The 57,039-nt window shown below is 74.0% G+C and carries 46 protein-coding genes, 1 pseudogene and 1 riboswitch (1 of these 48 cut by a window edge); of the genes and pseudogenes, 18 read left to right on the plus strand and 29 right to left on the minus strand.

Features of this window, described 5'->3' with window-relative positions:
• Positions 1-133: 133 nt before the first annotated feature.
• Entirely contained in the window at positions 134-631 is a 498-nt protein-coding gene (locus ACIQUQ_RS14455; RefSeq protein ID WP_403975258.1) for a DUF1203 domain-containing protein, read from the minus strand.
• A gap of 187 nt (positions 632-818) precedes the next feature.
• Here ACIQUQ_RS14455 and pepN point away from each other — a divergent pair, with 187 nt between their 5' ends.
• Positions 819-3,401: an aminopeptidase N gene (gene pepN / locus ACIQUQ_RS14460; RefSeq protein ID WP_403975261.1), complete on the plus strand. Its 2,583-nt coding sequence runs from the start codon at positions 819-821 to the stop codon at positions 3,399-3,401.
• Positions 3,402-3,901: 500 nt separating this feature from the next.
• On the opposite strand, the gene ACIQUQ_RS14465 is transcribed toward pepN, so the two are convergent.
• Both ACIQUQ_RS14465 and ACIQUQ_RS14470 read right to left on the minus strand, forming a co-directional pair.
• A complete protein-coding gene (locus tag ACIQUQ_RS14465) occupies positions 3,902-5,305 on the minus strand; it encodes a trehalose-6-phosphate synthase (protein WP_403975263.1) in 1,404 nt (467 codons plus the stop codon).
• Positions 5,306-5,314: 9 nt separating this feature from the next.
• Positions 5,315-6,310, minus strand: a complete 996-nt coding sequence (locus tag ACIQUQ_RS14470) for a glucosyl-3-phosphoglycerate synthase (RefSeq protein WP_403975265.1) — start codon at positions 6,308-6,310, stop codon at positions 5,315-5,317.
• A 151-nt stretch (positions 6,311-6,461) separates the two neighbouring features.
• Positions 6,462-6,611, plus strand: a riboswitch (SAM riboswitch).
• Between ACIQUQ_RS14470 and thrC the strand changes: the two genes are divergently transcribed.
• The 4 genes from thrC to groL all read left to right on the plus strand — a co-directional run bounded on the left by thrC (position 6,605) and on the right by groL (position 10,797).
• A complete protein-coding gene (thrC, locus tag ACIQUQ_RS14475; protein ID WP_403975660.1) occupies positions 6,605-7,903 on the plus strand; it encodes a threonine synthase in 1,299 nt (432 codons plus the stop codon). It overlaps the preceding riboswitch by 7 nt.
• Before the next feature lie 33 nt (positions 7,904-7,936).
• The gene (locus tag ACIQUQ_RS14480; RefSeq protein WP_399939188.1) at positions 7,937-8,215 is read left to right on the plus strand and encodes a ubiquitin-like small modifier protein 1; all 279 of its coding nucleotides are present in this window, start codon (positions 7,937-7,939) and stop codon (positions 8,213-8,215) included.
• Positions 8,216-8,625: 410 nt separating this feature from the next.
• Positions 8,626-8,832: a cold-shock protein gene (locus ACIQUQ_RS14485; RefSeq protein WP_399939190.1), complete on the plus strand. Its 207-nt coding sequence runs from the start codon at positions 8,626-8,628 to the stop codon at positions 8,830-8,832.
• 345 nt (positions 8,833-9,177) lie between these two features.
• Entirely contained in the window at positions 9,178-10,797 is a 1,620-nt protein-coding gene (groL, locus tag ACIQUQ_RS14490) for a chaperonin GroEL (protein ID WP_399939193.1), read from the plus strand.
• A 123-nt stretch (positions 10,798-10,920) separates the two neighbouring features.
• Here groL and ACIQUQ_RS14495 read toward each other — a convergent pair whose 3' ends face one another.
• On the minus strand, positions 10,921-12,612 hold the full coding sequence (locus ACIQUQ_RS14495; protein ID WP_403975267.1) for an FG-GAP repeat domain-containing protein: 1,692 nt from the start codon (positions 12,610-12,612) through the stop codon (positions 10,921-10,923).
• Positions 12,613-12,746: 134 nt separating this feature from the next.
• Here ACIQUQ_RS14495 and ACIQUQ_RS14500 point away from each other — a divergent pair, with 134 nt between their 5' ends.
• The gene (locus tag ACIQUQ_RS14500; RefSeq protein WP_403975270.1) at positions 12,747-13,346 is read left to right on the plus strand and encodes a phosphoribosylanthranilate isomerase; all 600 of its coding nucleotides are present in this window, start codon (positions 12,747-12,749) and stop codon (positions 13,344-13,346) included.
• Between the two features lie 6 nt (positions 13,347-13,352).
• Here ACIQUQ_RS14500 and ACIQUQ_RS14505 read toward each other — a convergent pair whose 3' ends face one another.
• The 4 genes from ACIQUQ_RS14505 to ACIQUQ_RS14520 all read right to left on the minus strand — a co-directional run bounded on the left by ACIQUQ_RS14505 (position 13,353) and on the right by ACIQUQ_RS14520 (position 16,119).
• A complete protein-coding gene (locus tag ACIQUQ_RS14505; protein WP_403975272.1) occupies positions 13,353-13,925 on the minus strand; it encodes a Uma2 family endonuclease in 573 nt (190 codons plus the stop codon).
• Positions 13,922-14,770: a hypothetical protein gene (locus ACIQUQ_RS14510; protein ID WP_403975274.1), complete on the minus strand. Its 849-nt coding sequence runs from the start codon at positions 14,768-14,770 to the stop codon at positions 13,922-13,924. The genes ACIQUQ_RS14505 and ACIQUQ_RS14510 overlap by 4 nt, the downstream gene beginning before the upstream one ends.
• 253 nt (positions 14,771-15,023) lie before the next feature.
• The gene (locus ACIQUQ_RS14515; protein WP_403975277.1) at positions 15,024-15,296 is read right to left on the minus strand and encodes a DUF397 domain-containing protein; all 273 of its coding nucleotides are present in this window, start codon (positions 15,294-15,296) and stop codon (positions 15,024-15,026) included.
• A complete protein-coding gene (locus ACIQUQ_RS14520) occupies positions 15,283-16,119 on the minus strand; it encodes a helix-turn-helix domain-containing protein (protein WP_403975279.1) in 837 nt (278 codons plus the stop codon). Before ACIQUQ_RS14520 ends, ACIQUQ_RS14515 begins: the two co-directional genes overlap by 14 nt.
• A 129-nt stretch (positions 16,120-16,248) precedes the next feature.
• Here ACIQUQ_RS14520 and ACIQUQ_RS14525 point away from each other — a divergent pair, with 129 nt between their 5' ends.
• Entirely contained in the window at positions 16,249-16,497 is a 249-nt protein-coding gene (locus tag ACIQUQ_RS14525) for a hypothetical protein (protein ID WP_403975282.1), read from the plus strand.
• Here ACIQUQ_RS14525 and ACIQUQ_RS14530 read toward each other — a convergent pair.
• On the minus strand, positions 16,479-20,288 hold the full coding sequence (locus ACIQUQ_RS14530; RefSeq protein ID WP_403975285.1) for a protein kinase: 3,810 nt from the start codon (positions 20,286-20,288) through the stop codon (positions 16,479-16,481). The two genes, ACIQUQ_RS14525 and ACIQUQ_RS14530, sit on opposite strands and share 19 nt — an antisense overlap.
• 188 nt (positions 20,289-20,476) lie before the next feature.
• On the opposite strand from ACIQUQ_RS14530, the gene ACIQUQ_RS14535 reads away from it, so the two are divergent.
• Entirely contained in the window at positions 20,477-20,818 is a 342-nt protein-coding gene (locus ACIQUQ_RS14535) for a thioredoxin family protein (protein WP_403975288.1), read from the plus strand.
• A 114-nt stretch (positions 20,819-20,932) separates the two neighbouring features.
• Positions 20,933-21,523 carry a Uma2 family endonuclease gene (locus tag ACIQUQ_RS14540; RefSeq protein ID WP_403975291.1) on the plus strand — a complete coding sequence of 197 codons (591 nt, stop codon included), beginning with the start codon at positions 20,933-20,935 and terminating at the stop codon, positions 21,521-21,523.
• Between the two features lie 29 nt (positions 21,524-21,552).
• On the opposite strand, the gene ACIQUQ_RS14545 is transcribed toward ACIQUQ_RS14540, so the two are convergent.
• The 5 genes and pseudogenes from ACIQUQ_RS14545 to ACIQUQ_RS14565 all read right to left on the minus strand — a co-directional run.
• A complete protein-coding gene (locus ACIQUQ_RS14545) occupies positions 21,553-22,944 on the minus strand; it encodes a hypothetical protein (RefSeq protein WP_403975294.1) in 1,392 nt (463 codons plus the stop codon).
• The gene (locus tag ACIQUQ_RS14550) at positions 22,941-24,053 is read right to left on the minus strand and encodes a hypothetical protein (RefSeq protein WP_403975296.1); all 1,113 of its coding nucleotides are present in this window, start codon (positions 24,051-24,053) and stop codon (positions 22,941-22,943) included. Before ACIQUQ_RS14550 ends, ACIQUQ_RS14545 begins: the two co-directional genes overlap by 4 nt.
• A 121-nt stretch (positions 24,054-24,174) precedes the next feature.
• Positions 24,175-25,647: a PTS transporter subunit EIIC gene (locus tag ACIQUQ_RS14555; protein ID WP_403975300.1), complete on the minus strand. Its 1,473-nt coding sequence runs from the start codon at positions 25,645-25,647 to the stop codon at positions 24,175-24,177.
• Between the two features lie 112 nt (positions 25,648-25,759).
• Positions 25,760-26,683 carry an N-acetylmuramic acid 6-phosphate etherase gene (gene murQ, locus ACIQUQ_RS14560; RefSeq protein WP_403975303.1) on the minus strand — a complete coding sequence of 308 codons (924 nt, stop codon included), beginning with the start codon at positions 26,681-26,683 and terminating at the stop codon, positions 25,760-25,762.
• A 244-nt stretch (positions 26,684-26,927) separates the two neighbouring features.
• A pseudogene (locus tag ACIQUQ_RS14565) lies at positions 26,928-27,821 on the minus strand (MurR/RpiR family transcriptional regulator); the annotation flags it as partial.
• Between the two features lie 123 nt (positions 27,822-27,944).
• Here ACIQUQ_RS14565 and ACIQUQ_RS14570 point away from each other — a divergent pair.
• Both ACIQUQ_RS14570 and ACIQUQ_RS14575 read left to right on the plus strand, forming a co-directional pair.
• Positions 27,945-28,316 (plus strand): hypothetical protein, encoded by a 372-nt coding sequence (locus ACIQUQ_RS14570; protein WP_403975305.1) that lies wholly within the window; start codon positions 27,945-27,947, stop codon positions 28,314-28,316.
• Positions 28,313-28,582 (plus strand): DUF4031 domain-containing protein, encoded by a 270-nt coding sequence (locus ACIQUQ_RS14575; RefSeq protein ID WP_399939238.1) that lies wholly within the window; start codon positions 28,313-28,315, stop codon positions 28,580-28,582. Before ACIQUQ_RS14570 ends, ACIQUQ_RS14575 begins: the two co-directional genes overlap by 4 nt.
• 80 nt (positions 28,583-28,662) lie before the next feature.
• On the opposite strand, the gene ACIQUQ_RS14580 is transcribed toward ACIQUQ_RS14575, so the two are convergent.
• Entirely contained in the window at positions 28,663-29,871 is a 1,209-nt protein-coding gene (locus ACIQUQ_RS14580; RefSeq protein ID WP_403975663.1) for a Cmx/CmrA family chloramphenicol efflux MFS transporter, read from the minus strand.
• Positions 29,872-29,966: 95 nt separating this feature from the next.
• Complete coding sequence (locus ACIQUQ_RS14585; protein ID WP_403975307.1) at positions 29,967-30,632, minus strand: hypothetical protein; 666 nt, start codon at positions 30,630-30,632, stop codon at positions 29,967-29,969.
• A 143-nt stretch (positions 30,633-30,775) separates the two neighbouring features.
• On the opposite strand from ACIQUQ_RS14585, the gene ACIQUQ_RS14590 reads away from it, so the two are divergent.
• Positions 30,776-31,462 carry a copper homeostasis protein CutC gene (locus tag ACIQUQ_RS14590; protein WP_403975309.1) on the plus strand — a complete coding sequence of 229 codons (687 nt, stop codon included), beginning with the start codon at positions 30,776-30,778 and terminating at the stop codon, positions 31,460-31,462.
• Between the two features lie 210 nt (positions 31,463-31,672).
• Here ACIQUQ_RS14590 and ACIQUQ_RS14595 read toward each other — a convergent pair whose 3' ends face one another.
• Entirely contained in the window at positions 31,673-33,790 is a 2,118-nt protein-coding gene (locus tag ACIQUQ_RS14595) for a HelD family protein (RefSeq protein WP_403975312.1), read from the minus strand.
• A 400-nt stretch (positions 33,791-34,190) separates the two neighbouring features.
• Between ACIQUQ_RS14595 and ACIQUQ_RS14600 the strand changes: the two genes are divergently transcribed.
• Complete coding sequence (locus tag ACIQUQ_RS14600) at positions 34,191-34,379, plus strand: hypothetical protein (protein WP_399939249.1); 189 nt, start codon at positions 34,191-34,193, stop codon at positions 34,377-34,379.
• 82 nt (positions 34,380-34,461) lie between these two features.
• On the opposite strand, the gene ACIQUQ_RS14605 is transcribed toward ACIQUQ_RS14600, so the two are convergent.
• From ACIQUQ_RS14605 to ACIQUQ_RS14620, 4 genes are all read right to left on the minus strand, one after another.
• Entirely contained in the window at positions 34,462-36,111 is a 1,650-nt protein-coding gene (locus tag ACIQUQ_RS14605; RefSeq protein ID WP_403975314.1) for a DNA repair helicase XPB, read from the minus strand.
• A gap of 117 nt (positions 36,112-36,228) precedes the next feature.
• Complete coding sequence (locus tag ACIQUQ_RS14610) at positions 36,229-36,636, minus strand: DUF3592 domain-containing protein (RefSeq protein ID WP_403975316.1); 408 nt, start codon at positions 36,634-36,636, stop codon at positions 36,229-36,231.
• 9 nt (positions 36,637-36,645) lie between these two features.
• Positions 36,646-37,242: a DUF4291 domain-containing protein gene (locus ACIQUQ_RS14615; RefSeq protein ID WP_403975318.1), complete on the minus strand. Its 597-nt coding sequence runs from the start codon at positions 37,240-37,242 to the stop codon at positions 36,646-36,648.
• Between the two features lie 84 nt (positions 37,243-37,326).
• Entirely contained in the window at positions 37,327-40,104 is a 2,778-nt protein-coding gene (locus ACIQUQ_RS14620) for a helicase-associated domain-containing protein (RefSeq protein ID WP_403975320.1), read from the minus strand.
• A gap of 93 nt (positions 40,105-40,197) precedes the next feature.
• On the opposite strand from ACIQUQ_RS14620, the gene ACIQUQ_RS14625 reads away from it, so the two are divergent.
• Together ACIQUQ_RS14625 and ACIQUQ_RS14630 are read left to right on the plus strand one after the other, a co-directional pair.
• On the plus strand, positions 40,198-41,247 hold the full coding sequence (locus ACIQUQ_RS14625) for a hypothetical protein (RefSeq protein WP_403975322.1): 1,050 nt from the start codon (positions 40,198-40,200) through the stop codon (positions 41,245-41,247).
• Positions 41,248-41,464: 217 nt separating this feature from the next.
• On the plus strand, positions 41,465-42,121 hold the full coding sequence (locus ACIQUQ_RS14630; protein WP_403975324.1) for an HAD family hydrolase: 657 nt from the start codon (positions 41,465-41,467) through the stop codon (positions 42,119-42,121).
• A gap of 299 nt (positions 42,122-42,420) precedes the next feature.
• On the opposite strand, the gene ACIQUQ_RS14635 is transcribed toward ACIQUQ_RS14630, so the two are convergent.
• Positions 42,421-42,627 (minus strand): hypothetical protein, encoded by a 207-nt coding sequence (locus ACIQUQ_RS14635; protein WP_399940492.1) that lies wholly within the window; start codon positions 42,625-42,627, stop codon positions 42,421-42,423.
• A 258-nt stretch (positions 42,628-42,885) separates the two neighbouring features.
• Here ACIQUQ_RS14635 and ACIQUQ_RS14640 point away from each other — a divergent pair, with 258 nt between their 5' ends.
• Positions 42,886-43,269: a cold-shock protein gene (locus ACIQUQ_RS14640; protein WP_403975326.1), complete on the plus strand. Its 384-nt coding sequence runs from the start codon at positions 42,886-42,888 to the stop codon at positions 43,267-43,269.
• Between the two features lie 112 nt (positions 43,270-43,381).
• Here the strand turns inward: ACIQUQ_RS14640 and ACIQUQ_RS14645 are convergent, their stop codons facing one another.
• From ACIQUQ_RS14645 to ACIQUQ_RS14660, 4 genes are all read right to left on the minus strand, one after another.
• Complete coding sequence (locus ACIQUQ_RS14645; protein WP_403975329.1) at positions 43,382-44,308, minus strand: 1,4-dihydroxy-6-naphthoate synthase; 927 nt, start codon at positions 44,306-44,308, stop codon at positions 43,382-43,384.
• Positions 44,292-45,029, minus strand: a complete 738-nt coding sequence (locus tag ACIQUQ_RS14650) for a futalosine hydrolase (RefSeq protein ID WP_403975331.1) — start codon at positions 45,027-45,029, stop codon at positions 44,292-44,294. The genes ACIQUQ_RS14645 and ACIQUQ_RS14650 overlap by 17 nt, the downstream gene beginning before the upstream one ends.
• Before the next feature lie 16 nt (positions 45,030-45,045).
• Positions 45,046-45,543, minus strand: a complete 498-nt coding sequence (locus ACIQUQ_RS14655; protein ID WP_399939272.1) for a DUF2771 domain-containing protein — start codon at positions 45,541-45,543, stop codon at positions 45,046-45,048.
• 1,365 nt (positions 45,544-46,908) lie between these two features.
• Positions 46,909-48,270, minus strand: coding sequence for an MFS transporter (locus tag ACIQUQ_RS14660; protein ID WP_403975333.1), 1,362 nt, complete (start codon positions 48,268-48,270; stop codon positions 46,909-46,911).
• 377 nt (positions 48,271-48,647) lie between these two features.
• On the opposite strand from ACIQUQ_RS14660, the gene ACIQUQ_RS14665 reads away from it, so the two are divergent.
• Positions 48,648-49,556 carry a DUF3027 domain-containing protein gene (locus ACIQUQ_RS14665; RefSeq protein WP_403975336.1) on the plus strand — a complete coding sequence of 303 codons (909 nt, stop codon included), beginning with the start codon at positions 48,648-48,650 and terminating at the stop codon, positions 49,554-49,556.
• A 206-nt stretch (positions 49,557-49,762) separates the two neighbouring features.
• Positions 49,763-52,963 (plus strand): sacsin N-terminal ATP-binding-like domain-containing protein, encoded by a 3,201-nt coding sequence (locus tag ACIQUQ_RS14670; RefSeq protein WP_403975338.1) that lies wholly within the window; start codon positions 49,763-49,765, stop codon positions 52,961-52,963.
• 1 nt (position 52,964) lies between these two features.
• Here the strand turns inward: ACIQUQ_RS14670 and ACIQUQ_RS14675 are convergent, their stop codons facing one another.
• The 3 genes from ACIQUQ_RS14675 to ACIQUQ_RS14685 form a co-directional block, all read right to left on the minus strand.
• Positions 52,965-53,747: a hypothetical protein gene (locus ACIQUQ_RS14675; RefSeq protein ID WP_403975341.1), complete on the minus strand. Its 783-nt coding sequence runs from the start codon at positions 53,745-53,747 to the stop codon at positions 52,965-52,967.
• Between the two features lie 70 nt (positions 53,748-53,817).
• Positions 53,818-56,094, minus strand: a complete 2,277-nt coding sequence (locus ACIQUQ_RS14680) for a hypothetical protein (RefSeq protein WP_403975343.1) — start codon at positions 56,092-56,094, stop codon at positions 53,818-53,820.
• 92 nt (positions 56,095-56,186) lie between these two features.
• On the minus strand, positions 56,187-57,039 hold the 3' portion of the coding sequence (locus ACIQUQ_RS14685) for a hypothetical protein (RefSeq protein ID WP_403975346.1). It continues 1,691 nt past the right edge of the window; 853 of the gene's 2,544 nt are visible here — the last part of the coding sequence; the start codon falls outside the window, past its right edge; its stop codon occupies positions 56,187-56,189.

The raw sequence follows: 57,039 nt of genomic DNA on the forward strand, positions 1-57,039 counted from the left end.
CACCCCCCCCCCCGGCCCGCGGCCCACCGGGGGGGGGGCGCGGGGGGGGGGGGCCGGGGGGGGGGGGGGCCCCCCCCCGGCCCCCCCCGCGGGGGGGGGGGGGCCCCCCCCGGGGGCCCCCCCCTCCCCGCGTTCAGTGCCTGCGCACCTCGAACTGGAAGCAGCCGTACTCGACGGCGCGCACGTGGGCCAGGACCACCCCGGGGTCGGCGAAGGCCTCGGCGAGGGCCCGGTCCAGATCCGCCTCCGGGTCCTCCCCCAGTTCCACCAGCCCGCCGCCCGCGATGCGCCCGGCCGCGTCGTAGCGGCGTACGGTGCGCAGCGCGCCGGGGAGCGCGTAGTGCCGGCCCGCCTCCGGCCCGGGGCCCCCGCAGTCCTCGGCGTGGATGAAGACGGGCCCCTGCTCGTCGTACGCGCCGGGCGCCGCCCCGGTCTCCGCCGCCCACCGCCGCAGCGGTGCGTACGACACGAGCGCGATCTCCTCGCCGGCCACGCTGCGGCGCAGGCAGCAGCGCAGCGGCGAGCCGCCCTCGGGGTCGCCGTACGGAACGCAGGCCCGGCCCGCGTCGTCACGGTCCCGCAGTTCGCGCAGGGCCGCCGGGTGGATGGGAAGTGCCGTGTAGTGGTCCATGCGCCCCACCCTGCCCGCCGGGCCCGGCGCCGTCCGGCGGGAATCCGACGTGGCGTTCGCGGAAGGGGCGGGCGGCCGGACGGTCCCGCAGCTCAGGGCCGGGCCGCCCGGGCCGATTACCGCAGGCGGGCGGGCATGACGGCATGGAAGGATGGCCCGGAACGTAACCATCGAAGGAGATGAACGCGTGCCTGGCACGAACCTGACCCGTGAAGAGGCGCAGCAGCGCGCTGAGCTGCTCACCGTCGAGTCGTACGAGATCGGTCTCGACCTGAGCGGCGCGCAGGAGGGCGGGACCTACCGGTCCGAGACCACCGTGCGCTTCTCGTCCGCCGAGGCGGGGGCGACGACCTTCATCGACCTGGTCGCGCCGGCCGTGCACGAGGTCGTCCTGAACGGGAAGTCGCTCGACGTCGCCGCGGTCTTCCGGGACTCCCGCATCTCGCTGCCGCACCTGGCGGAGGGCCCGAACGAGCTGAAGGTCGTCGCCGACTGCGCGTACACGAACACCGGTGAGGGCCTGCACCGCTTCGTCGACCCGGTCGACGACCAGGCCTACCTCTACACGCAGTTCGAGGTGCCGGACGCCCGCCGCGTGTTCGCGTCCTTCGAGCAGCCCGACCTGAAGGCGACCTTCCAGTTCACCGTGAAGGCCCCCGAGGGCTGGACGGTCATCTCCAACTCGCCGACCCCCGAGCCGGCGGACAACGTGTGGGTCTTCGAGCCGACCCCGCGGATCTCGACGTACATCACCGCGCTGATCGTCGGCCCGTACCACTCGGTGCACAGCTCCTACGAGAAGGACGGGCAGAGCGTGCCGCTGGGCATCTACTGCCGTCCGTCGCTGGCCGAGTTCCTGGACTCCGACGCGATCTTCGAGGTCACGCGGCAGGGCTTCGACTGGTTCCAGGAGAAGTTCGCGTACGACTACCCGTTCGCCAAGTACGACCAGCTCTTCGTGCCGGAGTTCAACGCGGGCGCGATGGAGAACGCGGGCGCGGTGACCATCCGCGACCAGTACGTCTTCCGCTCGAAGGTGACGGACGCGGCCTACGAGGTGCGGGCCGAGACGATCCTGCACGAGCTGGCGCACATGTGGTTCGGCGACCTGGTCACCATGGAGTGGTGGAACGACCTGTGGCTGAACGAGTCGTTCGCGACGTACACCTCGATCGCCTGCCAGGCCTACGCGCCGGACTCGAAGTGGCCGCACGCGTGGACCACCTTCGCGAACTCCATGAAGACCTGGGCGTACCGGCAGGACCAGCTCCCGTCGACGCACCCGATCATGGCCGACATCCGTGACCTGGACGACGTGCTGGTCAACTTCGACGGCATCACGTACGCCAAGGGCGCCTCGGTGCTCAAGCAGCTCGTCGCGTACGTCGGCCAGGACGAGTTCTTCAAGGGCGTCCAGGCCTACTTCAAGGCCCACGCCTTCGGCAACACCCGCCTGTCCGACCTGCTGGGCGCGCTGGAGGAGACCTCCGGCCGCGACCTGAAGACCTGGTCGAAGGCGTGGCTGGAGACGGCGGGCATCAACGTCCTGCGCCCGGAGATCGAGACCGACGAGCACGGCGTGATCACGTCGTTCGCGGTGCGCCAGGAGGCCCCGGCGCTGCCGGCCGGCGCGCAGGGCGAGCCGGTGCTGCGGCCGCACCGCATCGCGATCGGCTGCTACGACCTGGACGACGCCAGCGGCAAGCTGCTGCGCGACCGCCGGATCGAGCTGGACATCGCGGCCGCCGAGCTGACGGAGGTCCCGGAACTGGTGGGGCACCGCCGCCCGGACGTCGTGCTGCTCAACGACGACGACCTGTCGTACGCGAAGGTCCGCCTGGACGAGGTCTCGCTGGCCAACGTCACCGCGCACCTGGGCGACTTCGAGGCCTCGCTGCCGCGGGCGCTGTGCTGGGCCTCGGCCTGGGACATGACCCGCGACGGCGAGCTGGCCACCCGTGACTACCTGGCGCTGGTCCTCTCGGGCATCGCCAAGGAGTCGGACATCGGCGTGGTGCAGTCGCTGCACCGCCAGGTGAAGCTGGCCGTCGACCTGTACGCGGACCCGGCCTGGCGCGAGACGGGCCTGGCGGCCTGGACCGCGGCCACGCTGGAGCACCTGCGCGCGGCCGAGCCGGCGAGCGACCACCAGCTGGCGTGGGCGCGGGCGTTCGCGGCCACGGCCCGTACGGACGAGCAGCTCGACCTGCTGGCGGCGCTGCTGGACGGCACCGAGTCCGTCGAGGGCCTGGCCGTCGACACCGAGCTGCGCTGGACCTTCCTGGAGCGGCTGGCGGCCACCGGCCGGGCCGACGAGAAGGCCATCGCCGCCGAGCTGGAGCGGGACCGGACCGCGGCGGGCGAGCGGCACGCGGCCACGGCCCGCGCGGCGCGTCCGACCGCCGAGGCCAAGGCGGAGGCGTGGGCCTCCGTGGTGGAGACCGGCGACCTGCCGAACGCGGTGCAGGAGGCGGTGATCGGCGGCTTCGTGCAGTCCGACCAGCGGGAGCTGCTCGCGCCGTACGCGGAGAAGTTCTTCGCGGCGGTCAAGGGCGTGTGGGACAGCCGCAGCCACGAGATCGCGCAGCAGATCGCGGTCGGTCTCTACCCGTCGCTGCAGGTGTCGCAGGCGACGCTGGACGCGACGGACGCGTGGCTGGCTTCGGCGGAGCCGAATGCTGCGCTGCGGCGGCTGGTGTCCGAGTCCCGCTCGGGCGTCGAGCGGGCGCTGAAGGCACAGGCGGCGGACGCCGCCGCCGCCGCTTCCTGACCCCGCTCCCTGGTCATACCCCCCGGTGCCCCGGCCCCGCTGCCCCGCAGCGAGCCCGGGGCACCGGCCGTTCCCCTCCGGTCCGTGCGGGTCCCGTGCCGGGCGCCGGTCCCGTGCCGGGCGCGGTCCCGTGCCGGGTGCGGTGCGGGTCCCGTGCCGTTGGGGTGCCGGTCCCGTGCCGGGTGCGGTGCGGGCCGTCTGCCGGGTGCGGGCCGTTGCCCTGCGGGGCTTTCTCCCCGCCCCGCCCTTTCTCCGTTTCCCGGGCTGCGCCCGGACCCTTTCGGGGGCTCCGCCCCCGGACCCCCGCTCCTCAAACGCCGGAGGGGCTGTATTCAGCCTCGCCGGCGTTTGAGGCGCGGGGTCCGGGGCGGAGCCCCGGTTTCGGGAAGGGGCGGGGTGGGGAAACGGCTCCGCGCAGCGGCAACGGCCCGCCCCCCCACGCCGCCGCACCCGGCACACACCGCGCCCCCGGCAACGAAGCGCCCCCGGCACGGGACCGGCTAGGCGGACAGCTCCGCGAGCTGGGCCTCGAACCAGCGGACCGGCGGGACCGCGCACCCGGCGGCAGCCAGCCGCTTCGTGCGTTCCGTGCGCTCCGCGTCGCCCATCGACAGGGCCTCGTGCAGCGCCCGCGCCGTGGCCGACACGTCGTACGGGTTCACCACCAGCGCGTCCTCGCCCAGCTCGTCGTACGCCCCCGCCTCCCGCGAGAGCACCAGCGCGCAGCCCCGGTCCGAGACCACCGGGATCTCCTTCGCGACCAGGTTCATGCCGTCCCGCACCGGGTTCACCAGCGCCACGTCCGCCAGCCGGTACGCCGCCAGCGAGCGGGGGAAGTCGTCCTTCACGTACGTCACCACCGGCCGCCAGTCGGGGGTGCCGAACTCCGCCTCGATCTCCTCCGCCAGCCGCCCCACGCTCTCCGTGTACGAGCGGTACGAGGCCAGGTCCTGCCGCGACGGGTACGCGAAGGCCAGGTGCACCACCCGGCCCCGCCACTCGGGCCGCTCGCGCAGCAGCTCCCGGTAGGCCAGCAGGCCCCGCACGATGTTCTTGCTCAGCTCCGTCCGGTCCACCCGCACGACCGTCTTCCGCTCCGGGTCGCCGACGACCTCCCGCAGCTCGGCCAGCCGCTCCTCGACCACCGGCCGGTGCGCCAGCGTCCGCAGGTCCTCGGCGTCCACGCCCAGCGGGTGCACCGACACCGCCGGCGTCTCGCCCAGCTCCGCCGCACAGCGTGCGAAGTCCGCCGCCCACCGCTCGGTGTGGAAGCCCACCCGGTCCGCGCCCAGCATCCCGCGCAGCAGCTGCTCCCGGACGTCGTCCGGCAGGATCCGCAGGTACTCGGGCGGCGCCCACGGGGTGTGCGTGAAGTGGCCGATCCGCAGGTCGGGCCGGAGCGCGCGCAGCTGCCCCGGCACCAGCGCCAGCTGGTAGTCCTGGACCAGCACCGCCGCCCCCGGGCCCGCCTCCGCGGCCAGGGCCTCGGCGAACGCGCGGTTGTAGGCCACGTACGCATCCCACTGACGGCGGAACTCCGCGTCGAAGACCGGCTCGACCGGGATCTCGTACAGCATGTGGTGGACGAACCACAGCACCGAGTTCGCGATGCCGTTGTACGCGTCCTGGTAGACCCCCTCGTCGACAGCGAGCATCCGCACGCCCGCCTCGGACACCCCGCGCCGCACCGCCTCCCGGTCCCCCTCGCCCAGCGCGGCGCAGACCCAGAGCGAGCCGGGGCGCCGGGACAGGGCGGACGAGAGGCCGGAGACCAGACCGCCCCCGCCGCGCCGGGCACTGAGCGTGCCATCGGCGGCGAGGGCGTAGGAGAGGGGGCCGCGGTTGGCCGCGACGAGCACCTGCGGACCCGGCCGCGGATCCTGAAGACCGTCCTGGGTAGCCATGCGGCGAACCTAGCCCGCCTCGCGGCCGCTCAAACGTGTGTACTCCTCGATCTCCCGCATCGGCGGTCGCTCCTCCGTGTCCACGGCGTACGTCCGCGGCTCGAACCCGCTCTCGCCGCGCACGAACTGCGTCAGCTCCGGCCGGACCAGATGGCCCCGCGAGAGCCGCAGCTGAGCGGTCCGGTAGATCGCGGCCGCCATCCGCCCCAGCGCCAGCCCGTCCTGGTGCCGGTGGATGCGCACCCCGACGTCCACCTGGGCCAGCGCGTCCAGGCCCACCGTGTGCAGGGCGTCCACCAGCAGCCCCAGCTCCACCCCGTACCCGACGGGGAACGGCAGCCGCTCCAGCAGCGACCGGCGTACGGCGTACTCGCCGCCCAGCGGCTGGACGAACCCCGCCAGCCGAGGCCAGTGCAGGTTCAGCAGCGGGCGGGCCACCAGCTCCGTCACCCGGCCGCCCTGCCCGGCACCGCCGCCCGGGCCCGCGTCCGGCACCCCGCCGGCGCCGACCAGCGGCCGGTCGTACATCGCCTTGACGAACTGCACCTCGGGATCGGTCAGCAGCGGGCCGACGATCCCCGAGACGAAGGCGGCGTCGAAGTCCCGCAGGTCCGCGTCCACGAAGCAGACGATGTCCCCCGAGGTCACCAGCAGCGAGCGCCACAGCACCTCGCCCTTGCCCGGCAGCGCCGGGATCCGCGGCAGGATGTCGTCCCGGTGCACCACCCGCGCGCCGGCCTTCGCGGCCACCTCGGCGGTCCGATCGGTGGAGCCCGAGTCGACCACGACCAGCTCGTCCACCAGCGGGGTGCCGGTCTCCGGGTCCATCAGCTCGCGCCGGATGACCTCGACGATCTCCCCGACCGTGGCCTCCTCGTCGAGTGCGGGCAGCACCACGCTGACCCGGCTGCCCCGCGCCCGTTTGGCGGCGGCCAGCTGGTCGAGCGGGCGGTCGGCAGCCGACCAGGACCGGCTGGCCAGCCAGCGCTCCACCTCTTCCAGCACCCCGGATCCCCTCGTCAGTGATCGTTCCCAGTGATCTCTATCTCGCCGTTCGGACGGAACCTTCCACCTCCCGGCCCTTCGGTTACAGTCTTGAACAACGCGGATGACCATCGCATGTCGGGGGTCGGATGCCGCGCTGACAATCGAATACCGCTCATCCAGAGGGGCAGAGGGACACGGCCCGTTGAAGCCCCGGCAACCCTCCAGCCGGTCTCGTGCGCATCGTCGCGCAGCGAGGCTCCCGGCTAGGGAAGGTGCCAATTCCGTCTCATGGCGACGTCCGCCATGGGGAAGATGAGGAGAAAGGGCCTCGCCATCATGGCTTCACAGCACGCTACCCCCACCCAGGTCGACCTCGGCCCCGCCGCCGGACTCTCCTGTCGCGAGTGCGGGACCCGCTTCGACCTCGGCCCCATCTTCGCCTGCGTGGAGTGTTTCGGGCCCCTGGAGGTGGCGTACGACCTGCCCCTCGGCGACCCGGAGACCCTCCGCAAGCAGATCGAGGCCGGCCCGAACAACATCTGGCGCTACGCCCCGCTGCTGCCCGTCCCCGCGGACGTGGCCGGGAAGCCGAACCTGAACCCCGGCTTCACCAAGCTCGTCGACGCCGAGAACCTGGCCAGGGAGCTGGGCGTCACCGGCAAGCTCTACGTCAAGGACGACTCCGGCAACCCGACGCACTCCTTCAAGGACCGCGTCGTCGCGATCGCCGTCGAGGCCGCCCGCGCCTTCGGCTTCACCACCCTCTCCTGCTCCTCCACCGGCAACCTGGCCGGCGCCGTCGGCGCCGCCGCCGCCCGCGCCGGCTTCCGCTCCTGCGTGTTCATCCCGCACGACCTGGAGCAGGGCAAGGTCGTCATGGCCGCGGTGTACGGCGGCGACCTGGTCGGCATCGAGGGCAACTACGACGACGTCAACCGCTTCTGCTCCGAGCTCATCGGCGACCCGCTGGGCGAGGGCTGGGGCTTCGTGAACGTCAACCTCCGCCCGTACTACGGCGAGGGCTCCAAGACCCTGGCGTACGAGATCTGCGAGCAGCTCGGCTGGCAGCTGCCCGACCAGATCGTCATCCCGATCGCCTCCGGTTCGCAGCTCACGAAGATCGACAAGGGTCTCCAGGAGCTGATCAAGCTCGGCCTGGTCGAGGACAAGCCGTACAAGATCTTCGGCGCCCAGGCCGAGGGCTGCTCCCCGGTCTCCGCCGCCTTCAAGGCCGGCCACGACGTGGTCCGCCCGCAGAAGCCGAACACCATCGCCAAGTCGCTGGCCATCGGCAACCCCGCCGACGGCCCGTACGTGCTCGACATCGCCCGCCGCACCGGCGGTTACGTCGAGGACGTCAACGACGAGCAGGTCGTGGACGCCATCAAGCTGCTGGCCCGCACCGAGGGCATCTTCGCCGAGACGGCGGGCGGCGTGACCGTCGGCGTCACGAAGAAGCTGATCGACGAGGGCCGGCTGGACCCGTCCCTCACCACGGTCGTCCTCAACACCGGTGACGGCCTCAAGACCCTGGAGGCGATCTCGGGCACCGGCCAGACCGCCACCATCCGCCCGAGCCTGGACGCGTTCCGCGCCGCCGGCCTCGCCTGACCCCCCGCAGCTGCTCCCCGGAAGGCACAGCCCATGAGCGTCAACGTCCGCATCCCCACCATCCTCCGCACCTACACGGGCGGCCAGGCCGAGGTCCCTGCCGAGGGCGCCACCCTCGCCGAGGTCATCGAGTCCCTGGAGCAGAACCACCCCGGCATCGCCGCCCGCGTGCTGGACGACCAGGGCAAGCTGCGCCGCTTCGTGAACGTGTACGTGAACGACGACGACGTGCGCTTCGAGGGCGGCCTGGAGACGGCGACCCCCGAGGGCGCCGGCATCTCCATCATTCCGGCGGTCGCGGGCGGCTGCTGAGCCCCGTTTCCGGAGCCTTTTCCGGAGCCCGAATAGTTCATCGAATCGCCTCCTCCGCAAAAGCGGAGGGGGCGATTCTGATTGGTTGCGCGCGGTAGGGTTTGGGTAGCCCCCCTCGCTGTTCATGCCGCGCGCATATGAGCGAACAGCGGCATGGTCGACATCGGGTCAATGTACGTGTGCGATATGCGCTGTTGGCGCGTTTCATCCGGCCCGACTTGCCCTGCTGTAATCCGAATTTTCGTGCCTTCTCTGGATTCCGACGTGTCCTGAATTCTCGTCGGAATGACCTGTTGCAGACAGCACTGGTGCAGATACATTCAGCCGCGGTCGGCGCGTTACGGCGCAAGGTCTGACCCGGGTCCGCGAAGTGCGGCCCCGCGCAAGGGCCAGTAATAGGGGAGTTAGGCATGGCTCAGGGCACCGTCAAGTGGTTCAACGCGGAGAAGGGCTACGGCTTCATCGCGGTCGACGGTGGTGCGGACGTCTTCGTCCACTACAGCGCGATCCAGATGGACGGCTACCGCACCCTCGAGGAAGGTCAGCGAGTCGAGTTCGAGATCTCGCAGGGCCAGAAGGGTCCGCAGGCGGACATGGTCAAGCTCGCCACCAGCTAAAGCCGCGGCGCGATCGGCCAACGACGCATACACGTACGAGGGGCCCGCAACCCGGGGAGGGTGCGGGCCCCTCGTGCGTGCCCGTCCGCCCCGCGGCGCGCCCCGCGCCCCCCTTGATCGTCCGTCTCATCCGGTGGGCGACCTCGCCTGACTCGCTTGCACTCGGGGGGGTCGAGTGCTAATCATTGGCGTTAGCACTCTCCGGGTGAGAGTGATAAAGACGAGGACTGGGTCGGTGAGGCCGACGAGCCCGCGGGGCAAGGATCCGCAGGGCACGCAGGCCGTCCGTCGCGGGCGCTGGCGCGGTCCGGAGCATTCCACCCCAGTCCGGGAGGACCACTTCACATGGCCAAGATCATCGCGTTCGACGAGGAGGCCCGGCGCGGTCTCGAGCGCGGCATGAACCAGCTCGCCGACGCCGTCAAGGTCACCCTTGGCCCCAAGGGCCGCAACGTCGTCCTCGAGAAGAAGTGGGGCGCGCCCACGATCACCAACGATGGTGTGTCCATCGCCAAGGAGATCGAGCTCGAGGACCCGTACGAGAAGATCGGCGCCGAGCTGGTCAAGGAAGTCGCCAAGAAGACGGACGACGTCGCCGGTGACGGCACCACCACCGCGACCGTCCTCGCCCAGGCGCTCGTCCGCGAGGGCCTGCGCAACGTGGCCGCCGGCGCCAACCCGATGGCCCTGAAGCGCGGCATCGAGAAGGCCGTCGAGGCCGTCTCCGGCGCCCTGCTCGACCAGGCCAAGGAGGTCGAGACCAAGGAGCAGATCGCTTCGACCGCCTCCATCTCCGCCGCCGACACCCAGATCGGCGAGCTCATCGCCGAGGCCATGGACAAGGTCGGCAAGGAAGGCGTCATCACGGTCGAGGAGTCCCAGACCTTCGGTCTGGAGCTGGAGCTCACCGAGGGCATGCGCTTCGACAAGGGCTACATCTCGGCGTACTTCGCCACCGACATGGAGCGTATGGAGGCGTCCCTGGACGACCCGTACATCCTGATCGTCAACTCCAAGGTCAGCAACGTGAAGGACCTCCTTCCGCTGCTGGAGAAGGTCATGCAGTCCGGCAAGCCGCTGCTGATCATCGCCGAGGACGTCGACGGCGAGGCCCTGTCGACCCTGGTCGTCAACAAGATCCGCGGCACCTTCAAGTCCGTCGCCGTCAAGGCCCCGGGCTTCGGCGACCGCCGTAAGGCCATGCTGGGCGACATCGCCATCCTCACCGGTGGCACGGTCATCTCCGAGGAGGTCGGCCTCAAGCTCGAGAACGCGGGCCTGGACCTGCTCGGCCGCGCCCGCAAGGTCGTCATCACCAAGGACGAGACCACGATCGTCGACGGTGCCGGTGACAGCGACCAGGTTGCCGGTCGCGTCAACCAGATCCGCGCCGAGATCGAGAACTCCGACTCGGACTACGACCGCGAGAAGCTCCAGGAGCGCCTCGCGAAGCTCGCCGGCGGCGTGGCGGTCATCAAGGCCGGTGCCGCGACCGAGGTCGAGCTGAAGGAGCGCAAGCACCGCATCGAGGACGCCGTTCGCAACGCGAAGGCGGCCGTCGAGGAGGGCATCGTCGCCGGTGGTGGCGTGGCCCTGCTCCAGGCCTCCGCGGTCTTCGAGAAGCTGGAGCTGGACGGCGACGAGGCCACCGGTGCCAACGCCGTCAAGCTGGCCCTGGAGGCCCCGCTGAAGCAGATCGCCGTCAACGGTGGTCTCGAGGGCGGCGTCGTCGTGGAGAAGGTGCGCAACCTCCCCGTCGGCCACGGCCTGAACGCCGCGACCGGCGAGTACGTCGACATGATCGCCGAGGGCATCATCGACCCGGCCAAGGTGACCCGTTCCGCTCTGCAGAACGCGGCCTCCATCGCGGCCCTGTTCCTGACCACCGAGGCCGTCATCGCCGACAAGCCGGAGAAGGCCGCGGCCGCTCCGGGCGGCATGCCGGGCGGTGACATGGACTTCTGATCGGCCCCTGGCTGATCGGCAGGTCCTGAGGATCCACGGATCCGAAGAGCTGTAGGCAGAGGGCGGCACCCCCGACGGGGGTGCCGCCCTCTGGCGTTGTGCGGGCGCGAGGTCCTCGGGGCCTCAGCCGATCTGCGGGTAGACGTTCCAGTTGTGGTTGCCGCCGACCTCGCCGTCCGGGCCGTCGCCCTGCACGGCCTTGCGGGCCGCGAAGGTCGCCGTGCCGGAGCCGCCCGTGGCCAGGTAGACGTACACCTTGCCGTAGCCGTCGCGGCCGATGACGTCGGCGCGGCCGTCGCCGTTCTGGTCGCCGGTCGCGGCGATGGTGTTGTACGTGTTCCAGCCGGAGCCGATCAGCTGGCGGGACTTGAAGGGCGTGGTGGCGCTGCCCGTGCCCGGGTAGATGTAGAGGTTGCCGTCGGTGGCCTGGGCGATCAGGTCGGTGCGGCTGTCGCCGTTGACGTCCCCGCTGCCGACCAGTGCCTTGTACGTGCCCCAGCCGCTGCCGACGCGGACCGGTGCCGCGAAGCCGGTGCCGGTGCCGTTGCCGGCGCGCAGCCAGAGGACGCCCGCGGTGTCGCGGGTGACCAGGTCGCCCCGGCCGTCGCCGGTCAGGTCGCCCGGGCCCGAGACCAGGTTGGTGGTGGAGAAGTCGCCGGTGACCGGGGCGTTCTTCTTGACGTTCGTCAGCTGTCCGCCGCCGAAGGCGAGGACCGCGGCTTGGTTCGAGCCGTCGATCCCGGTGGCCATGACCAGCTTCCTGCCTGCGGGGAAGGTGCCGGAGGTCTCGTAGGACGGGTCCAGGCCGTCGGACCGGTTGGCGTGGAAGTGGAGCTCGCCGGAGGAGTTGACGCCGGTGATGCCGTGCTTGCCGGGGACCGGGTTGCCGCCCTCGTTCACCGCGCGGGCCATCCACCACCAGCCGTTGCCCCAGGTGCTGCGGGGCTGGAACGAGCCGTTGCCGTTGGAGAGGTAGTAGTAGACGTCGCCGGTCGACTTGAGCGTCATCAAGTCGGCCTTGCCGTCGTGGTTCTGGTCGCCCTGCGCGATGATCTTGGTGAAGCTGTTCCAGCCGCTGCCGACCTTGACGCGCGACTTGAAGGGCGCGGTCGAGCTGCCGGTGCCCTTGTAGTACCAGAGGTAGCCGGAGCGGTCGCGGGCGAGGACGTCGCCGACGCCGTCGCGGTCCAGGTCTCCGGCGCCGACGAGCTGGTCGTAGCCGGACCAGCCGTAACCGACCTTCGCGCGGGTGGAGAACGGGTTGCCCGTGGAGCTGCCGTTGCTCTTGTACAGGTACAGGTCCCCGGCCGGGGTGCGGGCGATCAGGTCCGGGCGGCCGTCGCGGTTCAGGTCGTCGGCGGCGACCACGCGGTCGTAGATCTGCCAGCCGGTGCCGGTCCAGGTGGGCGCGAGGGTGCCGGACGCCGTCGCGGTGTGCAGCGAGAGGCGGCCGTCGGCGGTCAGCTGGAGCACCTCGGGCCGTCCGTCCCCGCGGACGTTGCCGAGGCCGATGACGTCCTTGGGCTGGGAGGCCGGGTAGCCGTAGTACGTGTAGTTCTGGGCCCGGACGTACTTCGTGGACCACATGGTCCCCCCGCCCGACGCGTACCGGAACAGCAGGTCGTTCTGCCCGTCCCCGTCCACGTCCGTGCGGGGCTTGAGGGTGGTGGCCGCGTGGGCGGTCGCACCGCCGGCCTCGCCGGGGACCGCGGCGGGCAGGGCGGTGGCGAGGCCGCTCGCCGAGAGGACGAAGGCGGCGCAGGCCGCGAGACGGCGCAGCCGGCGGCTGCGGTCGCGGCGGGTGTGAGTGGACAACTGGCTCCCCTGGGAACGTACGTCTGGCGTCCGCACCCTAACCACGGGGATCTTGAGGTGTAAGAGCTTGCCGGTACAACCTTTCCCGCTCTCGTAGGTCGGCCGTGGACCCGCTCTGGTTCACTGGACGCATCATGAGCGACCTCTTCGTGAAGATCTGTGGCCTGCGGACCGAGCAGGACGTCGAGACCGCCGTCCGGGACGGCGCCGACGCCGTGGGCTTCGTCTCCGCCGCCAGCCCCCGGCAGCTCGACGCCGCCACCGCCCGCCGGCTGGCCGCGCTGGTGCCCCCGCACGTCCTGACCGTCGGCGTCTTCCGCGGCCAGTCCGTGGAGGAGGTGCGACGCTTCACCGAGGAGAGCGGGCTGCGGGCCGTACAGCTGCACGGCGAGGAGGGCCCGGAGTTCTTCGAGGCGCTGCGCGCAGAGGGCCGGACCCTGCTGCGGGCCACCTCGAAGACCGACGTGCGGCGCTGCGGCGAGTACGGCGAGGACCTGCTGCTGCTGGACGCGCCGGACCCGGGCTCGGGCAAGCCGTGGAACTGGGGCGCGGCGGACTTCACCGCCCCCGAGGGCCGCTGGCTGCTGGCCGGGGGCCTGCACCCGGGCAACGTCCGGGAGGCCGTGGAGACCACCGGCGCGTGGGGCGTGGACGTCTCCAGCGGCGTGGAGAGCGCGCGGGGAGTGAAGGACCCGGCCCTGATCACGGCGTTCATCAGGGCGGCCCGCGGCTGACGGGGGTCAGCGGGTGTAGTCCTTGAGCTTCTCGGTGTCGAGGGTGATGGCGACGGGGGCGGGGAGCCGGACCCGGGCGCCGTACGGGTGGCTACGGCGCTGGGCGTACTTGCCGCGGGCGGGTTCCGCATAGACGACCAGCTCCTGCGCGTCCCGATCGATGAGCAGGTACACCGGGATGCCTGCTGCCGCGTAGCCGTCGCGCTTCTCGCGGAAGTCGCGCCGGTCCCGTGCCGGGCGGTGTGGGCTGACCTCCACCGCCATCAGGACTCCGTCCGGAGCCGCCCACTCGCCGGACCCTCTGAAATGCCCCACGGGTGCGAGCACGCCGGCCGGTCGGTACCGACCGGTGCAGGAGCGCTCGGTGACGAGCCCCAGCGTCTGGTAGAGGCCGAGCTCGGGGCGGAGCTCGAAGCAGAGGCGCACGAGCCACATGACGATCTCACCGTGGGTGCCGTCCGTGGGCGGCCGGACCTCCAGTTTCCCGTTGATGAACTCGATCTGGACCGTCTCTGGGGCGGTGTGGGCGAGCTCCTCGAAGTCCTCGACGGGCATCTGCGCGGTGTCGGCGTCCGTCATGCGCGTGTCCCTTCGCGGATGCGAGAGGCGTGGGCGCGGACCTCGTCCGGGGTGAGAGGGGTCGCGCGGGGTGGGGGCACGGGCTGGTTGCGGCAGGGGCCGCAGAGGCCGTCGCGGAAGGCCGACGGCGGGCCGGGGGCCCGGCAGTCGGCGCATTCCGCGCGGACCGGGGCCGGGGGGCGTTCCACGGGGTCGGGCGGGAGTTTGGCTTCGAGGCGCTTGCGGACGAAGGCGGCCGGGTGGTGCACGTCGCGGGGGAGTCCGGCGGTGAGGGTCAGCGTGATCTGAGCGCCGGTCGCGCCCTTGGCCAGCCACGCTGCGACGAGCGGGGCGAGGGTGGAGCAGTCGGCCTTGGAAAGGGTGAGCCTCGGATCGTGCCGGCCGAGCCCGGCCAGGATGCCGAAGGCGCTGTACCGGCTAGGGGCCGGTGGTGGGGGTTCGGGCGCTGGTTCGGGTGGCGGTGGGGCGGTGGGTGCGGGGGCGTCCTTACGGGTGAACCTCGCCCACCAGGCCCCGTCCCGGGCGGTGCGGGAGAAGTAGGTGCGGGTGACCCAACTGCTGCCGATGCGCTCGCGCCGGCGGCAGAGGTGGCCGGCGTCGACCAGGCGGTTCAGCGCGGTGCGGAGTGCGCACTGGCCCCAGAGCGGCAGGACAGCGGCGAGGGTCTTCACGCTGATGTCCGCCCCGTCGGGCAGCCGGTCGATGTACGACGCGACGGCCGCCTCGCGGATCGGGAGGTCGGAGAAGTCGTTCCGCGTGCGGGCCAGTTGGTCCGGTGCGGTGATTTTTCCGTAGCCGGGCTTGGCGAGGGGGTGCGGCGCGGTCGTAAACTTGATGTCAGACATGGGGATCGTTGAGTCCGATCTCGATGCTTAGGCCCTCGTCCGGTGTTGGCGCACCGGCGGGGGTCGTCTTTTTTGCCGTCTCGCCGCAAGCTAGACCCTCGCGACCTTCCGTCGCAAGTCGCTCACGATTAGTCATCCCGGCTGGTCTGGCGGCCAGTTGGGCGCGTGACGGGGAGGGAGGGTGGGTGGGTTAAACCCACCTCCCATTCCTTCAAAAAGGGGCCCGAGCGTGGGGGCTTGAGCCTCGGGGCGCTCAGGTGCTGAGGAAATCGCCGCGCTGGACACCGTCGAGGAACGCGGTCCACGCGGGGGCGGGGAACACGAGCTTCGGGCCATCGGGGTTCTTGGAGTCCCGGACGGGGACGAGGTCGCAGTGCGGGGCGATCTCGATGCAGTTTCCGCCGCTGCCGTCGCTGTACGTGGACTTCTGCCAGCGGGCGACCTCGACACAGTTGTCGCCGTCCCCGCTGCTGTATGTGGACTTGAACCACTCGGCGGTGCTCAGGTCGTGATCAGTGCTCGTCATGCGCGTAATCCTCCGCCACCGATGAGATCAGAGCCAGGGAAGCTTCCGGCGAGAGTGCGCTGGCCACAACGAGCTCGTAGGTCAGTTCGTAGTGCGCGACGGTCGCCGGATCGTCCAGGAGCTGACCGGTTCCCAGTCCCTCAACGTAGGCAAGTCGCGGCTCGTCGTCGAAGGCCATCAGCTTCAGAGCTCCGCCCTGTGACATGTGAGCCCCGGCCGCGAACGGAAGCATCTGGAGGATGACCCGGCGGCGGCGAGCCAGCGCGATGAGATGGTGGATCGCCTCGGCCATGACTTGCCTACCGCCTACCTCGCGCCGCACTGCGGCTTCATCGAGCACGACCCACAACATCGGCTTTGTTGGGTCATCGAGGAGCCGGGCGCGCTCCAGCCGGGCCGCGATCAGCTCTTCGATCAACGGCTCCTCAGCCGTTGGCCTCCTGGCCCAGAAGACCGCTCGTGCATAGCGCTCGGTCTGGAGGAGACCCGGGATGAGCTGGGGTGAGTATTCCTTGATCTGCGTCGCCCGAGCCTCGGCCTCAGCCGCTTCCGCGAAGTGGTCCGGGTACTTCGACTTCGTCGCGGCCGCGCAGTTCCGCTCGAAGTAGCCGTCCGTCCGCAGGACGCGGTCGATCTCGCGGGCCTGGTCCGGCTGCATCCGCCGGGTGCCCGCCTCCAGCTGGCCGATGAACGAGCCGCTGACGAACAGCGGGGCGCCCAGCTCTTCCTGGGTGAGGTCGGCCTGCTTCCGGCGGAACCGCAGCTCCGCGCCCAGCATGGCCCTCGGTGACGAGGAGGGGTCGAGTTCGCGAGGTCCGGCCATGACGGGGGTCTCCCAACGCTCGGTCCAGCAGACGCGGTTGTTGGCCGCGCCGCACTGTCCAGGCTAGCCACGCACCGCCACGCTGTGTGTGCAAAGCCCGTACTCAGCGTGGAGGGAAAGCGCGTGGACATGGATCTCGTACAGGTGGCGGAAGAAGCGCTCGCCGAGCTCAAGGAGGGGCTGGCCGGGGTCGGGATCACCCTGCCGTCGGTCCGGCTGGACCCGGTGTCCAGCGCCGGGAGCTACCCGCGCCCGCTGATCGACCTGGGCCGGTGCAACCCCGCCACCGCCCGCGAGCTGGCCGCCGTACTGAAGGGCGAGCGGCTGCGCGGGCGGGTGCGGGAGCTGAACCGGGCGGCTCAGCAGAGGCCGCGGTAGGGCGCGTCCGGGATGTAGGTCTGCCACTCGGCCTCGGTGATGTCCCGGCCGACCTTCCTGCAGATCTGCTCGGCCAGGCTGCCCGGGTCGAGGTCGAAGGTGTGCACCTGCGCGCCGCTGACGGCGCGCAGGGCGTCGCCGTCGAAGGACATGGCGTCGATCTGCCGGCCGGTCACGTTGAGCGGCTTGCCGAGGGCGAGGCGGGAGCCGACGTCCCACAGCTGGACGGAGTCGCCGTTGACGACGAGTGCGAGCTGCTTGCCGTCCGCCGAGTACGACAGCCAGTCCGTCAACTGCCCGTAGCGCTCGCCGCCGCGTACGAGGCCGCTGGGCAGCAGGGCCTTGCGGGTGCGCGCGTCGCCGTCCCAGATCTCGATCCAGCCGGATTGCCGGAGCAGGGCGAGGGAGGTCCCGTCGGGGGCGAAGGCGAGCTGGCTGTTGCGGGCGGAGCCGAAGACGCCCTTCCGGGTCTTGCCGGTCCGCAGGTCGAGTTCCTCGCCGGCCGTGGTGAGCAGGCGGCGGCTGTCGGGGCTGAAGGTGCCCAGGCCCTCGGTGCCGGTGAAGGTGTGGACCAGCTTCCGGGAGCCCGTCTCCCACACCTGGGTCGTGTAGCCCTCGCCCGTGGGCACGCCCGCAGGGTAGCCGGTGAGCGCGACGTGGCCCGCGTCCGGCGAGATGGCCAGGTGCATGATCCTGTTGCCCGCGGGTGCGGTGAGGCGGCCGGTCTCCTTCCCCGTGGCCGTCTCGCGCACCACGATCTCCCGCCGCGTCTGCGTCTCGTCTGTGTAGGCCAGGAATCGGCCGTCGCTGCTGAGGGCGCTCTTCGGCCGGGAGTCCTGGGCCTCGATGCTGTGCTGGGTGACGGGGGCTGCCACCCGCTTGCCGGTGCGGAGGTCGAGCAGCTGGATCGGGTGGTCGGTGAGACGGGTGGAGCCGATGACCGCCGTACGGCCGTCCGGGGAGATCGCCACGCCCTTGGCGTCCGTGTCGTCCGAGGCGGCGGCCAGGACGGCGCTGACGTCGACGGACTGCACCTGGTCCGCGTTCCGGGACTCGTACCGGAGGGTCTTGGCCGACTCGTCGAGAACCACGGTGCCGATGTCATCGCCGGAGGTGTCCTGGCGTGCGCCGGTGGGGATGCGGACCAGGGGCTTCTTGGCGTCGCCGACCTTCCAGATCTCCAGCATGCCCGGGTAGGGGCTCTCGTCGTCCGTCTCGCCCACCAGGTAGCGGCCTCCCGAGCTGAAGTGGAGGTCGGACTCCTCGGAGTCGAGGTGGCCCACCTGCCGCCCGCCGCGGACGTCGTAGACGAAGGTCGCGCCGCCGGTGCTCCGCATCAGCACGAGGCGGCCGTCCGGGCTGAATTCGGTGTCCTTGCATTGCCTGCCGATGTCGCCCCCGTCGGACGGGGCGACGACCGTCCGGGCGGTGCCGAACCGGTAGACCCTGATTGGCGTGCCGTCCGGGCAGGTCACGGTGTGGTCGCCGTCGGGGGAGACGCTCTCGCCGCGGGCGAGCGTGGTGAGCTCCTTGCCCGTGCGGTCGATGACGCGGTAGGCCTCGTCGACGCGGTTGGAGTAGACCGTCACCTGGCCCTTGTTCGTCACCGACTGGGGCACCAGGTCGTCCCGGAGCTGCACGGGCGGGCCCAGCGGCTTGCCGTCACGGGTGGAGACCAGCAGGACGGTGTCGTCCTTGCGCTGGATCGCCACCACAGTGCCGTCGGGGCTCATCTTGGGCGGGTCCACACCCAGCTCGGCGGCCTTCACGGGGAACGTCAGCTCGGGGCGGGCCGCGCCCGCCGTGCCCTTCGCGAGGTTCCACATGGACACGCCGAGCGGGCTGTACGCGAAGACCCGCCGGCCGTCCGGGGTCAGCACCCGGCCCGCGGTGTCGCCGTCGTTGACGTCCGGCAGCGGGACCGCCGACCGCTCCCGCTGCGCCGCCGCGGCGAAGAGCGCCGCCCGCGCCTCCGGGACCGGGGAGATGCGGTACGCCGCCAGGCCCAGCAGCATCGCCGTGTCCGGCTCGGTGCCCCGCAGGGAGTCCGCGGCCTGGGCCACCGAGCGGGCCGTGGCCTGGGCGGCGCGGAGGTCGGCCTCGCGGTTCTGGAGGTACGCCACGCCGCCGGCCAGCAGCGCGATCACGGTGACCGCGGCCAGGCCGGACAGGAGCTGCCGGCGGCGGCGTACGGCGCGGGTCGCGGCGGCACGGGAGGCCTCCAGGAACGCCAGCTCCGGCGGGCTCGGGCGCAGCTGCGGGGCGGCGGTGGGGAGCCAGTCGAGGAGGGTGCGCAGTTCGGTACCGGTGAGGAGGTCCTCGGAGCGCTTGCCGTGCGCGTCCCAGCGGTGCACCGCCCAGGTGACGCGCTGGCGGTACGCGATGCCTGTGCGGTCGGCGTCGGTCCAGGTGCGCAGCCTGCGCCAGGCCGGGAGGAGGGCGGTGCTGACCGGGCGTACCGAGCCGTCGGCCTCGGTGACCAGGGCGCCGGCCGCCGTGAGGGCCTCGGCGGCGCGGGCGGTGGCGCGCTGCTCGGACTCGGGCCGGCCGCCGAAGAGTTCGGCGGGGGTGACGGTCCGGACGGTGTCCTGGGAGCCGTCGGGGGCCGTGCCGGGGACCACGAGGCGGAGCAGCAGGTCGTGTGCGGCGAGCTGGGCGTCGGGCGCGAGTGCGGCGTAGGCGGCTTCGGCCCGGTCGCCGAGCGGGGGGACCGCCTCGGTGGGCTGGTGGGGCGCCTCGTCGGCCTGCCGGGCACCGGCCCTGAGGAGGTCGAGGCGGGGGTCGGCGGCCTGCTGTCGGGGGAGGGCAACGCGGGGGTCGGCCACGCGGGGATCGGCGGGGACGGTCGGGGTCTGGGTCGCCGGACCGGCCGGGCCTGTGGGACCCACCGGACCCGCCGGGCTCACCGGGCCGGCCGGGGCCGCTGGACCGGCCACGGCCGCCTCGCCCGTCGCCGCCGCGATCAGGCCGGCCAGCAGGTCGGGGGCGCCGGGGCGCAGGGCCGGGTCCTTGGCGAGGGCGGCGGCGATCAGCGGGCGCAGCCGGGCCGGTACGCCCGAGAGGTCGGGGTCCACGGAGGCGGTGCGGTGGGTGACCTCGGCCCAGTTGTCGCCGCGGAACGGCTCGGCGCCGGTGGCCGCGTACAGCACGACCGCGGCCCAGGCGAAGACGTCGGCGGCGGTGGTGGCGCGCTGCCCCATGAGCACCTCGGGCGCCATGTACCCCAGGGTCCCCATGATCGCGCCGGTGGCGGTCAGCGACATGTCGGGGGCGCGGGCGATGCCGAAGTCGATGATGCGGGGGCCATCGGGGCCCAGCAGCACGTTGCCCGGCTTGAGGTCGCGGTGGATCACCCCGGCGTGGTGGATGGCGGCCAGCGCGGTGGCGGCGCCGGTGGCCAGGCGCAGGGCGGCGTCCTCGGAGAGGGGGCCGTGGGCCCGTACCCGCCCGGCCAGGGTCGGCCCGGCGACGTACTCGCTGACCAGGTACGGGCTGTCGCCGTCGACCGCGGCGTCGAGGATGCGCGCGGTGCAGAAGGGGGCCACCCGGCGGGCTGCCTCGGCCTCCTTGGCGAAGCGCTCGCGGACGAACGGGTCCGCCTCGCGGTGCAGCACCTTCAGGGCCACGCGGGCCCCGTCGGCGTCGTACGCCTCGTACACCACGCCCTGCCCGCCCGCGCCCAGCCGCGAGGCGAGCCAGTACCCGCCGACCCGCTGCGGATCGTCCGGCAGCAGCGGCGTGCCGGCTCCTCCGGTCGTCGCCGCGCCCTGCTCCGTGCTGGCCCCTGCCATGGTCCGTCCCCCCTCAGGTACCGGTGGATGGTATCTGCACTTGGAGCCAAGTCCCCTGTCCAGTCCCATTTCTGACGGCTGATCGGCGGCGCCCGGGCCGCCGGAGTCCGGGCGGCGTCTCCCGCGCGTGGAGAATGGCTCGCGTCCGGGCGTACCGAGGGCCCGGGCAGGACGAGAGCGGGGTACAGATGGCGGTCGGGGTGCACCAGGCCCTGGAGGACGCGCAGTTCGACTTCGTGCTGGCGCACGTGGACGGGCCGGTGCTGGCGTACTTCTGGGGGGTGTGGTCGGCGGGCTGCAAGGAGCTCGACCCGGTGGTGCGGGACCTGGCCGCCGAGTACGCAGGACGCCTGACGGTCGTGCGCACGGACCTCGTCCGCTGCCCGGCGACGACGAAGCGCTACGGGGTCACGGGCGCCCCGGCCATGGTCCTGCTGCGCGCGGGCGAGGTCGTGGAGACGGCCCCGGCCCCCCTGACGGAGACGGATCTCCGCGCCTTGGTGTCCCGCCACGTCCCGTCCACGGACTGACCCCGCCCGCCGGGGGCGTCGCGCCCCTCACACGATCGTGGGACGCCGGTCGGAGCCGGTCCGGGCCGCTCGTCCCCGGCTCTACGCTCGCCGCACCGAACGAGAGGGACGTCGATGGCGGACGGCGACCGGCCAGGACCCGACCGGTGGTGGGAGTACCTGCTGGAGACCTGGCGGGAGCTGGACGTCCCCGACGGCTGGCGGGCCGAGATCGATGACGGTCGGATCGCGTTGCTGCCTCCTGCACACCCGCACGTGCACGCTGTCAGAGCCGTCATCCAGCGTGCGCTGTACGGGGTGCTGCCCGAGGACTGGGGGGTCTACCAGGTGCTTGCCCTCCACCTCTCTCCACCAGGCAAGGTGTACGTACCCGACCTGGTGGTCGCGCCGTCCGAGCTGTTGGACGGCGAGGACCCGGACGTCGCGAACCCGATCGACGCGTCCGAGGCCTTGCTCGTAGCCGAGGTGACCTCGAAGGGCAACGGCCGTGACGACCGGGGGAAGAGGCCGTGGGCATACGCCCACGCGTGCGTTCCGGTCTGCCTCCTCGTCGACCGCTTCGACGAACACGGCCCGACCACCACGCTCTTCGCCGAGCCGGAGAACGGTGCCTACACGCACATCGAGCGGATCGCCTTCGGCAAACCGCTGGTGCTGCCCGAGCCGTTCGGGCTGAGCATCGACACCGGCGCCTTCCCCCGCTGAGCCCCGGCTGCCTCCCCGTCCGGCGGAGATCAGGCCGGGTCCGCGCCCTCCGGAGGCACCGGGGACAGGCGCGCCGCCGCCCGCCTGACGCGGGCGTACGCGGCTGCGGCGGCGCCCGCGAGGCCCGCGGCCAGCGGGGCGCCGAAGACGGCGTGGGGGAGGCCCGCGGGGGTGACCATCTGGTGCAGGGCCCAGGTGACGGCCGACGGGACGGGGCTCGTGGCGGCGCCGGCGCTGTCGATCAGGCGCTCCAGGACGGCGGCGTAGAGGATGCTGCCCGCCGTGTACGCCGCCCAGGTGGCCAGGACCGTGCGCGCGGTGCCCGGGAGCGACGGCAGCAGGCGCCGGACGCCGGCGTGGACGACGACGAAGGCCAGCAGGAAGGCCTGGGCGGCGTAGACGAGGATCAGGCGTTCCAGGAGCGGGTTGACGATGGAATGCTCCGTGTCCGGGATGCCGAGGATCACCGCGTCGCGCAGCGCGCCCGCGCACACGTCGGGCCAGGCCGCAGGCCGGCACCAGAACTCCAGCGCGGGCTGGGCGATCCGGCCCAGGTGGCCCTGAGTGTGGAGGAGCAGGACGGCCAGCCCGGCCCCGGCGGCCAAGACCGACACGCCGAATGTGGTGGCGCGGGTGCCGGGCGGGCCGAGTATCCGGCGGGACCAGGGGAGCGTCGTGTCCGCGGTCGCAGCGGGCCGGGAGGAGGCGGCCACACCGGTGGTGGCGTCCGGCTTCTCGGCCGCTCCGGCGTCGGCCTCCGGCCCTTCGTCCGCGTCCGTGTCGGCCTCCGGCTCTTTGCCCACGTCCGCGCCTGCGTCGGCCTCCGGCTCGCCGCTCGCCGAAGGGGCGCCGGCCACTTGCGCGCCGGCCACCGCCGCGACGGCCGCCACAACGCTTGCCGTCAGAGCGCCCACCAGTCCCAGCACGACCGCGTGGCCCGCCCAGGCGCCCGCGTCGGTGAGCAGGTCGCGGGCTGCGTCGCCGCGTTCCCCCGGCTCGGCGGAGAGCGCACCCGCCCGGGTGATGGCGAGGGCCAGCAGGTTCGCGAAGGGCGCGAGCGCGACGTAGGCGCACTGCAACGCGTACTGAAGGGTGAGGTCGGCGGCGGCCCGGCCCCGAGGGGCGCCGCGTACGAGGAGCCGGGTGAGGGCGGTCAGTACGCCCACGAAGGCCACCGCCCACCAGGCTTCGGCGGCCGCCGCTGCCCAGCCGGTCTCGCCGCCGTAGCGGAGGGTGGGGGAGACGGTCAGTAGCCGGAGGAAGTCGGCGAGCGCGGGCGGGCCGTCTTCGGCCGGTGGCAGGGCGTCGGCCCAGCGGAGCTGGAACGGCAGCGCGCCGAGCGCATGGGCGGCGAGCATCGCGAGCGCGGCCGCCGGAAGCGGGCTGCGCAGGGGACCCAGGAGCGCGGACAGCCGGCTCACCGGGTGGCCGCCGCCGAGACGCGGAACGGTCGGCCGTCGTCGCCGATGTCGGTCTGGTGCTCCTCCTCGCCGTCCCACCAGGTGAGGGTGGCCCGCCACTCGGTGTAGTGCGCCTGGCTGCGGCCCGCCGCGAACAGGTTGTAGTAGGTCCGGTCCGTGATCTCCACCGGCAGGGAGATCTCCTTGCCGGAGTTGCGGCTCTTGGCCGCCTCGCGGGCGGCCCGCTGCTGCGGGCTGGTCTGGAGGTGCCGGACGGGGACCGGGCGGCCGACGGGCAGCGTGTCGAGGTCCACGACGAGGACGTCGGGATCGAACTGGCCGCCGCAGTTGAGCGACGGCGTGGGGGATCCGGGCAGGGGAGCGTCGCGGCGCAGCACGGTGATGGTGATGTCGCGGAGCTGCACCGGGCGGTCGGAGTTGCCGCGGACGCTGATCTGCGTGCCCACTTCGGCGAAGTGGGTGATGGACCGCTCGCGTTCCCACCGGTCGAGGAGCCGGCTGCTGGTGCTCGCCTGCAGCACCGCCTTGCTCAGGTCTTCGTGGCCGGGGGCGATCATCCAGCGCGAGAAGCACGCGTCGTTCTCGGGGCGCGCGTACACGGACAACTCGTCGCCGAAGAGTGAGTCGTACGCGGCCGTGACCGGTGGGGTCAGGACCGGGACGAGCGCGAGGGCGAGGCCGACGGCGGTGAGTTTGTTGGTCGTACTGGCCGCCCCGAAGCGGCGTGCCGCGCGGCGCAGGCGGCCGGGGGCGGCGGGTGTCGCGGGGGTGGCGGCGGGCTCGGCGGGCGTGGTGGCCGGTGCCGTGCCGGCGGTCGGTTGTGCCGCCGCGCCCGTGGTTCCGCCCGAGTCTTCGCCCCGGCCTTCGTCCAGCGTCCTCGGCGTCGCCTGTGCCGGGACGGTCGGGCGGGTCGTGGCGCCGCCGTCCGGAGTGGCTGTTTCGGCGTCGGTGGCGGCCCCCGTGCCCGGCGTGTCCGGGGGCGCCACGGCTCCCGCGCCCGATCCCGTGCCCCCGCCCGTACCCGTACCCGTATCCGCTTCCGTGTCCGGAGCCGTCGGCGGACGGTCGGCGTTCTCCGGCGCCCCGGTCGCGTCCGTGCCCGTCGTCATAGCGTCGCCCCCCGGCTCGGTCACCCCAACTGGCCGACGATAGCCGATGGTTGTACGCATCAGAACTGCCGGGCGGCACCCCTCCCCAGGGGTGCCGCCCGGCCGGGTCCGCGTACCCGTGTCAGACCGGGGTCGGGGTCTTGTCCGGGGTCGGGCCGGGCGTGGCGGTGGCCGTCGGCTGCGGGGCCGCGTTCAGGTCGGCCAGCATCTCGTCCGTGAAGCCGAAGAAGTACGTGGCCAGGAAGCCCACCGCGTAGCCGGTCAGCAGGCCGGCCGCGTAGATCGCGATGGTGGTGACCAGGGGGCCCGGGCCGTCCAGCAGCGGGAAGAGCGCCCAGCCCGAGGGGCCGATGGCGGTGGAGCCGAAGGAGTGGCCGAGCTGGTTGAGCAGGCCCACGAAGGCGCCGCCGGCCGCCCCGCCCACGCAGGCCGTGACGAACGGGCGGCCCAGCGGGAGCGAGACGCCGTAGATCAGTGGCTCGCCGACCCCCAGGAAGCCCGCGGGCAGGGCCGACTTGATGGTGGCGCGGATCGAGCCGTTGTGCGGCAGCCGGAGGTACACCGCCATCGCGGCGCCGACCTGGCCCGCGCCCGCCATGGCCAGGATCGGGAGCAGGACGGTGTGGCCCTGCTGCTCGATCAGGGTGGTGTGGATCGGGATCAGCGCCTGGTGCAGGCCCAGCATCACCAGCGGGAGGAACAGGCCGCCGAGGACCAGACCGGCGAGGGCGCCGCCCGAGGCCAGCAGCCGGTTCGCGAAGGTGCCGATGGCCTGGGAGACCTCGCCCGCGACGAACATCAGGCCGAAGATCGTGACCAGGCCGGAGATCAGCACGGTGAGGGTGGGGGTGAGGAGTACGTCGAGGGACTCGGGCATCCAGCGCCGGCACCACTTCTCCACGTACACCGCCAGCAGGGCCGCGGCCAGCGCGCCCAGTACGCCGCCCTGGCCGGGCGAGAGGTGCAGGCCGAAGGCGGTGATCTTCGCGACGCCGGGGAAGACGATGATCGCGGCCACCGCGCCGCCCAGGATGGCCGTGCCGCCGAACTCCTTGGCGGTGTTGTAGCCGACGAACACCGCGATCAGGGACATGAAGCCGGAGGCGATGGCGGCCAGGGCGGGCACGATCGCGGGGGCCCAGCCGAGGTTGGTCAGCAGGCCGTTCAGGCCCGCGATGATGCCGCAGCCGATGAGGGCGGGGATCAGCGGCACGAAGATGTTCGCGATCCGGCGCAGGAAGAGCTTGAACGGGGTGGCGTTGCGGGCCTTCTGGGCCGCCTTCAGCTCGGCGCCCCGGGTGGCCAGTTCCTCCGCGGCCGGAGTGGGGGGTGGACTCGGCGCCGCCTCCGCCACCAGCGCCTCGAACTCGGGCGTCACGCGGGCGACCGTCCCTGGCCCCAGCACGATCTGGTACGTGTCGTCCTCGACGACGCCTAGCACGGCCGGCAGCGCTTTCAGGGCCTCGTGGTCGACGAGTGCGCGGTCGCGTAGGCCTAGCCGGAGCCGGGTCATGCAGTGGGCGACGGAGGTGACGTTGGCGGGGCCGCCGACGAGGGGGAGGATCGCGGCGGCGGTGGCGCGGTTCTTGTCCATGGGGTGGGGTGCCTTGCTGTGGGGGTGCTGGGCAGTGGCCGAAGGGGGGGGCGGTCGAGTGGTGCCGCGGCGCCGGTGCCGAGGCGGGCGGGCGTACGCGGGTGGCGGGCCGTCAGCGGGACGCCGCGAGTGCCTCGCGCAGGTGGCCGCCCGACGCGTCGAGCAGCCGGGCGGCGGTGGGCGCGTCGACGTCGCCGAGAATGGTCAGGATGGCGTGCTTGACCTCGCCGCCCGTGGCGGTCAGGGCGGCCTCGATCTCCTCGTCCGGCGCGCCCGTGGCGAGCGCGACGATGCGCCGGGAACGGGCCCGCAGCTTCTCGTTCGAGGCGCGTACGTCGACCATCAGGTTCCCGTATGTCTTCCCCAGCCGGATCATCGTGACCGTGGACAGCATGTTCAGGACCAGCTTCTGCGCGGTGCCGGCCTTCAGGCGGGTGGAGCCCGTGAGGAGTTCGGGGCCGACCACCACCTCGATGCCGTGCTCGGCGGCCGCCGCGAGCGCGCTGTCCGCGTTGCACGACAGGCCGATGGTGAGCGCGCCGCGGGTGCGGGCGTACTCGACGGCCCCGATGGCGTAAGGGGTGCGCCCGGACGCGGAGATGCCGACCACGGTGTCCCGCTCGGAGAGGTCCAGGGCCGCCAGGTCCGCCGCGGCCAGCTCCTTGGAGTCCTCGGCGCCCTCCACGGCCTTGAGCATCGCCGTCGGGCCGCCCGCGATCAGGCCGACCACCTGCGCGGGATCGGTGTTGAAGGTCGGCGGGCACTCGCTCGCGTCGAGCACCCCCATCCGTCCGGCTGTGCCCGCGCCCGCGTAGACCAGCCGCCCGCCCCGGGCCATCCGCTCGGCGGTCGCGTCGATGGCGGCCGCGATCTGCGGCAGCCGGGCGGCGACGGCGGCCGGGACGGTGGCGTCCTCGGCGTTCATGGTGCGGGCGATGTCGAGGGTGGACTGCCGGTCGATCTCGGCGAGTTCGGGGCGGAAGGCCTCGGTGGTGAGCGTTTCGAGCTGGGCGCGGAGCTCCGCGTACGCGGTCATGGGGGTGACTCCTCGGGGGTGGGGGGAGGGGCGGGGCGGGTGGTCGTCAGTCCTCGGGCGCGGGGCGGCTCCTCGGGCGTGCGGCCGGCCTTCCGGGGGCGGCGGGGTGGTCGTCGGTGCGGGAGGGCCCGGCCGTCGTACGGGCGGTGCCGGCGGTCGTGCGGGCGGTGCCGGCGGTCGTGCGGGCCGTGCCGGCGGCAGTACGGGCGGTGCCGGCGGTCGTGCGCGCCGGGCCCGGCGCCCGGTGCCGGGGCGCCAGGGCTTCGTGTGACGCGGCCAGGGCCGGCGCCGCCGTCTCGTACGTACGCTGCGCCACCCCCACGAACAGGCAGTCCACGACCAGCAGCTGGCTGGTCCGGCTGGACATGGCCGCGGGCCGGAACCCGCCCTGCCGCGAGGACGGGGTGGCCAGCACCAGGTCGGCGTACCGCGTGACCGGACCGTCGGGGCGGCCGGTGATCGCGACCGTCGTCGCGCCCCGCTCGAAGGCGTGCCGCAGCGGTTCGATCACGTCCCCGGTCGAGCCGGAGTGCGTGATCGCGACGGCCGCGTCACCCGGACGGAGCTGTACGGCGTTGGTGATCGCGAGGTGCGGGTCGGCGTGCGCGAGGGCGACCAGTCCGATGCGGAGCAGCTTCTGCGCGAGGTCCTGGGCGACCAGCGAGGAGGCGCCCACGCCGTAGAGGTCGACCCGGCGGGCCTCCGCCAGCGCGGCGACCGCGCCCGCGAGCTGCGCGGTGTCGAGACCGGCGGCGGTGTCGGCGAGGGTCTGCTGCTCCTTGTGGGCGAGCTTGGCGACCACGTCGTCGAGGGAGTCGTCCACGGCTATGTCGGCCGTGACGGCCGGAGCGGCGCCGCCCGCCTGCTGCGCGGCGAGTCCCGCGAGCGCGAGGCGCAGGTCGCGGTAGCCGGGATAGCCGAGCAGCCGGGCGGTGCGGACGACGGTGGCCTCGCTGGTCCCCGTACGCGCCGCGAGGCCGGTGACGGTGAGCTGCGCGCAGCCGGCCGGATCGGTGGCGACCGCGTCCGCCACGGCCCGCATCGAGTGGGGCATGGAGGCGGCGAGGGTGCTGATCCGGGCGCGCAGGGCGGCGGGGGTCGGGGCCTCGCTGAAAGTTTCCTTCGGCTTCCGGCTCACCCTTGAAAGGTATTTTCAGTGCGATCCGGGCGTCAATCCGCCATAGGGCGCCGCGTTCCGATGACCTCTACCGCCGGAAAGAGGGCCTTCGCCACTTGCGTCCGGTGGGTTCACAATGGGCGCATGGCTCACGCGACCCCCCTGGAACAGGCGCTGCACACTGCCCGCGCCCTCGTCCTCGCCGATCTCGTCGCCCTGGAGGTCGCCGAGGCGGACGTCGTCTCGCTGGTCGAGGACTCCGTCTCGCACCGCCGCTGGTGGGTGGAACAGTGGCCGGAGGGGATCGACTACCTGCCGGGCCTGATAGCCCAGGACGTCCAGGACTCGCTCCTGGAGAAGTACGGGCGCTGGCCGCTCTGCCCGGTGTGCTCCGCCGGCGACCCGCACGCGCTCGACGTGGAGCCCGAGTTGGGCCCCGACCCGCACTGGGTGTGCGGCAAGGCCGGTGTGACGGTGGCGTCGGTGGGCCGGCTGGGCGGGGTGTTCGGCCGGTGACGGTCTACATCGACCCGCCGACCTGGCCGGGCCACGGGCGGATGTGGTCGCACATGGTCAGCGACGTGTCGCACGAGGAACTGCACGCCTTCGCGGCGTCCATCGGCTGCCCGGCGCGCGCCTTCGACGGCGACCACTACGACGTGCCGTCGGAGCGGTACGCCGACGCGGTGGCGGCGGGCGCGGTGGAGATCGGCAGCAAGGAACTGGTCCGCCGGATCACCGAGGCCGGTCTGCGGCGCCCGAAGGGGCGGGCGCGGGCGTAGTCCGGGCCCGGCGCCCCGGACCGGGTGTGCGTGTCAGTGGGTCAGCGGGTCAGTGCGTGCTGCGTGAGGGCTTGCGTGCGTCAGTGGGTCAGTACGTCGGCCTGCGCGGCGGCGGGGCTGCCCGCGGAGCCCGTGACCACGCGGGTACGGGACGACAGGCGGAGGGACAGTCCGGCCAGGGCCAGCGCCACCACCGTCATCGCGGCGCCCGCCCACGCGGTGGCCGAGAAGCCGAGGCCGCCGTCGATGACCGTGCCGCCGAGCCAGGGGCCCCCGGTGTTGCCGAGGTTGAAGGCGGCGGTGGTCGTGGCCCCGGCCAGGGTGGGGGCGGCGCCGGCGACGTTGAACATCCGGGCGTTCAGCGCGGGCGCGGTGTAGAAGGCGGACACGCCGATCAGGAACGAGAGCGTGACCGCGGCGGCCGGCGAGGACGCGAAGAGGGCCAGCGCCACCAGGAAGACGGTGGACGCGGTGATGCCGGTCAGCAGCACCCCGAAGAGGTGCGCGTCGGCCACCCGCCCGCCGATGGTCGTGCCGACCAGGGCGCCGATGCCGAAGAGTGCCAGCACGGTCGGCACGGTGCCGGAGTCCAGTCCTGCCACGTCGGTGAGCAGGGGCGCGAGGTAGCTGAAGGCGCAGAAGACGCCGCCCGCGGCGAGCGCGGTGACGGCCACGGAGAGCCAGACCTGCCGGTCGCGGTAGATCCGCAGCTCGCGGGAGAGGGACGGGCGCCGCTCGGGCAGCGGGATGCGGGGGACCAGCCCCAGGATGCCGGCCAGGGCGATCGCGGAGGCGGCCGCCACGGCCCAGAAGGCGGACCGCCAGCCGAAGTGCTCGCCGAGGAAGGCGCCCGCGGGGACGCCGAGGACGTTGGCGATGGACAGGCCGCCGATCATCACGGCCATGGCGCGGGCGCGGGAGCCGACCGGGACCATCGCGATGGCGACGGCCGCGCCGACCGCCCAGAAGCCCGCGCAGGCGAGGGCGGAGACCACCCGGGAGGCGAAGAGCAGCTCGTACGTGGGGGCTAGCGCGCCCGCGACCTGACCCAGTCCGAAGAGGCTGATCAGGGAGATCAGGGTGGTGCGGCGGGGCAGCCGGAGGGTGGCGACCGCGAGCAGCGGGGCGCCGATCACCATGCCGATGGCGAAGGCCGATATGAGCAGGCCCGCCTGTGGGATCGACACGCCCATGTCCTCCGCGATGGGCGGCAGCAGGCCGGAGAGCATGAACTCGCTCGTGCCGAGTGCGAAGACGGACAGGCCGAGGATGTAGACGGCCACGGGCATACGGGGACGTACTGCGGCTGCGGGCATGAAATGGATCAACCGCCCGGAACGCCGGCGCATTCCCGCCGGGCCGGAAACCGCCGGGACCGGACCCCTCACCCCTCGCCGGCGCCCGCCAGCAGCCGCAGCTCCGTGGCCAGGTTCCTGCGGGCCGTGGCCTCCCAGTGCTCCGTGCCGTACGGGGTGCGGAAGAGCCGGGGGAGGGCGAGGAGCTGTCGCAGCACCGCGGCCCGGCCCTCGCGGAAGGCCTCGTCGGGGACGAAGCCGTACTCGTCCCGTACGGCGGCCGCGTAGGCGGCGTACTCCTCCGGGGCGCCCGCCAGCACCGCCAGGTCCGCGTCGCAGAGCACCTCGCCGTCGCGGTCGCCCGGGGCGGGGTCGTGGGTGACGGTGAGCCGTACCAGCCGGGCCACCTCGGCGGTCAGCGCGGGCGCGAGCCCCAGCTCGGGCAGGGCGCGCTCGGCGAGGGCGGCGCTGCGCTCCTCGTTCTCGGAGCGGTCCGGGCGGTAGACGGCGTCGTGGAACCAGGCGGCCAGGCGTACGGCGGCCGGGTCCCCGGCGTGCTCCGCCAGCACGTCGATCCGGTCCAGCACCGCGGCGAGGTGCTCGGTGGTGTGGTAGCGCCGCTGCGGCTCCGCCCAGGCGGCCAGCAGCCGGGCTGCGTAGGGGGCGGGGTCCGGGGCATCCGGAGAGGTGGAGCCCCGGGCGGCCTCGACGGTGGCGTGCCAGCGGGCTTCGAGCTGCGCGGTATCGGTCGGCATGCGCTCATTGTGGTGGGCGGCGGCCGGGGCCGGGAGTGTGAAGGTGCTGGTGGACCGCGCCCGGAGGTGCGTACCCTGATATTGGACTAGACCTGTTCGGCAAACTTCCCCATAGCAGCAGCATCCCGAAGGAATGAGGCCTTATGAGCAACCGTGCGGTCCTGGAGGTGATCGCCCTCAACGCCGAGGACGCGGTCGCGGCCCAGGCAGGTGGAGCGGACCGTCTGGAGCTCGTCACCGACATGGCGGCCGACGGCCTGACCCCGCCAAGGGAGACGTTCGCGGCGATCCGGGCCGCCGTGGACATCCCGCTGCGCGTGATGCTGAGGGCCGCCGACGGGTTCGCCGCGGGGGACGTCGACGCCCTGGTGGCCTCGGCGCGGGCCCTGCGCGCCGAGGGCGCGGAGGAGTTCGTGCTGGGCTTCCTGAACCCCGACGGCACCCCCGACCTGGTCACCGTGGAGCGGCTGGCCGCGGAGCTGGAGGGCTGCCGGTGGACCTTCCACCGGGCGATCGACCGCGCCGCCGACCGCGACCAGCTCCGCAAGGAGCTGGCCGGCCTGCCCGGCCTCGACACCTACCTGACGGCCGGCGCGGCCGAGGGCGTGGACGCGGGCCTGCCGGTGCTGCGGGCGGAGGCCGCCCGTCGCGGTGAGCCGGGGTACGAGGCGCAGATCCTGGTCGGCGGCGGCCTGCGGCTGGACCACCTCCCGGCCCTCCGCGCGGCCGGTGTGGACGCCTTCCACATCGGCGGCGCGGCCCGCCCGGACGGCTGGTCGTCCCCGGTCTCGGCGGCGGCGGTGACGGCCTGGCGCGAAGCGTTGTCGTAGGCGTCTGCCCGGGCCCCGGCGACACGGGCGACCCGTACCGCCACAGCCCCCACCCCGGGAGGCCTGGGCCTCCCGGGGTGCCGGCCTCCCGGGGTCCGGGGCGGAGCCCCGGGGAACGGTGGAAGGGCGGGTAGGGGAACAGCCCCGCAGGGCAGCCGAGCCGCACCCCGTGCCCACCCGCACCCGGTGCCGTACACCGCGCGGCCAAGCTCAGCGCAGCGCGGCCGGCAGGGGGGCCGCGTGCAGGGCCGTGAGGCCGGAGACGGCGCGGGTGAGGCACACGTACAGCCGGCGCAACCCGGTCCGTTCGTCCGCCTCGCCGTCCACCACGGCCTGCGGCTCGTCCAGCACGACGTAGTCGTACTCCAGACCCTTGGCCAGCGAGGCCGGCACCAGCGTCAGCCGGGACTCGGCCGTCGTCTCCTCGCCCGGCGACAGGTACGGCATGCCCGCCCCGGCCAGCGCCTCCGCCAGCACCGGGATCCGCGCGTCGGCGGCGATCAGACCGATCGAGCCCTCGTGTGCGAGGGAGGCCCGGCAGGCCTCGACCACGGCCGCCGTCAGCCCGTCCGGCGCCACCTCGGTCACCGCGAGGGAGCCCGGCGTCTCACGGACCGACGACACCGGCGCCAGCCCCGGCGAGATCGACGGCAGCAGCCGCGACGCGTACGCGATCACCTCGCGCGGCACGCGGAAGCCCGCCGTCAGCTCCTCCAGCACCGCACCCGGCTTGCCCAGGTGCGCCAGCGCCTCGTCCCAGCTGCGCGTGGCCCACGGCGTGGTGCCCTGCGCCAGGTCGCCGAGGACCGTCGCGGAGCCGGTCGTGCAGCGCCGGCCCACGGCCCGGTACTGCATCGGGGACAGGTCCTGCGCCTCGTCGAGCACGACGTGCCCGAGGGACGGCGTCCGCTCGACCAGGTCGGCGGCCTCGTCGATCAGCACGGCGTCGGCCGCCGACCACTTCGCCGACCGCACGCTGCGGTACGGCTTCGCCCACAGGATCCGCTTCCGCTCCTCCTCCGACAGCAGCCCGTCCGCGTGCTCGGCCAGGTACTCGGGGTCGGACAGCAGCCGCAGCACCAGCTTCGCCGGGTCGACCGCGGGCCAGATCTCCTTCACGGCCGCCTTCACGGCCGCATTGCGGGCCACCGCGTCCTGCACCCGGTCGTCGGGCGCCTCGCCGGCCTGCTCCATGCGCACCAGCACGGTGTGCGCGATCCGCTGCGGCAGGGCGTCGCGGGCCGCCCCGTACCGGATGTCCCGGGCGCGCAACTCCTCCACGATCTCCTGGAGTTCGTACGACGGCACGCGCCACCGGCGCGAACCGCGCACCACCATCAGCGCCTCCTCGGGCAGCGTGACGTGCGCGCGCACGGCGCGCCGCAGCACCTCCGCCATGCGGGCGTCGCCCTTGACCACGGCGGTCTCCGCGGAGTCCTCGCCGCGCACCTCGACGCCGGGGCGGGCCACCAGGTCGTCGACGGTGGCCTGCTTGACCTCCAGCTCGCCCAGGGCCGGCAGCACCTGCTCGATGTAGTGGAGGAAGGAGCGGTTCGGGCCGATCACCAGGGTGCCGGTGCGGGCCAGCCGCTCGCGGTGGGCGTACAGCAGGTACGCGACCCGGTGCAGGCCGACGGCGGTCTTCCCGGTGCCGGGTCCGCCCTGGACGCAGACGCTGCCGGAAAGTCCGGATCGGACAATTTCGTCCTGTTCCGGCTGGATCGTGGCGACGATGTCGCGCATGGGGCCCACGCGGGGGCGCTCGATCTCCTGCTGGAGCAGCTTGCTGACGGCGGCGGACTCGGCGGGGTCGGAGAGGTGCTCGTCCTCGTACGCGGTGAGGTCGCCGCCCGTGTAGCCGAACCGGCGGCGCAGCGCGATGTCCTGCGGGTCCTTCTTCGACGCCCGGTAGAAGGGCTGCGAGACGGGGGCGCGCCAGTCGATCACCATCGGGTCGCCCTCGGCGTCGTGGACGTGGCGCCGGCCGATGTAGAAGCGCTCCCCGCCGGCGCCCTCCGCCAGCTCCGCGCCGGGGGCGTGGAGGTAGTCGAGGCGGCCGAAGAAGAGCGGGGTGTCGGCGAGGTCGGCGAGGGCCTTGATGCGGTCCTCGATCTGCGCGGTGAGGATCAGGGCGTTGACCCAGTTCGCGGTGACGTCGCGGATGTCGAGGGACTCGACGTCCTCGCGCATCGCGCGGAGTGCGGAGCGGGAGGACGCCAGGTGGGCGCGCTCGCGGTCGAGGGGGTTGTCGGCCGGGGTGTCGTGGGGGAGGCCGAGCGGGTGCGCATCGGCATGCGGGGACGCGGGATCGGGGGCGTGCGCGGGCACGGTACTGCCTCCAGCTATGGATTCCTCAAGGTTCAGTGAAGCGTGGCCGGCCGGTTTCCGTCCGGTCGGCAGCACTCCCCGTGGCGCGGCGGGAGGCGGCAAGACGGGCGATTGTAGTCCGCGGTCCGTCGGGGCGCGAACGGATTACGGGCCGGGGCGTCGGGCCGGCCGAGCTGCTCCTTCCGGGCTCCGTGCCTGCTCCTTCCGGGCTCCGTGCCTGCTCGTTCCGGGCTCCGTGCCTGCTTGTTCCGGGTCCCCTCCCCGCGCTCCCTACGGGCCCGGATGAGACCTTCGGTAGACCTCTGGGGGGAGGGGATGCCCCGGGAGTATGACGCGGGGGGCTCGGAGGATGGCTCCGTAGAGCGATGTGCGGGGCGGGCGGAAAAAGGACCATGGATCCATGAGCACCGCAACCTTCAACCCGGTCCAGGGCGGCCGCCACAGCAGTGCGGCCGCCACCCCCTCCGACACCTCCGCCCGCCTCCGCGGCGGCGGCCTCTTCCGCGCCGCGCGGGTCTTCGCGGCGACCGCCGTCAGCGTGGTCCTCCTCGGCGAGTACGCCGAGGACGCGGGAGTCATACGTCGCTGACCGAGCGCCCGGGGTCCTCGGGGGACCCGGACGCCTTGCCGTACCAGGGAGCCCGCACAGGCACAGGCTCCCGCGTCACGCCCTACTCGGGCTCGCCGGCCAGCAGCTCGTCGGCGTCCATGATCCGGTAGGCGTAGCCCTGCTCGGCCAGGAAGCGCTGCCGGTGCGCCGCGAAGTCCTGGTCGATCGTGTCCCGCGCCACCACCGAGTAGAAGCGCGCCTCGTGGCCGTCCGCCTTCGGCCGCAGCACCCGGCCCAGCCGCTGGGCCTCCTCCTGACGCGAACCGAACGTGCCCGACACCTGGATGGCGACGGTCGCCTCCGGCAGGTCGATCGAGAAGTTCGCGACCTTCGACACCACCAGGACGTTGATCTCACCCTCGCGGAAGGCGTCGAACAGCTTCTCCCGCTGGGCGTTCGAGGTCTCGCCCTTGATGACGGGCGCGTCCAGGTGCTCGCCCAGCTCGTCCAGCTGGTCGATGTACTGCCCGATGACCAGCGTCTGCTCGCCGCGGTGCCGGGCCACCAGCGCCTCGGTCACCTTCCGCTTGGTCGCGGTGGTCGCGCAGAAGCGGTACTTCTCCTCCGTCTCGGCCGTCGCGTACGCCAGCCGCTCGCTCTCGGTCAGGTTGACCCGCACCTCGACACAGTCGGCCGGGGCGATGTAGCCCTGCGCCTCGATCTCCTTCCACGGCGCGTCGAACCGCTTGGGCCCGATCAGGGAGAAGACGTCGGACTCCCGCCCGTCCTCGCGGACCAGCGTCGCCGTCAGCCCCAGCCGCCGGCGCGCCTGCAGGTCGGCGGTGAACTTGAAGACCGGCGCGGGCAGCAGGTGCACCTCGTCGTAGACGATCAGGCCCCAGTCACGGGAGTCGAAGAGCTCCAGGTGCGGATAGACGCCCTTCCGCTTGGTCGTCAGCACCTGGTAGGTCGCGATGGTGACGGGCCGGATCTCCTTGCGCGTACCGCTGTACTCGCCGATCTCGTCCTCGGTCAGCGAGGTGCGCTTGACCAGCTCGTGCTTCCACTGGCGGGCGGAGACGGTGTTCGTCACCAGGATCAGCGTGGTGGCCTTGGCCTCGGCCATCGCGCCCGCGCCGACCAGGGTCTTGCCGGCGCCGCAGGGCAGCACCACGACACCGGAGCCGCCGTGCCAGAAGCCGTCGACGGCCTGGCGCTGGTACGGGCGCAGCGCCCAGCCGTCCTCGCGGAGGTCGATGGGGTGCGCCTCGCCGTCGACGTAACCGGCCAGGTCCTCGGCCGGCCAGCCCAGCTTCAGCAGGGTCTGCTTGATCTGCCCGCGCTCGGAGGGGTGGACGGCGACGGTGTCCGGGTCGATCCGCTGGCCCACCAGCGGGGTGATCCGCTTGGACCGGAGGATCTCCTCCAGCACCGGCCGGTCCGTGCTGGTCAGCACGAGGCCGTGCGTCGGGTGCTTGCTCAGGGTCAGCCGGCCGTAGCGGGCCATGGTCTCGGCGACGTCGACGAGCAGTGCGTGCGGCACCGGGTAGCGGGAGAACTCGACGAGCGCGTCGACCACCTGCTCGGCGTCGTGCCCGGCGGCGCGGGCGTTCCACAGCCCCAGCGGCGTCAGCCGGTAGGTGTGGATGTGCTCCGGAGCGCGCTCCAGCTCGGCGAACGGCGCGATGGCGCGGCGGCACGCGTCGGCGAGTTCGTGGTCGACCTCGAGGAGGAGCGTCTTGTCGCTCTGGACGATGAGGGGCCCGTTCACGCTGTTCCCTTCACGGTGGAGTGGCGGCCCGGCATCGGCTGCGCGGGGCCAAACCTCCAGTGTGCCGTACGGGACCGCCGGGCGGGGGCGCAGCGGGGACCGGGGCGCCAGGGGGCGTCAGAGGAGTTCGGTCCAGAGGAAGGCGACGGTGACGAGGCAGAGGAGGCTCAGCAGGGACCAGCCGGCTCCGGCCGGGTCGGGGTCGCCTTCGAGGCGGAAGCGGTCGGGCTTGCGCGGGTCGTGCACGACGACGGTGAAGTCGCCCCTGGCGAAGCGGGGGTGGTGCGTGCCGTGCGGGGCCTCCCGCTCGATCCTGCGGCCGTCCTCGGCGGTGAACGCGACGACCGGGTGGTGGCGCACGTCGCCGGCGCCGTCCTTCCGCGTCGTCACGGAGACCACTTCCGCCTCCGCGGCCCTGCCCCCGTTCTCCAGGCGCCACGCGCTCCACGCCTTCGCGAACCCCAGCCAGGCGACGCCGCCGAGGAAGGGGGTGAACACCAGGAGCAGCCAGATCGCGCCCGCCATGCCGGTCACCTAACCGTTGATGTGGGCCAGGCCGCCCTCGGGGACGGGGTAGGGCCGCTCCTCGGGGAGGAGGGCTCGGGCCGCGGTGTCGTCGCCGGCGCGTACGAGTGCGTGGACCTGCCGGGCGAGCGGGGTGACGTCGCGGATGGAGACCGTCCACTCGTCGGCGTACGCGCGGGACAGGCTGCCCGAGAGGCCCAGCTGGAGCGACCGGTGGGGGAGGGCGTTCAGCCGCAGGTCCCGCTCGGGGTCCCACTGCACCCGCGCCTCGGTCTCCTGCAACTGCCGCCGCCACGCCTCGCGGTCGGGGTGCACGGCGGGTTCGTAGTGAGAGAGGCAGGCCCCGCGCAGGGCCCGGTCGAAGCCCTCGCGGGCGATCTCGACGGCGAGCACGGTCTCCTGGTCGGCCTTGGTGCCCCAGCCGCAGCGGTACATCATCCACAGGAAGCTGGGCTTGATCCACGTCATCCGGTCGCGTTTCCAGGCCCCGGGAAACCGCCCGTCCCGCACCGCGGGCCGCCCGATGTGTGCCCCGTACGCCTGATACACCGTCACGGTCCGCTCCCCGTAGAGGGCCCGTATCCGCCGGTTCCGCTGTTGGTCCATGGAGCCACCCTGCGCCGCCCGGCACCCCACTGGCCACCGGTTTTCCGGGGTCCGCGCCGCCGGACCCCCGCGTGGTCCATCCGGTCAGATGTGGTCCTCCGCCAGTTCGGCCACGCCCGTGATGCGGTGGAGGGGGTACGTGCGGACCTCGTCGGCGGTGTGGTCGTAGCCGGTGACGAAGCCGCCCTCGACGCGGACGGGGGCGATCACGCGCTGCGAGGCGGCGCCCTCCGCGTTGACGTAGCCGATCCAGACCGCGGTGCCGGTGAGGGCGGCGGCCTGGACGGTGGCCAGGGTCTCCGCGGGGCTGGTGCGGGGGAGTTCGCCCGGGGCGGCCGCCGCGGCGGGGGCCGGCTCCTTGCGGACCGCCGTCGCCGCCAGGTCGCCGGCGCGGATGGCCCGTACCGCCGCGCCCAGCAGCGTCGCGTCCGGTACCGGCGGGCCTTCGGGCACCGGCACCGGGGCGGTGCGCGGCGGGGTGCGGTGGGCGTCGGCCCGGGCCACCAGCACGTCGCCGGTGGCGGATTCGGCGGCCGGCGCGAAGCCCATCGTGCGCAGCCCCTCCAGCAGGGTGGTCGGGTCGGCTTGCGCGGCCAGCACGGTCGGCGCGAGCCGCCGCAGGCCGAGCCCCTGGGAGCGCTTGTCGGCCAGGATCTCGCCGAGCATCGCGTCGTCGTCGCAGCGCACGTACGAGGAGGCCGCGCCCACCCGCAGGTGCCCGTGGCGGCGCGCCACGTCGTCGATCAGGTAGGCCAGCGGCTGCGGCACCGGGGTGCGGCTGTGCTCGGCGAGGAAGGCGTGCAGGTCGGAGGCGGCGCGCCCGGCGTCCAGCGCGCGGCGCACGGAGGCCGGGGTGAAGCGGTAGACCGTCGCGCCGCCCTTCGACTCGACGTCCGCCAGTACGGACAGCGTGTCGGCGAGGTGACGTTCCAGCGGCCCGGGCGCCACGGCGGTCAGGTCGGCCTGGAGCAGTACGTGGTCGACGGGCGCCGGCAGCAGTGGGGCGAGCAGCGCGCCGACGGCCTGCCGGAGCGCCTTCCCCTCCAGGGCGGAGTCCGTGCCGGTGCCCGCGCCCGCGGCCGTACCCGTGTCCTGGCCCGCGTGGCCGTGGCCGTGGCCGTGCCCGAAGCCGTGCGCGGGCGGCGCCGTCAGCAGCGGGCGCGCCTGCGTGGACAGCGCGCCGCGGCCGGTGACGCCCAGCAGCTCCGCCTCGGCCAGCGCCCACCGGGCCAGCCGGGCCCGCAGGTCGCTCGTACCGCTGCGGACCGGCCGCTCCCAGTCCAGCCGGGCGAGCAGCGCCTTGGGGTCGGGAGCGCCGCCCTCGGGGAGCGCGCCGAGCAGTTCGAGCACCCGGCGGCGCACCTCCGGCGCGGCGGAGCGGTCCAGGTCCGGGCCCATCGCGGACAGGGTCCGCGCCTTGGCGTCCTGTTCGCCGACCAGGCCCGGCACGCGGGTGGCCGGCAGCCAGGCCACCGCCAGGGCCGCCCACCGGTCGTGGGCCGGGAGGTCCAGCCACTCGTCGTACGCGGGCGTCGGCGCGTACCGCTCGTCGGCCTCGCCGTCGCTGGCCAGCAGCCCGGCCGCGTAGGCGAGTTCGATCCAGAAGGCGGCCGTCGTCTCGGGCACGTCGAGGGTGGCCGCGGTGCGCTTCAGGTCGCGTACGGCGAGACCGCCCGCGCGCAGCACCAGCGGGCCGCCGTGTTCCCAGGAGGTCAGCAGCTCCTCGACGGTGGCGACGGCGGCGAGGGCCTGGCCCGCCGCGTTCCCGTCCACAAGCTGTGGACGGTGCGTCTTCGCCGCCTCCACGGGCGGCGGCACGGGGTCCGGCGTCCGGTGCGCCCGGCCGTCGCGCAGGTGCAGGGCGACCTCGCGGGGCAGTACGACGGTGCGCGCCGAGGTCGGCAGCAGCAGCCCGCGGTCGCGCAGCCAGCGCACGGGCGGGGCGGGGTTCGGGGTGACCTCGCCGTAGGGCGGTCCCCAGACCAGCCGGGCCAGCACCTGGTGCGCCTCGGCGGGGGCGCCGTCGAGCAGGGCCGCCATCCGCTGCCGGTCGGTGAACAGCCCGGTGAGGGCGGTCACGGCGGACACCGGGTCGTGGGTGGCCGGCAGTCCGGCGGCGGCCACGATCTCCTGCACCCGGCCCGGCGACATGCCGGCGGTGGCCTCGGCGACGGTCGGGCCCAGACCGGTGGGGGAGGGGCGGGAGGCGGCGGGGGCGAGGAGCTCGCGGGCGGTGCGGACCAGGCGCAGCCGGGTGTCGTCGCCCCAGAGCAGGGCCTGCTCGCGCAGCCGGGCCACGGCGTGGGGGAGGGCTGCCCGCACGTCGGCGGGGGTGACTTCGGGGGCGTCCGCGCCGGAGGGCTCGTACGGCTCCGCGCCCTCGCCCGTCATCAGGCGCTCCAGCACCTCGTACGGGCACGGGTCCGGTGCCACCGCGAGGGCCTCGGCGGTCTGGAGGGCGAAGCGGTCGAGGCGTTCCAGGGCCCGCACGACGGAGGCGCGGGTGCCGGCACGGGTGGCGAGCTGCGTCAGGTCGTTCGGCACCGGGCTGAGCAGGTCGGGCCGGGCCCGCAACAGCGCGCCGAGCGCCACGTCGTCCTGCGCCCGGAGGGCCTCGGCCAGGGAGCGGGGGGCGGCGGGGGTGGCGCCGGAGGCGCTGGAGGTGCTGGTCGCGGCAGCGGTGCCGGTGGTGCCGGCGCCGGTTCCGGAGGCGTCGGCCGGGGCAGGGTCCGAGGAGGTGTCCGGGACGGTCTGCGACGCGGTGGAGGGTTCGGTCGCGGAACGCGGCTCGGCGCCGGCTGCCGGGCCGGCGGAGGGGTGCGGGCTGTGCGGGGTGTCGGACACGTTCGCCTCCTGGTCCATCCGGCCAACGTTAGCCCCTGCGCGAGATCCCGCCGAGTGTCCGGCCCACGCGCTACCTTCGCTTCAGGCGAGAGGGGCGGGAGAGGACGCGCGGTGGGGATCGAGAGCGACCAACTGGTCTACGACTACCTGAGCCGGGTCGGCGACCTGGCCCAGCGCCGGCAGCTGCCGTCCGGCGACCGGATGCGCCTGGTCTCGACGCTGCGGAACGAGATCGACCGCCAGCGCGCCCGGTACGAGCAGGAGACCCCGGCGTCGGTGCGGCGGATCCTGGAGCGGCTCGGGAGCCCGGAGCAGGTCCTGGACTCGGTCGCGGAAGGCGGCCCGGCGGTGCTGGCCGCGCCCCCGGAAGCGGAGCCGGCCCCCGCGGTGCCGGGACAGCGGGGGCCGCGGCGGTTCGGCAAGGCGGCGCGGGAGGCGGCCCGGGAGGCCGAGGTGCCGCCGCCCCGCTCCGCCACCGCCCCGGCGCCGCCGCACCTGGCCGGCCTCGACGAACTCGGCGACTCCGACGGCGAGCCCGACTGGTGGCGGGTCGAGCCGGCGCCTTTCGGTCCGGGTACGCAGGTCGAGGGCTTCGCCGGGGGCATCGAGATCCCGGAACTGCTGAAGCGGCCGGTGACGGATGAGGACGAGGAGCCGGCCGCCGAGCCGGAGGCCGGTCCGGCGGCGCCACGGAAGCCGGTGGGGCGGGTGCGGACGGTCGTACGCGCCCTCCGCGAGCGGCGCGAGGCCAAGGCGGCGGCCGCCGGTGCGCCGGAGGCGGCAGCGGAGCCGGCTCCGGCCGCGGGCGCTGCCGCGGCTCCGGCGCGGGTCAAGCCTCACGCCTTCCTGCTGCTGGCCGCGGCCGTGCTGGTGGCGGGGGCGGTCAGTGGGTACTGGATGGTGCTCGCGGTGGGCTGGCTGCTGGCGTACGGGTCGCGGACCATGACGCTCACGGAGCGGAAGTGGGTGGTGCTGGGGCTGCCCGGCCTGGTGCTTGCGGGCGCGGTGGTCTGGATCTGGGGCCGCAGCACGGAGCGGTGGGGTGCGCCGCTGGGGCCCGACGGGGTGGGGGAGGCCTTCACCGATCTGCGCTGGTGGGTCGTCCGGGCCGCGGCTGTGGCTTCGGCGGCGTACCTGGTGTGGCGGTCGCGCCGCCCCTGACCTCCCGGTGGGGCCGCCCGCCAATCTCGCGCCGGGCGCCGTCTCTCGCCCGGCGCCCGCCGCCCGCGGTATGAACGGCCCGGACTCGCCCAGGCGCTCGGGCCGGTGCGGTCCCTGCCGGGCTGCGGCGCTGGCTTGGCGTTGGGTTCACCTCGTGGTCAGGGTGGGATCAGGCCGCGTTACCCCGTTCGGGCGGCGGGGTCGGCAGAATGGCCGCATGAACCAGACCGGTCCCGCCCGCCCGTTCACCGTCGGCTTCGACCTCGACATGACGCTCATCGACTCGCGCCCCGGCATCCACGCCACCTACCTGGCGCTGTCCGGCGAGACGGGCACCTACATCGACGCCGACGCCGCCGTCACGCGGCTCGGGCCGCCGCTGGAGGAGGAGCTGGCCAACTGGTTCCCGGCGGACCGCCTGGAGGCCGCGGCCGACCGGTACCGCGCGATCTACCCCACCCACGCCATCGCCGCGACCCCCGCGATGCCGGGCGCGCTCGCGGCCGTCGCCGCCGTGCGCGAGCTCGGCGGCCGGGCGATCGTCGTCACGGGCAAGTACCAGCCCAACGCCCGCATGCACCTCGACCACGTCGGCATCGAGATGGACGCGGTGATCGGCTGGCTGTGGGCCGAGGCCAAGGCGGAGGCCCTCCGCGAGTACGGCGCGACCGTCTACGTCGGCGACCACGTCGGCGACGTGCGCGGTGCGCGCGAGGCCGGCGCACTGTCGGTGTGCGTGCCGACCGGTCCCTGCGGGGCGGATGAACTGCGGGCCGCCGGCGCCGACGTCATCCTGTCCGACCTGACGGAGCTGCCGGCCTGGCTGGCGGAGTACGCGGCTGCTGCCGAGTTCGCCCCGCTGCCGCGAGCCTGAGGCTGGGACGGACGCGACCTGGGCCCTGGGACCCGGTAGGGCCCGGGGTAAGGCCCGATGCCGGATGCGTGCCGGGCGCGGGCCCGTTGTGGGGCCGATGCCAGGTCCGGGTGCGCGGTTGCGTGCGCCCTGGCGGGCTGGGGATGTACGGGGGCGGGTGCGGGCGGGTGCGGGCCGGCCGGCCGGCCCTGCGCCGGCCGTCGTGCCGGCGATCGTGGTCCGGTCCGGCCCGGTCCGGCCGGCGTCACCTCGACCTCGACCGCCGTCAGGCCCGGCGGCACACCTGCCCCCGACCGCCGTCAGCCCGTGCTGCGCGCCGCCTCGCGGCGCTGCGCGGCGGCCGAGCGGAGCACGCCCGCTCCCGCCACCGCGAAGCCGACGCCCATCAGCATGCAGACCGCGTACGCGACCGGCGGGAAGGGGTCGGTGCCGAGGAAGAGCGGCGCCATCGTCACGAGCGTGGCCACCGCGCCGACGATGAACACGATGCCGCCCGCGCGCACCAGACCGTCGCCGGGACGGGGCTCGTCCTGGGGGTCCCGCGGGCCGGCGGCGTGAGCTTCGGCGGAATGGCCGGGAAGAGGAGTACCAGTCACCCGACCAGGGTAGTTCCCAGGCCGAAGGAAGCACCGGGGGACGTCTTGTCAGCCGCCCCGGGACCATTAGCCTGGTGGATGGCGGGTCGGGACGACCCGCTGTACTGCTATCCAGAGCCGTTTTCCGCGGCTCCCAGGACCCGACGAGCACAAGGACAGAGGACAGACGTGCCTACCGGCAAGGTCAAGTGGTTCAACAGCGAGAAGGGCTTCGGCTTTCTCTCCCGGGACGACGGCGGAGACGTCTTCGTCCACTCGTCGGTGCTCCCTGCCGGGGTCGACTCACTCAAGCCCGGCCAGCGCGTCGAGTTCGGCGTCGTCGCCGGTCAGCGCGGTGACCAGGCGCTTTCGGTGACGGTCCTGGAGCCGGCGCCCTCCGTCGCGGCCGCCCAGCGCCGCAAGCCCGACGAGCTCGCCTCGATCGTGCAGGACCTGACGACGCTGCTGGAGAACATCACGCCGATGCTGGAGCGGGGCCGCTACCCCGACAAGGTGCACGGCGCGAAGATCGCCGGCCTGCTGCGGGCCGTCGCGGACCAGCTGGACGTCTGACGCACGATCCGGAGCCACGCCCCGGAGCCATGGTCAAACGCCTGTGCCCCGCCACCCGAAGAGGTGGCGGGGCACAGGCGTTCGTCAGATCGGAGCCGAAGAAGTCGGCTGCTCAGGGGAACGCCAGCGCGTCCGGCCGCAGCGCAGGTACGAGCCCCTCGGCGGCCGCCCGCGTCAGCAGCCCCCGCACCGCCGCATAGCCCGATTCACCCAGGTTTGCGGTGAACTCGTTGACGTACAGGCCGATGTGCTGGTCCGCCACCCCCGGCGCGAGCTCCTGCGCGTGCGCCCGTACGTACGGCCGTGAGGCCTCCGGGTCGTCCCAGGCCATCCGCACCGACGCACGGGCCGCCTCGGCCAGCGCCCGCAGCGTCTCCTCGCCCAGGGACCGCCGCGCGATGATCGCGCCCAGCGGGATGGGCAGCCCGGTCGTCGACTCCCAGTGCTCGCCCATGTCCGCGAGGCAGTGCAGCCCGTACTCCCGGTACGTGAACCGCGCCTCGTGGATCACCAGTCCGGCGTCCACCCTGCCGTCGCGCACGGCCGGCATGATCTCGTGGAACGGCATCACCACCACCCGTCCCACCGGCTCCGGCAGCACGTCCGCCGCCCACAGCCGGAAGAGCAGGTACGCCGTCGACCGCTCGCTCGGCACCGCGATGGTCCGCCCGCCGAGGTCCAGGCCCGGCTCCCGGGTCAGCACCAGCGGCCCGCAGCCGCGGCCGAGCGCGCCCCCGCAGGGCAGCAGCGCGTACTCGTCGAGCACCCAGGGCAGCACCGCGTACGAGACCTTGAGCACGTCGAACTCCCCGCGCTCGGCCATCCCGTTGGTCAGGTCGATGTCGGCGAACGTGACGTCGAGGCCGGGCGCGCCGGGGACCCGGCCGTGGGCCCAGGCGTCGAAGACGAAGGTGTCGTTCGGGCAGGGCGAGTACGCGATCCGCAGCGGTCCGGTCGCCGGTTCTTCCTCCGGCTCGGCCTTCGGTCCGGTCGCCGGTCCGTTCACCGGTTCTGTCGCCGGTTCAGTCGTTCCGGGCATCGTGCCTCCAGGTCTGGAGTACGGGTACGAGACGGTGGAAGCCCTCCGTGAGGGCCGCGAGCGCGTCGCCGATCCGCCAGGCGGCCCGGTCGCGCGGGCCCACCGGGTTGGACACGGCACGGATCTCCAGGACCGGGAGGCCGTGCGCGGCGGCGGCCTCGGCGACGCCGAAGCCCTCCATCGCCTCGGCGCCCGCCAGCGGGTGGCGGGCGGCCAGTTCGGCGGCGCGGGCGGCCGTACCGGTGACGGTGGAGACGGTGAGGACGGGCGCGAGGAGCGCCCCGGTGGCCTCCGCGACGCGGGCGGTGAGGTCGGCCGGCGGCAGGTGGGCGGCGCGGCCGAAGCCCAGCTCCTCGACGGTCAGGAAACCGTCCGGGGTCTGGGCGCCGAGGTCGGCGGCGACGATCGCGTCGGCGACGACGAGGGAGCCGACGGGTGCGGCGGGCTGGAAGCCGCCGCCGATGCCGGCCGAGACGACGAGGGAGTACGGGTGCTCCGCCGCGGCCAGGGCCGCGCCGGTGGCCGCCGCCACGGCGGCCGGACCGACGCCCCCGGCCAGCACGTCGAAGGCGAGGCCGGGTACGTCGTAACGGGTGACCGAACGGCCCCCGGGCAGGGGGCGGCTGCGCGCGTCGCGGTCCGCCGGGTCCGGATGAGGGGTCAGACCGGCGGCGACGGAGTCGGCCTCCGCCGCCACCGCGGTCACGATGAGCGCGCGCACCCTGTTGCTGCCGGGGTTACTTCTTCAGCTTGAGGGTGAAGGACCAGACGGCGAGGGGCTTCTGGTCCTTGCTGAGCTGGATGAAGGCGAGCTTCTTGGACTCGGGGGCCTCGCCCTGGCCGCCGGTCGCGAAGACGTCGGCGCCGGGGAAGGAGCGGTAGGTGTTGTCGGACGGCTCGGTGATCGGCTGGCCGTCCAGGACCGCCTGCCACTGCTTGCCGTCCTCGACGACCTCGGGCTCGACGCCCAGGCGCAGCGTGTCGCCGCGGCCGTACTCGATGGTCTTGCCGGACTTGATGCTGGAGAGGCACTCCTGCACCTTCTCCGTGGTGAGCTCCTGCGCGTCCTTGGCCTTGGTGCACTTGGCCTCGGACGAGACGGACGAGCTGCCGACCGTCACGGTCGCGAGCGGCGTCGGCTTGTCGCAGGCGGAGAGGACGAGGAGTCCGGCGGACACGGCTGCGAGAGCCGCGACGCTGCGGCGGCCCTTACCCGAGATAAGCGGTGCGGTCATGAGCCGAAGGCTATCGCTCACGCCGTTTCCCTTGGTGGCGGGGGTGGCCAACCGGCCCGCGCGTCGCGCGGGTGAGGGTGAGGCGCGGGTGAGGGTGAGGCGCGGGTCGGGCGCGGTGCGGGTGCGGGTGCGGGTCGGGCGCGGGTCGGGCGCGGGTGCGGTGCGGTGCCGGTGGCGTGCGTCGTTGCCGGGGCGCTGCGAAGGTGCGCGGTGCGGGGGTGGGGCGGGGGCATCTGGAGTGGGCCTCTCTTGGGAGGGTTCCTGGAGCCACCCGCCACTTGAGGGTGTTTCCGGGGCGGGGCGGGCCGTCAAGGGCGCTCCGCTGCGCTCCGCGTCGCCTGCGGCGATTCCACTTCGTTCCACCCTTGACCGCCCACCCCGCCCCGGGGGAACGACGAGTGGCGGGAGGCTCCAGGAGGGACGGTCAGGGGGCAAAGCCCAGGGCCGGCCAGTGGCGATGGGAGCGCGCCCGGTGGCTCCGCCACCCGGGCACCGGCCGGGAGCCCGGTGTCGGCACCCGGTGCCCGGAGCCGGGGGCGGGCCCCCGCCCCACGGGGCGGACGCGTCAGCGTCCGTAGGCCCTCCGCCCGTCTCAGCGACTTCCGGGCCGCCTGCGCGCCTTCATAAGCCGCCACAAATCGCTACGCGCTCCTGCCTTAGGGCGGCGGACGGCCGTCTGGGGCCGGACATAGGCCGCCAGCGATCGCATGTGCTTCTCCCGTCACGCGATGACCGGCCCGTCGTGGTGGGACATAGGCCGCCAGCGTTGGGTAGGCGCTTTTCACGTCTCAGCGTCCGCCGGGCCGGTCGTGGTGGGACGAGAGCCGCCCACGACGGCCGCTTGCTGCTCTAGCGGGACGGCTGGCGGGCCGTCCCGCCCGTCAGTTGCGGGAAATGGACACTGGATCCGGGTCATCCCCGACGCCCGTCCCTTCTCACGTCCCTTCCCGGCCCAAAACGGCCGTTCGCCGCCGAGCCGGCAGGAGCGCGTAGCGATCGTGGGCGGCTTATGAAGGGGCACAGGCGGCCCGGAGGCCGCTATGCCGAGTGGTGGGCCTACGGATGGTGGTGCGTCCGCCCCTTGGGGCGGGGCTGCACCCCGACACTGGGACGCGCACCTGGTACCGGAATGCATGAGGAGTGGCCAGGGCGTCTTTTCTGGGGTTGTCCGCCGAGGTCTTTGCCTTCCGGGCCGGGGTGGCCTGTCAAGGGTGGAACGAAGTGGAATCGCCGCAGGCGACGCGGAGCGCAGCGGAGCGCCCTTGACAGGGTGCCCCGGCCCGGAAACCCTCGGTCGGCGGACGGCCCCAGACCGGCGCCCTCCCTGAGACCGGCCCAGGAGACGCCGCCCCCGGCCCACCCCCCTCAAGCCACCCGCGCCCGTGGTGGCGCCCCGCCCTGCCGTGGCCGCGCGGAAAGCGCTCCCCGGTAGGCCATGACCGTGCCCGCGGCGACCAGGGTGGCCGCCACCGACATGCCCAGGACGCCGTTCAGCGGGAGCGAGATGCCGATCGCGCCGCCCACGACCCAGGCCATCTGCAGCAGCGTCTCGGAGCGGGCGAAGGCCGAGGTGCGCACCTCCTCCGGCACGTCCCGCTGGATCATCGCGTCCAGCGACAGCTTGGCGAGCGCCTGGCAGAAGCCCGCCGTGGCGCCCAGTACGGCCATCAGCAGCCCGGAGAAGAACAGCGCGGCCACGATCGCCGCGGCCAGCGTCAGGGTCAGCACCGCGGCCACGATCGCCTCCGGCGCGCGGGACCGCAGCCACGCGCCCACGGCCGTGCCGCACGCGTTGCCCACCCCGGCCGACACGCCCACGATGCCCAGCGACACCGCCGCGCTCTGCCCGGGCAGCGGGTGCTCGCGCAGCAGGAAGGCCAGGAAGAAGATCAGGAACCCGGAGAGCGAGCGCATCGCCGCGTTGGCCCACAGCCCGCACAGCACCGGCTTGCTCACCGTCCGCAGCCCGGGCCGCCTGGCCCGCTCGCGGCGCGCCTCGTGCGTCGAGAGGCGGGCCCGCCGCTCGCCCTTCGCGGAGTCCACCTGGTGCGGCAGCCGGAAGGCGAAGAACGTGCCGCCGAGGAAGACCGCGCACGCCCCGTACAGCGGCCACTGCGGCCCGATCAGGTGCAGCAGCCCGCCGATCGGCGCCGCCGCGCCGGTGGCCAGCAGCCCGGCCAGCGTCACCCGGGAGTTCGCCTTGACCAGCGAGAACCCCTTGGGCAGCAGCCGCGGCACCACCGCGCTGCGCACCACGCCGTACGCCTTGGACGCCACCAGCACGCCCAGTGCCGCCGGGTAGAGCCGCAGGCCGCCGGTCACCACGGCCCCCGACATGATCACCGCCAGCACCGCCCGGGCGAACATCGCGCCCGCCATGGCCGCGCGCCGGCCGTGCGGCAGCCGGTCCAGCAGGGGCCCGATCACCGGCGCCAGCAGCGTGAAGGGCGCCATCGTGATCAGCAGGTACAGCGCGACGCGGCCGCGTGCCTCGTCCGTGGGGACCGAGAAGAACACCGTGGACGCCAGCGCCACCGTGATCATCATGTCCCCGGCGCCGTTCACGGCGTGCAGCTCGATCAGCTTGCCCAGGCCCGATTCGCCCGCGCCGTGCGCGTGCGTGGCCCGCCGGATGCCCCGCGCGGGCAGGTGGAGGGCGCGCCCGACCGCCCGTCCGGCCCTGCGGGCCCGGCCCGAGCCGTCGTCGGAGGACCGTGCGGCTGCCACCCGGCCATAGTGCCCCACGGCACCTCGCTGAAGCCCGGTGGCGGAGTCCCCGGCGCGTTCCGGCGGTGTTCCGTCGGAGTCCCCGGCGCGTTCCGGCGGCGTCACGGGTTCGCTTCGCTGTCCGCGAATCGGACGTGCAGGTGGGCCCAGGGCTGCGAAGGAGGTAGCGTGCGTAGCGCGCCACCGGCGGTCGCTCTTGGCCGCGCGCCTCTCCGCGATCCCGCAGAATGGTTCGCAGTAGGTGCGCCCGAGGCCGATCGGGCGCGGACGTCGACGCGGCCCTCTGGTCCGCTCCGCCCGCGCCCCGTACGGATCAGGACCGGCGGTTGTCACGGACGAGGGCGCACTCGTGAGACGGCGTAGGAGAGAACGAGACAGTGAGTGCTGCGACGACGCGAAGCCGTACCCCCGACCGCCTGTGCGCCGAGGCGGTAGAACTCGCCCGAGCGGCGGCGGAGGAAGCCGCCGCCCCCGGCTCGGTGGGCGAGCACGTCTCGGTGGTCGCGGAGGGCGACCGCGTCGTCACGCACTTCTTCGAGTGCACGGACGCGGGCTACCGCGGCTGGCGCTGGGCCGTGACGGTGGCCCGCGCCTCCCGTGCCAAGGTCGTCACCCTCGATGAAACGGTGCTGCTCCCCGGCCCCGACGCGCTGCTCGCGCCCGAGTGGGTGCCGTGGAGCGAGCGGCTGCGCCCGGGCGACATGGGACCCGGCGACCTGCTGCCCACCGAGGCGGACGACCTGCGCCTGGAGCCCGGCTACTCCGGCGAGGACACGCCCCCGCCGAACTCCGTCGTCTCCGAGGAGGTCAGGGACCTCGCCGACGCCGAGGACGCGGCCTTCACGGACCGGGTCGCGGTGCCGGAGCGCGGCTCGATCACCTCGGTCGCCGAGGAACTGGGCATGCGGCGGGCCCGTGTGCTGTCGCGGTACGGGCTGCACACCGCGGCCGACCGCTGGGACGAGGCCTTCGGCGCCAAGACCCCGATGGCGCAGGCGGCCCCCGCCTCCTGCGTGTCCTGCGGCTTCCTGATGAAGATCGGCGGCTCGCTGGGCCAGGCCTTCGGCGTGTGCGCCAACGAGTTCGGGCCGGCCGACGGCCGCCTGGTCTCCCTCTCGTACGGCTGCGGCGGGCACTCCGAGGCCGCCGTCATGCCGAAGCCGCCGCGGCCCGCGCCGCCGGTGCTCGACTCCATGGGGGCCGACGCCTTCCCGCTGCGCCCGGACGCCGAGAGCGGCTCGGTGCCCGTCGCGGAGCTGCCGGAACAGGACCTGGGCCACTCGTAACGGACCCTCACCGGCCTTGCCGGCGCCGCCCTTGGGGCGCCGCCGGCCGCCACCGGTCCGGGGTGCACGCGGACGCGCGGCGCCCCGTACGGGGACCAGCAGCCTGAACCTGCGGGCTTCCCCCAGGGCGCCGGGTCGCGGCCGGTCCGCGGCGCGGTACCTTCTGGCCCTGGAACGGCAACGGGCGGGAAGCAGGAGGCAGCGGCGTGAGCGGACGAGCGACGGCGGCTCAGGGCGGCGTGGACCCCTTCGGGACCGCGCGGCTGCGGCGCGGGGTACTCGACGCCTGGGGCGCGAGCCCCGCCCGGTTCCGGGAGGACGCCAACGCCGAGGAGGACCTCGCACTCGGCGGCTACCGCGACCGGCTGGTCGTCGAACTCGCCCAGAACGCCGCCGACGCCGCCGCACGGGCCGGCGTACCCGGCCGGCTCCGGCTCACCCTGCGCTCCGGCATCCTCGCCGTCGCCAACACCGGCGCACCCCTCGACGCCACCGGCGTCGAATCCCTCAGCACCCTGCGCGCCTCCGCCAAGCGCGGCACCGGCGACAGCGTCGGCCGCTTCGGCGTCGGCTTCGCGGCCGTCCTCGCCGTCAGCGACGAGCCGGCCGTCCTCGGCCGGCACGGCGGCGTCCGCTGGTCCCTGGCCGAGGCCCGCGAACTCGCCCACCAGGCCGCCCAGGGCAGCCCCGGCCTCGGCGACGAACTCCGCCGCCGCGACGGCCACGTACCCCTGCTGCGCCTCCCCCTGCCCGCCGAGGGCACCGCGCCCGAGGGCTACGACACTGTCGTCGTCCTCCCGCTGCGCGACGGCGTCGCCGAGGACCTGGTGGACCGCCTGCTGGCCGGCATCGACGACGCGCTGCTGCTCACCCTGCCCGGTCTCCAGGACGTGGTCGTCGAGACCCCCGCCGGCACCCGCACCCTGCGCCGCCGCGAGGTGGGCGCGTACACCGTCATCGACGACAGCGAGGCCGGCTCGACCCGCTGGCGCACCGTCCGCCACTCCGGCCCCGTCGAGCCCGCGCTGCTCGCCGACCGGCCCGTGGAGGAGCGGCTCCGGCCCCAGTGGACCGTCTCCTGGGCCGTGCCCGTGGACGCCGAGGGCGCGCCCGTACGCCCCTCCACCGCGCCCGTCGTGCACGCCCCCACCCCCACCGACGAGCCGCTCGGCATCCCCGCCCTGCTCATCGCCTCCCTCCCGCTCGACACCGCCCGCCGCCACCCGGCACCCGGGCCGCTGACCGACTTCCTCGTCGAGCGCGCGGCCGACGCGTACGCCGAACTCCTCGCCGCCTGGCACCCGGTGAGCACCGCGCTCGTCGACCTGGTGCCCGGACCGCTCGGCAAGGGCGAGCTGGACGGCGCCCTGCGCGCCGCCGTGATCCGGCGGCTGCCCCGCACCGCGTTCCTGGCCCCCGCCGCGCCCTCCGAGGAGCTGACCGCGCTGCGGCCCTTCGAGGCCGAGGTGGTCGAGGGCGCGGGCGCCGACACCGTGCGCGTGCTCGCCGAGGTGCTGCCGACGCTGCTGCCCGCCGGCCTGGAACGCCGTACGGAGCTGCGCACGCTCGGCGTGGGCCGGCTGCCGCTCGGCGACGCCATCGAGCGCATCGCGGGCGTGGAGCGGGCGCCGTCCTGGTGGTACCGGCTGTACGACACGCTGGCCGGCGTGGACCCGGACCGGCTCTCCGGCCTGCCCGTGCCGCTGGCCACCGGCCCGGACGAGGTGCGGAAGGAGCCGCTGGACGGCCTCGGCGAACTCGCCGGGACCGATGACGCCCCCGGCACGGACGGCTTCGGCGCGGAGCTGCCCGACGGCGCCCCCGGCGTCCGCACCACCATCGGCCCCCGGCACGTGCTGCTGCCCGGCCCGGACACCCCCGCGAACCTGACCCGGCTGGGTCTGAAGGTCGCCCACCCCGAGGCCGCGCACCCGCTGCTGGAGAAGCTGGGCGCGCTGCCCGCCACGCCCCGGGCGGTGCTGACCACCCCGCAGGTGCGGGCCGCGGTGGCCGCCTCCCTGGACGCGGACGAGATCTGGGACGAGGACGCGCTGGACGCGGAGGAGCTGGCCGAGGTGGTGCTCGGGCTGGTCCGCGACGCCGGGCTCGAACCGGGCGACGAGCCGTGGCTGGGCGCCCTCGCGCTGCCGGACGAGGACGGCGAGCCGGCCCCGGCCGCCGAACTGGTGCTGCCGGGCTCGCCGTTCGCCCGCGTGATGCGGGAGGGCGAACTCGCGCTGGTCGACGCGGAGCTGGCCGAGCGGTGGGGCGAGCAGCCCCTCACGGCCTGCGGCGTGCTGGCCAACTTCCAGCTGGTGCGGGCCACCGATGTGGTGCTGGACCCGGACGAACTGGAGCCGCGCGAGGGTGACTTCCCCGAGCCGGACGACGCCGGGCTGCTGGACGCCGTCGACGTGTGGTGCGAGGACCTGCTCGACCAGCTGCCGGACACCCCGGTGCCGCCGGTGGCCACGGAGATCGTGGCGGTGCGCGACCTGGACCTGGTCGACGACGACGCCTGGCCGCAGGCGCTGGCCCTGCTGGCGCAGCCACCGCTGCGCGACGCGCTGACCCAGCCGGTGCGGGTGCTGCTGCCCGACGGCACCACGCAGACCGTGCGCCCGTACACGGCCTGGTGGCTGCGAGACCACCCGGTGCTCGACGGCCGCCGCCCGGCCGGTCTGCGGGCCGCCGGGGGCGACCCGCTGCTGGAGGGCCTGTACACGTCCGCCGACGCCACCGGCTTCGAGGACGAGCAGGTGCTGCGCGCCCTGGGGGTACGCACCTCCGTCGCCGCCCTGCTCGACGAGCCCGGCGGTGCCGCCGAGCTGCTGGGCCGGCTGGCCGACCCGGACCGCACGGTGACGGCCCGTCAACTCCACGCCCTGTACGGGGCGCTGGCCGACCTGGACCCCGAGCAGGTGACGCTGCCGGACGAGCTGCGGGCCGTGGTCGACGGCGAGGTGCGGGTGGTGGACGCCGCCGACGCGGTGGTCGCCGACGCGCCCGACCTGCTGCCGCTCGCCGGTGACCTCCCGCTGCTGCCGGTGGCCCCTTCGGCCGCCGCCGACCTGGCCGAACTGCTCCAGGTGCGGCGCCTGTCGGAGACCCTGCCCGCACTGGTGGCGACCGACGGCGAGGAGCGCCGGGTGCCGGAGTCGGTGCGGGTGCTGCTGGGTCCGGCGACCCCGGACTCGTACGTCGAGCACGAGGAGCTGGTCGCGGGCGGCATCGAGCTGGACTGGCGGCGCACCCCGGACGGCGTCCTGCACGCCGCCACCCTGGAGGGCGTGGCGGCGGGCCTGGCCTGGGCGGCCGGCCAGTGGCCCCGCCGCTTCGAGGTCGCGGCCCTCCTGGAGGACCCGTCCCGCACGGAGGAACTGGCCAGGGACCGCTGGTTCGACTGACCTAGCGGACGGTGCAGCCCGGCTGCCCGTCGACGGCGTCCTCCACGTGCTCGGCGCCCTGCGGGAGGGTGACGGCGGGGCCGCCGAAGGACCGGAACTCGATGGTCTTACGTGGACTGCGCCTGTGTACGCGGACCAGTTGCCCGTGGTCGTCCAGCCAGGCGTCGAAGTGGATCCGCGGGTCAGGGCTGCCGGGGACCCTGGGAGGCTCGGGGGCCGGACGCGGGGAGGTCAGGCAGGGGAAGGTCTTCCGCAGCAGCGCGTCGAGAGGCTTGGGTTCGACGGCCACCGAGTAGCGCATGGCGGGCAGCCCCCCCACGCTCTCGGGCCCCACCCGCTCAGGGTGTCCGCCGACCAGCAGGGCGCTGAGCATCGCGGGCGCGGACACCCTGGCGGCCGCCCCGTTCTCCCACTCGGATTCGGCGCTGCCGTCGAACCCCGGGGGTACGGCGGGGTGGTAGTACAGGTCGTCGTCGATGCGCCAGCGCGACATGCTCGGCAGGGCCAGGGCTTCGTGCGGGCTCTTCCACGACATCCGGCCGGTTTCGGCGGGCCCGTCGTCCCCGTAGAAGGGACTTTCGGCGGTGACCACGACCTCGGCCGCGCCGGCGGCCAGCGCGCGCTCCGCCGCCTCCTTCAACACCTGCGCCGGGTCCCCCGTGTGGACCTCCAGCAGCCGTTCCACCCGTACCTCGTCCACGACCTCCGGCACGAACACCACCCCGCCGGCCGCCGCGGCCAGCACGGCCACCGGTATCCAGATCCGCCAGTACCTCTTCGCCACCGGTCCCCCTCGTGATCCCCACCCTGTGCAGGACCCGGATCGTAGATCACGAGGGGACGGGCGGGACCGGCTAGGTCACGTCCACGTAGTCCGTCGACGAGGACTTCGAGGCCGAGGTGGACGTGCCCGCGTACTTGAAGCGCCAGCCGCCGTCGACGGTGGCCGTTGCGGAGACGGTGACCGCGCCCCCGGCGTCCGTCGTGCCCGAGCCGACCGTGGTCCAGGTCGTGGAGCCGGACTTGCGGAACTGGAGGTCGACCTTTTGGGACGGGAGGGCCGTGGCGGCGCCGTACTCCCACGCCGAGCCGGTCAGGGTGCCCTTGACGGTGACCTTCGCGCCCGCGGTGACCGGCTCCGGCGTGGCGTTCGCCGTGAGGAAGCTGGCCCGTTTGATGGTTGCGGTGCCGGCGACCGGGCCGCTGAACAGGCCCTTGCCGTCGGCCGCGAGGGCCCAGGCGGCCACCGACCAGGTGCCGGCCAGCTTGTTCAGGCCCAGGTGGTTCCGGCCGCTCAGGTCGAAGCCGGCGGTGCAGTCCCAGGTGGTGCTGCCGGCCCGCTTCACGCAGTCGGCGGGGGCCGTGACGTGCACGATGCCGTCCGGCTTGTCGTACGGGCCGTGGTACAGGTACACGCCGGCCGAGGCGATGCCCGAGGGGTCGGAGGCGGTGAAGGCGGCGCTGTAGCCGCCGAGTCCGGTGAGGGTGGGGACCAGGGTCTTGCCCTCGTTGACCACCGCGGTGCCGATGGTGGTGGTGCCGAGCTTGAGGCCGGTCTGCGGGGCCGGGCCGCCGAAGGCTCGGGTGATCGTCTGGCGCAGGGCGCCGCCTGCGCTGTCCGTGCCGGTGATCCGGAGGGAGACGAAGGCGGCCCCGGCCGGGACGGCGACCGTGGCACTGCCGGTGGCGCCGGACGCGGTCAGCGGGGCGGCGGTCCAGGTGGCGCCGTCGTTCGTGGAGGACTCGATGCCGGTCAGGGTCGCGGTCGTGCCGTCGGTGCGGGGTACCAGCGTGGCCCCGACCGTCACCGGTCCCGCCGCCACCCGGTTGCGGCCGTCGAGGCCGCTGACCGTCAGCCGCGGGTCGGTCACCGGCAGCGGGGCGGAGGCGGTCAGGGCGCTGCCGGGGAAGGTCCACTCGGTGGCGACGCGCGGGGAGAGGCGGCTGTGCGCGCCGCTCCTGGTCACCGTATGGGTGATCCTGTACGTGCTGTGGCCGCCGGCGGCGACCGTGTACGTGTCGTACGGCGAGAGCACGCCCGAGGCGCCGAGCAGTGCGCCGCCGTCGCCGGTGACCCGCCAGGTGGTGCCGCCGCCGCTGTCGAGGCCCTCGTTGCCGTACGCGTCCGAGAGGGAGGCGGGCTCGTTCAGGCTGAACTTCCCGCCCGCGTACTGCGACGCCGGGAACTGCGAGGCGTACGAGGTGAAGGGTGCCCGCCCGAAGTACTCGCTGCCCGCGTCGCCCGCGGGGAGCGTCATGCCGGGCATGCCGAGCGCGTGGGGCCCGTACTCCAGGTACCGGTCGAAGGAGGCGCCGGGCGTGAGGTAGTGCGTGTACGCGGTGCCGAGCGGCACCGCGGCCGGCAGGTAGGTGCCGGACAGCCCCTTCTCGGCGTCGGCGACCGCGGCGGTCCACACCGTGGCGCTCAGCCCGGCGCCCTGGGCGCGGACGGTGGTGCGCTTCTTGGCGAGGCCGGCGGTGGGCACCGAGACCACGGGCGAGGAGGGGGTGCCGCCGGTGAACCGGTGCAGGAGATCGTACCGGTAGGGGCTGGGACGGTTGGGGCCGCTGCCGCGCTTCTGGCGCACGTCGTGCAGGTTGAGGGTCAGGCCCGGCAGCGTCACGGGGGCCGCGTAGACCGTGGCGCCCGAGCCGTTGGCGAAGAAGGCCGCCTCGCCGTTGGGCAGCGTGTACCAGGCGTCGGCGACGACGCGGGCCGCGGTGGGCTCGTCGACGGTGACGGCGGCCGGCTGGGCGAGGTTCGCGTCGAGGGTGACGGTGGTGGCGGCGGTGCCCACGCTGAAGGTCTTGGGGAGGAATCGGGCCTGCGTGCCGGAGGCGTCGTAGCCGCCGTGGTTGCCGATGGTCAGGTAGTTGCCGGAGGGGAGTTCGGCGGTGCCGAAGTCCTCGCCCTCGGGGACCGTGACCTCGTACGCCTTCCAGGTCGCCCGGTCCCAGACGCGGATCTCGGGCGCGACGTGGTCCACGTGCGTGAGCTGGATCTTCACCGGGTACCCGGCGGTGGGGGCGGCGCCGGCCTGCGGCACACCCACCCCGCCGAGCAGCAGGGCGGCGCCGCCCAGCACTGCCGCCGCCCTGGTCCGTCTGTGACTTCTGCTGCTGTCCGCCATGGTCAGGCGCCCCCTCGGTCTCGTGTGCGGCGGGCACAGCGTAGGGCCTCGGCCCGGGTGGGGCCGAGGCCCTGGTGAGGGCTGGTACGGGATCAGTACACGTCGATGTCGGACGTCCCCGAGTCGGCCGGCGAGTAGGCCGTGGTGCCGTCGTGGCGCAGCCGCAGCTTGCCGTCCTCGGTGGCGGTGCGCGTGAAGCTCACCGTCCCGTCGGAGGCGGTCTTCGCGGTGGCCACCGTGGTCCAGGTGCTGCTGCCGGCCTTCTGCCACTCCAGGCGCACGGTGGCGTCCGGCAGGGCCAGGTTGCTGCCGCTGATCCAGCTGAGCACGCGCAGCTTGGCCTTGACGGTGTACTTGCCGCCGGTGGGCACGCTCATCGGCGGCCAGGTCGTGGAGAAGCCGGTCATGCGCCGGAGGTCGGCCGTGCCGGCCTTGGTGACGAGGACGCGGCCGGAGCCGTCCTTCGAGTGGGCCCAGGCGGTGACCGACCAGAGGCCGGCGAGGCTGTTGCGGCCGAGCTCGTCGACGGGCCGGACCGCGACCTCCGCGGTGCAGGTGGCGGTGGTGGCCGTCGCCGGGGTGCAGAGGGCGTTCCAGTACTGCGGGACGACGCCGTCGGGACGGTCGTACGTGCCGTGGTGGAAGTACGCGCCGGCGGCGGCGACGCCGGCCGGGTCGGTGACCGTGAAGCGGACCTTGACGGTGGCGTCGGGGGAGAGGTCGGGGGCGTACGGGTGGCCGTCGTTGACGACGACGTTGCTGATCGCGGTGTCGCCGACGCGCTCTCCGGTGGCGGCGGCCGGGCCGGCGAAGGCGCGGATCACGGTCTGCGAGACGGTGCCGCCGGAGCTGTCGGTGCCGGTGGTCCGCAGGCTCACGAAGGACGCGGTGGCCGGGACGGTGAAGCTCGCGCTGCCGGTGGCGCCGGAGGCGGTCAGGGCCGGG

This window comes from Streptomyces sp. NPDC101118 (genome assembly GCF_044759445.1).
In the GTDB taxonomy this organism is placed as follows: Bacteria; Actinomycetota; Actinomycetes; order Streptomycetales; family Streptomycetaceae; genus Streptomyces.

Coding starts and splice junctions, on each gene's coding strand:
- ACIQUQ_RS14655 (WP_399939272.1), bottom strand. CDS start 45,543: ATGACCGCACCGCTTATCTCGGGTAAGGGCCGCCGCAGCGTCGCGGCT.
- ACIQUQ_RS14590 (WP_403975309.1), top strand. CDS start 30,776: ATGAGCAACCGTGCGGTCCTGGAGGTGATCGCCCTCAACGCCGAGGAC.
- ACIQUQ_RS14505 (WP_403975272.1), bottom strand. CDS start 13,925: ATGACGGACGCCGACACCGCGCAGATGCCCGTCGAGGACTTCGAGGAG.
- thrC (WP_403975660.1), top strand. CDS start 6,605: ATGAGGAGAAAGGGCCTCGCCATCATGGCTTCACAGCACGCTACCCCC.
- ACIQUQ_RS14530 (WP_403975285.1), bottom strand. CDS start 20,288: ATGGCAGGGGCCAGCACGGAGCAGGGCGCGGCGACGACCGGAGGAGCC.
- ACIQUQ_RS14500 (WP_403975270.1), top strand. CDS start 12,747: ATGAGCGACCTCTTCGTGAAGATCTGTGGCCTGCGGACCGAGCAGGAC.
- ACIQUQ_RS14535 (WP_403975288.1), top strand. CDS start 20,477: ATGGCGGTCGGGGTGCACCAGGCCCTGGAGGACGCGCAGTTCGACTTC.
- murQ (WP_403975303.1), bottom strand. CDS start 26,683: ATGACCGCGTACGCGGAGCTCCGCGCCCAGCTCGAAACGCTCACCACC.
- groL (WP_399939193.1), top strand. CDS start 9,178: ATGGCCAAGATCATCGCGTTCGACGAGGAGGCCCGGCGCGGTCTCGAG.
- ACIQUQ_RS14580 (WP_403975663.1), bottom strand. CDS start 29,871: ATGCCCGTGGCCGTCTACATCCTCGGCCTGTCCGTCTTCGCACTCGGC.
- ACIQUQ_RS14455 (WP_403975258.1), bottom strand. CDS start 631: ATGGACCACTACACGGCACTTCCCATCCACCCGGCGGCCCTGCGCGAA.
- ACIQUQ_RS14570 (WP_403975305.1), top strand. CDS start 27,945: ATGGCTCACGCGACCCCCCTGGAACAGGCGCTGCACACTGCCCGCGCC.
- ACIQUQ_RS14555 (WP_403975300.1), bottom strand. CDS start 25,647: ATGGACAAGAACCGCGCCACCGCCGCCGCGATCCTCCCCCTCGTCGGC.
- ACIQUQ_RS14485 (WP_399939190.1), top strand. CDS start 8,626: ATGGCTCAGGGCACCGTCAAGTGGTTCAACGCGGAGAAGGGCTACGGC.
- ACIQUQ_RS14615 (WP_403975318.1), bottom strand. CDS start 37,242: ATGGACCAACAGCGGAACCGGCGGATACGGGCCCTCTACGGGGAGCGG.
- ACIQUQ_RS14540 (WP_403975291.1), top strand. CDS start 20,933: ATGGCGGACGGCGACCGGCCAGGACCCGACCGGTGGTGGGAGTACCTG.
- ACIQUQ_RS14610 (WP_403975316.1), bottom strand. CDS start 36,636: ATGGCGGGCGCGATCTGGCTGCTCCTGGTGTTCACCCCCTTCCTCGGC.
- ACIQUQ_RS14600 (WP_399939249.1), top strand. CDS start 34,191: ATGAGCACCGCAACCTTCAACCCGGTCCAGGGCGGCCGCCACAGCAGT.
- ACIQUQ_RS14520 (WP_403975279.1), bottom strand. CDS start 16,119: ATGGCCGGACCTCGCGAACTCGACCCCTCCTCGTCACCGAGGGCCATG.
- ACIQUQ_RS14630 (WP_403975324.1), top strand. CDS start 41,465: ATGAACCAGACCGGTCCCGCCCGCCCGTTCACCGTCGGCTTCGACCTC.
- ACIQUQ_RS14680 (WP_403975343.1), bottom strand. CDS start 56,094: ATGGCGGACAGCAGCAGAAGTCACAGACGGACCAGGGCGGCGGCAGTG.
- ACIQUQ_RS14525 (WP_403975282.1), top strand. CDS start 16,249: ATGGATCTCGTACAGGTGGCGGAAGAAGCGCTCGCCGAGCTCAAGGAG.
- ACIQUQ_RS14480 (WP_399939188.1), top strand. CDS start 7,937: ATGAGCGTCAACGTCCGCATCCCCACCATCCTCCGCACCTACACGGGC.
- ACIQUQ_RS14510 (WP_403975274.1), bottom strand. CDS start 14,770: ATGTCTGACATCAAGTTTACGACCGCGCCGCACCCCCTCGCCAAGCCC.
- ACIQUQ_RS14515 (WP_403975277.1), bottom strand. CDS start 15,296: ATGACGAGCACTGATCACGACCTGAGCACCGCCGAGTGGTTCAAGTCC.
- ACIQUQ_RS14550 (WP_403975296.1), bottom strand. CDS start 24,053: ATGACGACGGGCACGGACGCGACCGGGGCGCCGGAGAACGCCGACCGT.
- ACIQUQ_RS14585 (WP_403975307.1), bottom strand. CDS start 30,632: ATGCCGACCGATACCGCGCAGCTCGAAGCCCGCTGGCACGCCACCGTC.
- ACIQUQ_RS14645 (WP_403975329.1), bottom strand. CDS start 44,308: ATGCCCGGAACGACTGAACCGGCGACAGAACCGGTGAACGGACCGGCG.
- ACIQUQ_RS14620 (WP_403975320.1), bottom strand. CDS start 40,104: ATGGACCAGGAGGCGAACGTGTCCGACACCCCGCACAGCCCGCACCCC.
- ACIQUQ_RS14465 (WP_403975263.1), bottom strand. CDS start 5,305: ATGGCTACCCAGGACGGTCTTCAGGATCCGCGGCCGGGTCCGCAGGTG.